Below are 54427 nucleotides of genomic sequence, written 5' to 3'. Positions count from 1 at the left end.
ATCCACATCTGATCGGAAATCTCTCTGCGGAAACGAGACGGGCGCCGTAAGGCGCCCGTTTTCGTTTGGCGGGTCAGTGTGCCGCAATTCCCTCGTGCGCGGCCTTGCCCCATACCTCTTCCACACGCGCATCGCGCCCGCAGGCATACCGGTAGTATTTGTAGCGGATCGGGTTCTTCTTGTAATAGTCCTGGTGGTAGTCCTCGGCCGGCCAGAAGGTCGGCGCCATGACGATTTCGGTGGCGATCGGCTTCTTCAGCGCCGCCGCTATCGCGGCCTTGGATTTTTCGGCCTCTGCAAGCTGTTCCTGGTTCACCGCGTAGATCGCGGTCGTGTAGCTGTGCCCGCGGTCGCAGAACTGGCCGCCGCCGTCGGTCGGGTCGACCGAATGCCAGAACGCGTCGAGCAGCTTGGCGTAGCTGGTCTTCGAATCGTCGAACTCGATCTTCACCGCCTCACGATGCCCGGCTGCGGTGTGGTTTTCATAAGTCGGGTGGTCGTTCTTGCCGCCGATATAGCCGGATGTGGTGGCGATCACGCCGGGCACGTGGTCGAAGTCGCTTTCCACGCACCAGAAACAGCCGCCGGCAAAGATGGCCGTCTGGGTCTTCGCCTGCGCGCCAGCAAGGGGCGTCAGGGCGAGCAAGGCAGCGCTGAGGCAAAGGACATGACGCGACATGAAAAACTCCTCCGGCAGCGAAAGCATCGGAACAGCGCAAGCTTCTGAAATCAAGCCGGAACACGCTGATGTGATGAAGCGGCCACGAAAAAAAGCCGCGCGGGCTGGACCCATGCGGCTTTTGTCTTCCGGTGGTCGGGAACCTGCCGTCTCGCACGTACCGTCAAAAATGCTCGCTCAGCCGCCCAGCGCGTCAAGGCGGGCGCGCAAGGCCGCGACCTCTTCCTCCAGCGCCTGCAGTCGCGCTTCGAGGTCCGCCGCCGGCATGGCCGTCGGGCCGCGCTGCGCCGCAAGTGCGGCGACATCGATCGGTCCGCTCAGGAGATGCGCATAGCGGTCCTCGCGCTGGCCGGGGCCACGGCCGATTTCCTGTACCAGCGCCGGGCGCTTGCCGATCAGCATGTCGAGTTCCGTGCGCAGGTCTTCCAGCGACTGGAAGCGGGCCATGCGCTCGCTGCGGGCCATCAACTCCCCGGCCGTCTGGGCCCCGCGCAGAAGCAGGAGGCCGAGAATGGCGATCTGCGGCGAAGTAAGCGAAAAGCGTTGCGCGGCAAGATGCTCGTACCGCTCCACCCGCGAACCAAACACCTGGCGCACCAGTCCCTTCTGCTCGAGTGACTTCAGCCCACGATGCACCTCCATCTGCTCCAGAGCCATGACCGGCTCTCGCGCCGTCTTCTGGTTGGCGGCGGAATGGGCAGCATTGAGGGTCAGCGGGTAGACGTCCGGCGTCAGTTCCTTCTTCTCGATCAGGCAGCCAAGCACGCGGGCTTCGACGGAGGTGAGGATGGGGAGGTCTGTCGTATCCATGCCGCAGCTATTGGCACAAAATGGCGCGGGCAACAACGTTGCCGCAATTCGGCTTAAGGCGAAGCCCAGCCGAGATCGACCTTTGGAAACCCTCAAACAAAATAGAGCGCAACGACGGAGGTCATTGCGCTCTATTGATTGGATTTCCGGAACATCGATCCGGAAGGGGAGTGCCCCGGAAGGCTTAAACCCGGCGCTCCACCATCATCTTCTTGATCTCGGCGATCGCCTTGGCGGGATTGAGTCCCTTGGGGCAGGTCTGCGTGCAGTTCATGATCGTGTGGCAGCGATAGAGCCGGAACGGGTCCTCGAGGTTGTCGAGGCGCTCGCCGGTCGCTTCGTCGCGGGAATCGATCAGCCAGCGATAGGCCTGCAGCAGCACGGCCGGGCCGAGATAGCGGTCGCCGTTCCACCAGTAGCTCGGGCAGGAGGTGGAGCAGCAGGCGCACAGGATGCACTCGTAGAGGCCGTCGAGCTTCGCGCGGTCCTCGTGGCTCTGCAGCCATTCCTTTGCCGGCTCCGGCGACACCGTCTTGAGCCAGGGCTCGATCGAGCGGTGCTGGGCGTAGAAGTTGGTGAGATCGGGCACCAGGTCCTTCACCACCGGCATATGCGGCAGCGGATAGATCTTCACCGCACCCGAAATGTCGTCGCAGCCCTTGGTGCAGGCGAGCGTGTTGGAGCCATCGATGTTCATGGCGCAGGAACCGCAGATGCCTTCGCGGCAGGAGCGGCGCAGCGTCAGCGTCGGGTCGATCTTGTTCTTGATCCACAGCAGCGCATCGAGAACCATCGGCCCGCAATCGTCCATGTCGACGAAATAGGTGTCGATACTCGGGTTCTCGCCGTCGTCCGGCGACCAGCGATAGATGCGGAACTCGCGCAGGTTGGTCGCGCCTTGCGGCTTCGGCCAGGTCTTGCCCTGCTTGATCTGGGAGTTCTTGGGAAGAGCCAGTTCAACCATCTCGATCTCCCGTAATCAGTACACGCGCGCCTTGGGCGCGATCTTGGCCAGGCTGATGCCGCCTTCGGCTTCCGGCAGCAGCGTTTCGGTGTGCACTGGGCGATAGCTCAGCGTCACCTTGCCGTCCTCGGCGACGTGGGCCAGCGTGTGTTGGCGCCAGTTGGCGTCGTCGCGCGCGGAGAAGTCCTCGCGGGCATGCGCGCCGCGGCTTTCCTTGCGGGCTTCGGCGCCATAGACGGTGGGCAGCGCATTGGCCATCAGGTTCTCCAGTTCCAGCGTCTCCACCAGATCGGAGTTCCAGATCATCGAGCGATCGGTGACCTTGAGGTCCTTCAGTTCGCCCCACAGCGCCGACATGCGCTTGCAGCCTTGCTCCAGCGATTCCTGGGTGCGGAACACGGCGGCGTCTTCCTGCATGGTGCGCTGCATCTTCTCCCGCAGCACGGCCGTCGGCGTGCCACCATTGGCGTTCCGCAGGCGGTCGAAGCGATCCATGATCTTTTCGACGGCCTTTTCGTTGATCGCCGGAATGGGTGCTGCGCGGTCGATCACCTCACCGGCGCGGATGGCGGCGGCACGGCCGAACACCACCAGGTCGATCAGCGAGTTGGAGCCGAGGCGGTTGGCGCCGTGGACGGAGGCGCAACCGGCTTCGCCCACGGCCATCAGGCCGGGCTGCACGCGGTCGGGATTGTCCGGGGTCGGGTTCAGCACCTCGCCCCAATAGTTCGTGGGCACGCCGCCCATATTGTAGTGCACGGTCGGCAGAACCGGGATCGGTTCGCGCGTCACGTCGACGCCGGCGAAGATCTTGGCCGATTCCGAAATGCCCGGCAGGCGCTCGTGAAGGACCGCCGGATCGAGATGATCGAGGTGCAGGTAGATGTGGTCCTTGTTCTTGCCGACGCCGCGGCCCTCGCGGATTTCCAGCGTCATGCAGCGCGAAACCACGTCGCGCGAGGCAAGGTCCTTGGCCGAGGGCGCGTAACGCTCCATGAAGCGCTCGCCCTCGGAGTTCACCAGATAGCCGCCCTCGCCGCGGGCGCCTTCGGTGATCAGGCAGCCGGAGCCGTAGATGCCGGTCGGGTGGAACTGCACGAACTCCATGTCCTGGAGCGGAAGACCCGCGCGGGCCGCCATGCCGCCGCCGTCGCCGGTGCAGGTGTGCGCGGAGGTGGCCGAGAAATAGGCGCGGCCGTAGCCGCCGGTAGCCAGCACCACCATCTTGGCCGAGAAGCGGTGGATGGTGCCGTCATCGAGGTTCCAGGCCACGACGCCGGTGCAGACACCGTCGGTCATGATCAGGTCGAGCGCGAAATACTCGATGAAGAACTGCGCATTGTGCTTGAGCGACTGGCCATAGAGGGTGTGTAGGATGGCGTGGCCGGTGCGGTCGGCGGCCGCGCAGGTGCGCTGCACCGGCGGGCCATCGCCGAAATTCTGCATGTGGCCGCCGAAGGGGCGCTGGTAGATCTTGCCTTCCTCGGTGCGAGAGAACGGCACGCCGTAGTGCTCGAGCTCGTAAACCGCGGCCGGCGCCTGGCGCACCATATATTCCATGGCATCGACGTCGCCGAGCCAGTCGGAGCCCTTGACCGTGTCATACATATGCCACTGCCAGTTGTCGGGGCCCATGTTGGAGAGCGAGGCGGCAATGCCGCCCTGCGCCGCCACCGTGTGCGAGCGGGTCGGGAAGACCTTGGTGATGCAGGCCGTCTTCAGCCCCTGCTCGGCCATGCCGAGGGTCGCGCGCAGGCCCGAACCGCCGGCGCCAACAACCACCACGTCAAACTTGTGGTCGACATAGGTGTAGCTCTTGCCGGCCGATGCCTTGCCGTTGCCTGTGATGTCCTTGGCCACTGGTCAGCCCCCGAATGCTAGTTTGAGCAGGGCGAAGATGGATGCGACGCCTACCGCGATCGTGAAAAAGGTGTTGAGCATGATGAGGACGACCTTCGTTCCCTCATTGTGCACATAGTCCTCGATGATGACCTGCATGCCGAGCCGCATGTGATAGAGGGCCGAAAGCAGCATCAGAATGAGCACCAGCGCCACAAACGGATTGGAGAGCGTGGCGCGGACCTCGGCGAAGCCCGCGCCATTTAGCGCCACGAGCAGGCCGACGAAGAACAGGGTGAGCGGCACGTTGGCCACCGCCGTCAGTCGCTGGCGCCAGAAATGGTCGGTGCCTTCATGGGCGGAGCCAAGTCCGCGAACCTTCTTGAGGGGTGTACGCATGTCCGACATGATCAGGCTCCCCGCGCCATGTAGCCGATGATCCAGATGGCCAGCGTCAGCAGCACCGACGCGACGATGGTGGCCCAGGCGATCTTCGAGGCGGTGTGTTTTTCAAGGCCGAAGCCGGCGTCCCAGATGAAGTGGCGAATGCCGCCCATCATGTGGTGCATCAGGACCCAGGTGTAGCCGAACAGCACGAGCCGGCCGATCCAGGAGCCGAAAATCCAGTCGACAAAATTGAAGTAGCTTTCAGATGTCGCCGCCGCAACCAGCCACCAGGCGACCAGCAGCGTGCCGAAATAAAGTGCGCCGCCGGTGATGCGGTGCATGATCGACATCGTCATCGTGATCGGCGGCTTGTAAATGGTCAGGTGCGGCGAAAGCGGCCTTGCTTGGGTGGCTGGTATCTTGCTCATGGCTCCCCTTTCCGGCGCACGGACATTTCGACGCGCAAAAACGGCATGCTCTTCCCGGAATGCGACTTAGGATAGCGGCGTTCTAATGCGCTTTTTGCACCGCGTCAAAGCCGGAAGGCATTTCCGCTCGCCTATTTGATCCAAAGGCATGGGCGTTCAAGTCACTGATCTTGCTTCAACCGATTGAAGTCATGTCCAGGACCGGCTGCTGGCCGGTAGAATGCTGCAGGAAACTACCATGTGGTTGCCATGTTTCTTTGCTGCACCGCACGCTTGGGGCGAATCAGCGGCTGCGGTTCGGCGGTCCCCGCGTCACGGGCAGGTCGCCGCGGCCTCATTGCACTCCGACAGCAGGACGCGTCAGCGGTGTTCCGGCCGCTTTTTCGCTCCTGGCCCTTAACAAAGGCTTCGAAAAAGTTAATTCTCGGCGCGGAAATCCACTGCGGTGAGGGAGGCAGCCCCATGGGTGCAAGAGGTCCGAGAATGCTCGTTCTGCCGGTCCTGTCGATCGGACTTGCGGCCTTCGCGACGGCGGCCTTCGCCGACAACCGCATCCGCGACCTTACCTATGCCGATACTTTCGGCAACATCATCATCGACAGCGCATCGGGCTACAAGCGGATCGTCGTGGGACAGGGCCGTATTGCCCGCCGGCTTGCCGAAGGCCCGCGAAAGAGCGAGCCGAAAATCGCGCAATCCGAACCGGGCGCCCCTATGCCGGGCGAGCCCTATTGCTATGCGCCGCCGGTTCTCGTGAAGGGGCGCAGCTATATGTACGGCTTTTCCGAGGGCATATTGCCAACGCTGGGTGCCTCCTGCCAATAAGGCGACGCTCGCGGGACCTTTCTTCGCGCTCGATCAGGCCGACTTGTGCCCGCGTCTGGTCTCGACGGGCGAGGCGGCTGTGCGCACGCAGTCGCGGCCGTCCTTCTTGGCCGCGTAGAGCGCCTTGTCGGCGCGCGAAAGCAGTTCCGACAGATCGTCTCCCGGCGCGCATTCGCTGACCCCGAAGCTCGCGGTGAACCGCAGGCCATCCGGTAGTCCCTCTATCGGCAAGGTGGAGAACGCAGTACGCGTGCATTCGGCAAACAGGCGCGCGGCCGCCAGGTTGGCACCTGGCAGGATGATGGCAAACTCCTCGCCGCCGATGCGCCCGGCAATGTGGTGGTCCGCCGCTGTCCTGCTGAGGAAGCTCGCAAAGGCCTTGATCACCTTGTCTCCGGAAGCATGACCGAAAGTGTCGTTGATCGTCTTGAAGTAATCGAGATCGCAGATGACCAGCGAAACCGGCTGACCCCTCCGTGCCTCCTGGCGCAGCACTGTGTTTGCGTAGCGCTCGAATCCGCCCCGGTTGAGCAAGCCGGACAAGGAATCCGTTTGGGAAAGCGTCGTGACGTCGGCGATGACGTCGCGCGCCAGGATGACCAGGAACAGCAAAGCAGTGGCGACGGCGGTAACCGTCCCCATGGACTGCGAGATGAGCGCATAGGTGGTTGCAAGATAGGACTGCGCGCTGGCGCCCGTTCCGCCCAGCAGGTCCGAAAGAAACGGCTTGCTGAGGAACTGCAGCGAGCTCGCGGCCAGCAGCAGCATCAATGCGTTGTCGAGCCACCTGCGTGAACGCGCCGACCACACCATCCAGGCGCCGATAAGCTGCATCGCGAAATAGGGCGCCTGATAAGCCATCATCCTTACGAAGGACTGCCGCGGGATGTCCTGTATGGCGTCACAGGCCACGACGGAAAACAGGAATACCGCACACAACAGCCGCCAGGGCACAGGCACCTGGTATTTGCGCGCGACGCCGACATTGAACAGCAGCAGTGCCGCCAGGAACAGCGAAAACGAGAAGACCACGGCGACGCGCGGGGCACCGAACCTGGCGAGCAGGAACTCGGTCAAGCAATAGACGACGCCCATCCCGTAGACCACGGCCATCCAGCGTGCCGCTTCCTGCTTGCGATCATAGACGGCGACCATGGCGAAGGATGCCGACAACAACCCCGTGACAATCAGATTGATTATCAGGACAACCGCTGCTCCGCTCATCGGACGCGCCCCCCAAGCGCACGGCTTCATTCAGATGGAAAGGCTGCAAGAAAAAAGCCACGCCGTTCCCACGGCGAACCACACGGCTGGGGAAACTGCGAAGCCGAAGCAATCAATCACGTTTGCACGAAAAAGCCGTTAACGCTGGGGCAGTTTTGCGCGCGCCGAGAAATTCTTGAGAGCGGACGGTACTCCAGCCGGCCAGGCGTCGGAGAGGGAACCGCACCGCGGTATCCGCGTTGCGATGCTAAGGCGATAAGGAGGCCTGCGATGAAGACCGTGATGCTCGTCGATCACGAAGCAATACGCGACTGGGTTGCGGCGAGGGCGGGCAGTCCTGCGCTTCAGGAGGCCACGGCCTCGGGAGGCGAGCCGGTCCTGCGCATCATGTTCGGGCAAAGCGCCTATGAAGACGATGACCGGCCGGAGCGTTCCGACGCCACGGGCGCGATCGAGTTGATCGATTGGGACGAGTGGTTTCAGCTTTTCGACAGGCGCCGTCTTGCGCTGGTCGTGCCCGAGGACAGGCCGGGCATTCGCGACGAGTTCCACGAACTCGTCAGAAGGTTCGAGCCGGGCGACTGAGCGTCGCCCGGTGTCTGTATTTTCTGCTTAGTTCCAGTCGCGAATGTCGACGAAATGGCCAGCGATCGCAGCCGCCGCCGCCATTGCGGGCGACACGAGATGGGTGCGGCCCTTGAAACCCTGACGGCCCTCGAAGTTGCGGTTCGAGGTCGAGGCGCAGCGCTCGCCCGGCTTCAGCCGGTCGTCGTTCATGGCGAGGCACATCGAGCAGCCCGGTTCGCGCCAGTCGAAGCCTGCCTCGATGAAGATCTTGTCAAGGCCCTCGGCCTCGGCCTGTTCCTTCACCAGGCCGGAGCCCGGAACGATCATGGCCGAAACGGTCGAAGCGACTTGTCTGCCCTCGACCACTTTCGCCACAGCACGCAGGTCCTCGATGCGGCCATTGGTGCAGGAGCCGATGAAGACGCGGTCGATGGCGATGTCGGTGATCTTGGTGCCGGCGGTGAGACCCATATATTCGAGCGCGCGCTTCTTGGAGTTGCGCTTGTTCTCGTCGGCGATGTCGTCCGGGTTCGGCACGACGCCGGTGACGGAAGCGACGTCCTCGGGCGACGAGCCCCAGGTCACGATGGGCGGCAGCTTGGCTGCGTCGAGCACCACCACCTTGTCGAAATGCGCGCCTTCGTCGGTGTGCAGCGTCTTCCAGTAATCCAGCGCCATGTCCCAGGCCTTGCCCTTCGGCGCGCGCGGCTTGTCCTTGACGTAGGCGAAAGTCGTCTCGTCCGGAGCGATCAGACCGGCGCGGGCACCGCCTTCGATCGACATGTTGCAGATGGTCATGCGGCCTTCCATCGACAGCGAGCGGATCGCTTCGCCGGCATATTCGATGACGTAGCCGGTGCCGCCGGCAGTGCCGATCTCGCCGATGATGGCCAGCACGATGTCCTTGGCGGTAACGCCAGCCGGCAGTTGGCCGTCGACACGCACCAGCATGTTCTTGGCCTTCTTCTGGATCAGCGTCTGGGTGGCCAGAACGTGTTCCACTTCCGACGTGCCGATGCCGTGCGCCAGCGCGCCGAAAGCGCCGTGGGTCGAGGTGTGGCTGTCACCGCAAACGATGGTCATGCCCGGCAGGGTAAAACCCTGTTCGGGACCAACGATGTGGACGATGCCCTGGCGGACGTCGTTCTCGGAATAGTATTCCACGCCGAAGTCAGCAGCGTTCTTGGCCAGCGCCTCGACCTGGATGCGGCTTTCCTCGTTCTTGATGCCGTTCTTGCGATCGGGCGAGGTCGGCACGTTGTGGTCGACGACGGCCAGCGTGCGCTCCGGGTGGCGCACCTTCCGGCCCGACATGCGCAGCCCCTCGAAGGCCTGCGGGCTGGTCACTTCATGCACCAGGTGGCGGTCGATATAGAGCAGGCAGGTGCCGTCATCCTGACGGTCGACAACGTGGTCGTCGAAAATCTTGTCGTAGAGTGTGCGTGGTGCGCTCATTGTCTAAATCCCTGGATAGAGCGGAAAACTGGAATGACCCGGCAGCAAAGGCGCCGGCAGCCTGGTCCGCTCAGGATAGGCGGCTGGTCTGCGCGCCGGAAATCCGCGCAAAGAATCGGCCCGGCAGGCGCTTGTGGTCCTGCAGCACGAAACCCTTGTAGGCGGGATCTCCAAAGAGCTGTTCCATGGCCGGGCACATACCAGCATTTTGGCCGGTCGGCAATTGGCAGCCTTGTCACGCCAGCGCGACCGCCTCACAAGATCTCGAACACGAAAGCCTTGACGAGGACATCCGCTTCATCGACCGCGAAGGCGCGAAACAAAGGGCTTTCCTCGACAGGGCGCCAGCGTCCGGCTTGTTCCAACTCGGCGAACTTGGCGCGGAAGCCGCCCTTGTCCAGAACCACGTCGCGCACCGTGAAGATGGCATGGCCACCGGCGCGGGTGATCCGCGCCAGCTCGTCGAGGCTGGATGCGGGGACATGCCCTTCGGTGAAGACGCCGGTCGAGAAGAAGGCGGCGAAGTGCCCGTCGCGCCAGGGCAGCGGGCGGCCAAGTACAGCCTCGGTCAGCGCGCCATAGGCGCCGCGTGCCCGGGCGATCGCCAGCATGTCACGCGAAAAGTCGAGGCCCTCGATGTTAGAATAGCCGAGCGCCTGCAGATAGGCGCCGGAGAGGCCGGTGCCGCAGCCGGCATCGAGAATTGGGCCGGCGGCCAGCCGCACATGCCGAGTGACCCAGGCCGTGATCATGAATGGCAGGCAATAGCCGGAGGCGGCCGTCTCGCGGTCATAGTCGCTCGACCATGCCGCATAGGCCTGCGTCAGCTCGGCCTCGTTGCGGGCGGCGTAAACCTGCTCCAGCCCTTCGCTGTGGCGGTGTTGGCTCATGCCCGGTGCCCCTTGCGCATCCGCCGTTCAAGCGCCCTCAACGCCAGCGACAGGCCCACCGTGAGCACGAGATAGATATAGGCAACGATGGAATAGGTCTCGAAGAAGCGGAAGGAGCCGGAGGCGTAGACCTTGCCCATCTGGGTGATGTCGGCCACGCCCAGTACCGAGACCAGCGAGGAATCCTTGACCATGGCGACGAAGTCGTTGCCGAGCGGGGGCAGGATGGTGCGGATCGCCTGCGGCAGGATGATCAGGCGGAAGCGCTGGAAACGCGTCAGCCCGAGCGCCTTGGCGGCCTCGATCTGGCCGGCATCAACCGACTGGATGCCGGCGCGGAACACTTCGGAAATGAAGGCCGAGTAGCCGATGGTCAGCGCCATGATGGCGCGCCAGAGCAGCGAGACGTCGCGCACCTGGAGCGGCGGCAAGAGGCCCGCTTCCTGCAGCGGCGCCGTCGCGGCGTTCCAGCCGGCAACGAAGGCTGGCGCGCCGACGAACGCGATCCAGAACAGCAGCACCAGGATCGGCACGCCGCGGATGATCTCGACATAGAAGCGTGAGATCTGGCGTAGCCAGACGGAGCCCGAAAGGCCCATCAGCGCGATGCCGAGCCCGAGTATCGAGGCAAGGCTGAAGCCGACCAGCGTGACGAAGACGGTGATGCCGATGCCCTTGGCGACCGTCGAAAACACCTGGGTGTAGATTTCGTTGGTGGCAACGAAGATGGCGACCGCAATGGCAATCGCCGCAGCGACCGCCAGCCACCAGGGGAAGTCCTTCGTCTCGGGCGAAGTCTTGGAGAGCAGGTGCATCTGGAAATGCCAGGGCCGGGAGCCGGCCTCAGCCGAAACTCCCGGCCCCGCTTGGTCCGTCACTCGCCCATCTTGTAGTCGAGGAACCACTTCTTGTTCAGGGCATCGATGGTGCCGTCGGCCTTCATCGATTCAATGGCCGCGTTGATCGGCGCGACGAGGTCGGAGCCCTTCTGGAAGATGAAGCCGAAATCCTCGGTGCCGAGCGGCTCGCCCACCACCTTCAGGGCGCCGTTCGACGAGTCGACATAGCCCTTGGCGGCGACGCTGTCGGTCAGCACCAGATCGACGTCGCCCGACTTCAGGGCCTGCACGGTCGCGCCGAAGGTCTCGAGCAGCTTGATGCGCGGGTTCTGTTCGTTGCCGTCCAGTATTTCGTAGACGGCGGTGTAGAAGGGGGAGGTGCCCGCCTGCGCGCCGACCAGGCCGTCCTCGAGTGCCGCGAAGCTCTTGGCGTCGTTGAAGCGGCTCTCGTCGCCGCGCACGAGCATGAACTGCTGCGAACGCATGTAAGGGTCGGAGAAGTCGACCTTCTCCTTGCGGTCGTCCTTGATGGTAATGCCGGTCATGCCGATGTTGTACTGCCCGTCGGAGACGGCCTGGATCATCGCGTCCCAGGAGGTGTTCTGGTAATCGACCTTGAAGTTCAGGCGCTTGGCCATCTCGTTCATGGCGTCGTATTCCCAGCCGATCTGCTCGCCCGTCTTCGGGTCCACGAATTGCAGAGGCGGATAGGCATTCTCGGTCACCACCGTCACCGTCTTTCCGCCCAGGTCGGGCAGCGTGTCGGCGCTTGCCGCCACGGGTGCGAGAACGCAGGCCAGCAGCCCAGCCAGTGCGAATTTGAACCTGTTCATGGGGCGCGCTCCAGTTCGGAAATGTCTTTGGGTCGAAAAGGCAGGATTTTGCGCATGATTAGCCAACTGCCCACGGCTTGCAAGAGACGGGCTTGCTTCCCTGCCGCAGTAGAATGAAAAGGTTTCGCTATCCCGCGCGCTTCGTTGCTGCGATGGAGAAGGACATCGGGATTTTCGGATAGCTTTCCGGCAGTGCGAACTGGTCGTCGGCAAGTTCGACCACATCCGCAAAGGCCCGCCAGACAACGATCTCGTGTTCGTTGAGGTGGTCGATGCTCATTCCAGCCCTGATCAGCGCGTTGACGATGTCGCTCAGCGGATGAATCCACTCGTAGCAGCGCGTATGCGTCAATTGCCGGTCGTCGCCGGTATAGGTCTGGGCGTCATCCCAGGTAAGCGGCTCGGCGCTCGGTGTGCGCCAGTGATAGGCAAGCTCCAGCGTGCCGTTGCGCGCCTCGACCTGGCCGAGCTGCGGATGGCCCTCAAGCAGGTAGAGCCGGCCTCCGGGGCGCAGCAGCGCCGACACCACCTCGGCCCAGCGGAAGATGTCGTCCAGCCAGTTGATGGCGCCCCAGGTGACGAAGACCATGTCGTAGGTTTCGCCCAGCGCCTGCGGCGCGTCATATACCGACGCTTCGACGAAGCGAGCCGCCGTTCCGGCCCTCTCGGCGAAAGCCCTCGCTGCCGCGATGGCCTTCGGTGAAAAATCAAGGCCGGTGACGCTTCTGGCCCCGAGGTGCTTGAGGCTCAGCGTGTCGAGGCCGATGTGGCACTGCAGATGGACGATATCCTTGCCCGTCACGTCGCCGATCTCGCCGACTTCCAGCGGATGCAGCGAGGAGCCGCCGGCGAGGACCTGGGCGATCCGGTAGCTGCCGGTGGTGTCGGACGAATGGAGCTCGGCGCGATTGTCCCAGTTGCGCAGATTGGCCTTGGCAAACTCGCTCATCGTTCTCCCCCCTTTGGACGCGAGCACGAGACGAAAAAAGGCGGCCGAAGCCGCCTTTTTCCAAATAGAATCTCCCGAAGAAGATTATTCGGCGGCCTTCTCGGCCTCGGCAGCGGCTGCTGCTTCGGCGGCAGCCTTCTTCTCGGCGGCTTCCTGGGCGGCCTTCTCGGCAGCCAGTGCCTCGGCGGCGGCGATCTTCTCGGCCTCGATGCGCGCCTTCTCGGCGTTGGCTGCTTCGCGCTCGGCGTCGTTCAGCTTGCGGGCGCGCACGCTGGTGTTCTCGACGATACGCGCCGACTTGCCGCGACGATCACGCAGGTAATAGAGCTTGGCGCGGCGAACCTTGCCGCGGCGGACGATCTCGACGCCTTCGACCATCGGCGAGTAGACCGGGAACACGCGCTCCACGCCTTCGCCATAGGAGATCTTGCGGACCGTAAAGTTTTCCTGGAAGCCCGAGCCCGAACGCGCGATCACGACGCCTTCATAGGCCTGCACGCGGGTGCGCGTACCTTCGGTGACGCGGACCAGGACGCGGACGGTGTCGCCCGGCTGGAATTCGGGAAGCTTGCGCTTCGCTTCGATCTTGGCGGCCTGTTCGGCCTCGATCTGACGGATGATATCCATCGCAATAACCTCTTCTTCGTTCTCAACAGCCAGAGCGCCCGGCACTTGCCACCCAGTTCGACGACCGTTTGGCTATGCCTTTACTTCTCGCCGAGAAGCCGAGGCAGGGGCGATTTCACCGTCATTGTTGACGGGCCCGGAAGCATCATACTTCCGGTTGCGGTCGCGCACATACACGCTTCCGCGTGCATTGTCACCTCTTGGGTGACGGTTTTTTGGCGGAAGCGGCCGTTTCATGGGCCGAAAACAGGTCCGGGCGCCGTTCTCTGGTCAGAAGCTCGGCCTGGGCGCGGCGCCAGGTGGCGATCTTGCCATGATTGCCGGAGGTCAGCACTTCGGGGATCGGCCGCCCCTCGAATTCCTGCGGGCGGGTGTAGTGCGGGTGTTCGAGCAGCCCGTTCTCAAAGCTCTCCTCGTCGCCCGAGGTGTCGTTGCCCATCACGCCGGGCAGCAGCCGCACCACCGCATCCAGCAGCACAAGTGCTGCCGGTTCGCCGCCGGAGAGGATGAAGTCGCCGATCGACACTTCCTCCAGCGCGCGCGCCTCGATGATGCGCTGGTCGACGCCCTCGAAGCGGCCGCAAAGTATAACCGCGCCGGGGCCGGCCGCCAGTTCGCGCACTCGTGCCTGCGTCAGCGGGTTCCCGCGCGGGCTCATCAGCAGCTTTGGGCGCGGGTCGCCCGCCGGGGCGGTCGCGTCGATGGCCTTGGCCAATATGTCGGCGCGCATCACCATGCCTGCGCCGCCGCCTGCGGGCGTGTCGTCCACGGTCCGGTGCTTGTCGGTGGCAAAATCGCGGATCTGCACGGCTTCCAGCGACCAGTCGCCACGCTCAAGCGCGCGCCCCGCCAGCGAAAGGCCCAGCGCCCCTGGAAACATTTCCGGGTAAAGCGTCAGCACCGAGGCGCGGAAGCCGCTCAACGGTCGCCCCCTTCGCCTTCGGGGCCGCTCGGCCTCGGCTTTTCAGGAGCCTCGCCGCCTTCCTCGTCTTCTCCGCTGGCGTCCTCGACCAGCCCTGCCGCTGCCGTATCGACGCGCAGGAAACCTGCTTTCACGTCTATGTCCGGCACCGCCGCCTGGGTGAACGGGATCAGCACGCCTTTCTTGCCCGCATGGACGATTTCGAGAATGTCCCCGCCGCCGAAATTCTGCACGGCCGAGACCTTGCCGATCGTCGCGCCGGTCTCGTCCTTCACCGCAAGGCCGATCAGGTCGGCATGGTAGAACTCGTCTTCCTCGCCTTCATCGGGCAGGGCCGAGCGGTCGATGAAAAGCTCCGTGCCGGCCAGTGCCTCGGCCGCGTTGCGGTCCTTCACGTTCTTGAAGCGGACGATCACCACAGTGTTCGCCGGCCGGATGTCGAGCACTTCGAAGGCGCGTCCGTCGCGGGAATAAAGCGGCCCGTAGTCGCCGAGCGCCAGCGGGTCGGCGGTGAAGGTTTTCACGCGCAGTTCCCCCTTGATGCCGTGGGCGGCACCGATAACGGCCATCTGGATGGGATTTTCTGGCTTGGGCATGGGCATTTCGATCCTTTGCCCGTCTCTATCCCTCGCTCGGCGCGTTTTCAATCGCGCGCTTTCATCCGTTGCTAACCTGAAGGCCTCAGCATGGCAGTGGATGATTTTTCGAAAGCCCATGCAGCAAGAATTCCTCGTCGTCGCCAAGCCCGAACTCCAGTCGGCCCGCGAAAGCTGGCTGAAGTCGCTGGCGCATGAGCGCCGGCTTTCGGCGCTGACCGTGGAAGCCTATGAGCGCGATACGCGCCAGTTCCTTCAGTTTCTCACCGGCCATTGCGGCGGCGCGCCGGGGCTGGCCGATATAAGGGAGCTTCGCCCTGCGGACCTGCGCGCGTTTCTGGCGTCGCGCCGTGGCGATGGGGCCGGTGCACGCACGCTGGGGCGGGGGCTAGCCGGGGTGCGTTCTTTCCTGCGTTTCCTGGAGCGGCGCGGCCTTGCCAATGCGGCGGGGGCGGCCGCTTTGCGCGCGCCCAGGCAGCCGAAGTCATTGCCCAAGCCGCTGACGGCATCGGACGCCAAGCGTGTCGTATCCGCAGGCGAGCAGCTTGCGGAGGAGCCGTGGATCGCCGCCCGCAATGCGGCGCTGCTGACGCTGCTCTATGGTTGTGGCCTGCGCATTTCGGAGGCGCTCGGCCTCAATGGTGGTGATCTTGCCGCTTCCGGCGACACGGTGTTGCGGATTACCGGCAAGGGCGGCAAGACGCGGCTGGTGCCGGTTCTGTCGGTGGCGCTGGCGGCGGTCGCGGAGTACCGCAAGCTCTGCCCCTATCACCTTGGGCCGGACGCGCCGCTGTTTCGCGGTGCGCGCGGCGGGCCGCTCAATCCGGCGATCATCCAGCGCGAGATGCAGAAGCTGCGCTCGGCGCTGAACCTGCCGGACACCGCAACGCCGCATGCGCTGCGCCATTCATTCGCCACCCATCTGCTCGGGCGCGGCGGCGACCTGCGCACGATCCAGGAACTGCTCGGCCATGCCAGCCTGTCGACCACGCAGGTCTATACCGGCGTGGACACTGCGCGCCTGCTCGACATCTACGAGGCGGCGCACCCGCGCGCCTGATGGCGCAACGCGACAATTTGGCCGCGGCAATTAACGGTTTCGCCGTCTTTTGGCGTTAATGCTGGAAACATGAAACGCGCTATCGCCATTGCCGACCGTACCGCGCTCACAGCCTTGCTGTTGATCGTGGCGCTCAATGTGCTGTTCCTCATCTCCTTCGTCGCCGTCACGATCATCGCCATGGGCAAGGCCCACGCCGAGGTGTCGGCCTGCAAGGGCGCCGACATGCTGGCTCCGCTGCAAAAGAGCAACCCGGCGCTGGTGGAGAAGATTGCGGCCGAGGCGGCCCAGACGCCGAACGGCAAGGGGTTGTTGTGGAAGGTCGAGAAGGCGGGCGCAGAGCCCTCGTTCCTTTTCGGCACGATGCACATGACCGATCCGCGCGTGGTGGCCCTGACGCCGGCCGCGCAGAAGGCTTTCGATGCATCAAGCACCGTTGTCATCGAGACGACGGAAATACTGGACCAGTCCAGCATGATGGCCGCCATCATGAAGGAGCCGGACCTGACCATGTTCACCGACAGCACGACGCTGACGTCGCTGCTGTCGCCGGAAGACGCGGCGGTGGTGGAGAGGGCGCTCGACGCACGCGGCATTCCGCCGGCGAGCGTCTCCAAGATGAAGCCGTGGATGCTGTCGGCAATGGTGGCGCTTCCGGCGTGCGAGCTTTCGCGAAAGGCCGCAGGCGCGCCCGTTCTCGATATCAAGCTTGCCCAGGACGCGCTTGCCATGGGCAAGAAGGTCGAAGGGCTGGAGACGGTGGCCGACCAACTTCGCGCCATGGCGTCCCTGCCGATGGACTTTCACATGAAAGGCCTTGTCGACACGCTGAAGCTCGGCGACCGGATGGACGATGTCATCGAAACGATGATCGTGCTCTATCAGCGGGGTGAAACCGGCATGTTCTGGCCCCTGTTCCGCGCAGTACTGCCCGACGAGGCCGGTGGCGAGGACGGCTATGCCGCTTTCGACGAGGCGATGATCAAGTCCCGCAACCGCGCCATGGCCGAAAGGGCCGAAACCATTCTCGCGCAGGGCGACGCCTTCATCGCGGTCGGGGCAATGCATCTGCCGGGCGAGGACGGGCTGGTCGCTCTGCTGCGCGACGACGGCTACAAGGTGACCCCGGTCGACTGAGCCTCCTCGCGGCTTGCGAATCGGCCTCTCTCGGGCCGATCTGAAACCAAACCGCACCTCGTTCGTTGTATCTCCGTAAAACAGACGGAGACCCGATCATGGCCAAGTCCGACCGTATTCCGGATCCGAGGATGAACGATCCTTTGAACCCTGCGTCGCCCGCTGGCTCTCGAGATCCAGCGAATTCACCCGAGCCTCCGCTCAATGATCGCCCGGCGCCCTCCGGTTCTGGCGGCAGCGGGGTGCTGATTGCCGCGATCGTGGTCGTGCTTGCCGTGATTGCCTATTTCATTTTCTTCCCCAGCAAGTCGCATACGCCCGGCGAACCGGCCCAGCCGACGACCAGTGAGACGACGACACCGGCGCCTGCGCCTCAGACCACCGCCCCGGCGACCCCGGCTCCGAGCACGACGGCTCCCACGGCACCCGCAGCTCCGACAACAACACCGCCGCCCGAGCAAACCGCGCCGGCCACGCCGCCCGCGCCTGAAACCACCACCCCTGCACCGCCCACGCAGCCAGCGCCTGCGCCCGCACCTGGGCAGCCCGCGGCTCCGGCGCAGTAAGGGTCGACATTCAGTGGAAAAGCCAAGCGGCCCGTCCGGTGGGGCGGGCCGCTTGGTTGCAGATGGGACGTCGGGCGCGCGAGCTAGGCCAGCCGCGCGTCCAATGTAATCTTGATTGCGCCGAGCGCCTTGGAGACGGGGCAGCCGGCCTTTGCCTGCTCCGCAAGCTCCTTGAATTTCGCTGCGTCGATCCCCGGCACCTTGCCCGTCAGGGTGAGCGTGCTTTCGGTGATCTCGAAGCCGCCATCCGCGGCCGGGCCGTAAGTGACGACCGCCTTGGCGTCGAGTTCCTCGGCCGGCGTGCCGTTCTCGGCCAGGAAGTGCGAAAGCTGCATGGCGAAGCAGCCGGCATGGGCAGCGGCGATCAGTTCCTCCGGATTGGTGCCGGACTTGCCGCTCTCGTCCTGGAAGCGGCCCTTGAACGAATAGGGCGTGCCGCTGAACGCGCCGCTTTGCGTTTCGAGCGTGCCGCTGCCTTCGGTCAGCGATCCTTTCCAGACGGCGGTTGCTTGACGATGCATGATTATCCTCCTCCCTCTTGGTGACGGGCCGCGCGTGCGGCGACCCCGCGAATATAGGGCCCGCGCCGGCTCGGGCCATGAGCACTTTGGCGCAAGCCGGTTCCGGCTAGATCGCTTCGCCCTTGAGCAGCCGGGGCATGTCGCCGGAGAGCCCCGACGCCTGGCGGATGAAATAGGATTTCAGCTGCGGCATGCGGTCGACGAGGCCGAGCCCGAAATCGCGCAAGGCGCGCAGCGGGCCGAAGTCGTTGGAGAACAGCCGGTTGAGCACGTCGGTGGTGACGCCCATCTGCACCGTGTCGAACCGGCGCCACTGCTCGTAGCGTTGCAGCACGTCCAGCGCGCCGATGTCCTGGCCGAGGCGGTCGGCCTCCACGATGGTTTCGGCGAGGGCTGCGACGTCCTTGAAGCCGAGGTTCAGGCCCTGGCCGGCAATGGGGTGGATGCCGTGCGCTGCGTCTCCCGCCAGCGCAAAGCGCGGCGCCACGAAATCGCGGGCGAGCATAAGGCCGAGCGGCCACGCGCGCGGCTTGCCCTCGACGCGAAGCTCGCCCAGCTTCAGCCCGAAGCGGTGCTCCAGTTCCGTTTCGAAAACCAGTTCGTCGCTGGCGAGCAGCCGGTCGGCATCCTCGGTGCGCTCGGTCCACACGATGCAGGAGCGATTGCCGGTGAGCGGCAGGATGGCGAACGGACCGGCCGGCAGGAAGTGCTCCTCGGCGCGGCCGTTGTGCGGCCGCTCATGCGCCACCGTGCAGACGATGCCCGACTGCCCGTACTCCCACTTCACCGTCTTGATGCCGGCCATGTCGCGCAGGCGAGAATTCACGCCATCGGCTGCAACCAGCAGCCGGGCGTCGAGCGAAGTGCCGTCGGCAAGGTGGATCGCAACGCTGGCGATGCCGGTCTCGAAGGCCTGGACCGCCACACCCTCGATGATGTCGATGCCGAGTTCGCCGGCACGGCGGCGAAGCGCGGCGTTGATCACCTTGTTGGCAACCATATACGCGAAGGGTTCGCCGGGCGCGACCTCGCCCTCGAAGGTCAGATAGACCGGGCGCACCGGGTCGGCGGTGCGCGAATCGGTGATCAGCATGTCGACGATCGGCTGCGCCTCGGGCCGGATCTCGTCCCAGCAGCCGAGTTGGCCCAGCATTCGGCAGGCCGCCGCAGCAACCGCCGACGAGCGGGTGTCGCGCTGCCAGACGCCCTTGGGAGCGGCGTCGACCACGGCAACGGCCAGGTTGGGTCGCGCCTGCTTCAGCGACACCGCGGCCGCAAGCCCGACATAGCCGGCGCCGGCAATCAGCACATCGAGCATGGGATGCCTATCGGCAGCTGATTCGTTCTCGACCATTGCCCTGTCCTCCGGGTCTTGCGCCTTCGTCTGTGCTGCCTTGACTTGGCCGGACGTTCCGTTGAAACCCTTCCGGTTCGAGTGTTCGGAAAGGTGCGAAACATGACGGCGGCCATGCAAGAGCTTCTCGCCATTCTTGACCTCGAGAAGCTGGAACACAACCTCTATCGTGGTCGCAGCCCCGAGTCGGACTGGCAGCGTGTGTTCGGCGGCCAGACCATCGCGCAGGCCCTGGTCGCGGTCCAGCGCACCGTCTCGCCGGATCGCCACGTCCACTCGCTGCATGGTTACTTCATGCGGCCGGGCGACACCAAGGTGCCGATCGTCTACGAGGTCGACCGCATCCGCGACGGCGCCAGCTTCACCACGCGCCGTGTGGTGGCCATCCAGCACGGCCACGCCATCTTCTCGCTTGAGGCGTCCTTCCAGGTGGACGAGGACGGGCTGAACCATCAGATGCCGATGCCGCTCGACGTGCCTGCGCCGGAGAAGCTCGGAACCCAGCAGGAATTGATCGCCAAGTTTGGCGATGCCGTGCCGGAAGGCATCCGACGTTATTGGGAACGCGACCGGCCGATCGAGATGAAGCCGGTGATGTTGAAGCACTACACTAGCCGCGAGAAACTGGCGCCGCAGCAGAAGATCTGGATCCGCACCACGGGGCCGGTGCCGGACGATCGCGCCATGCAGGCGGCGGTGCTGGCCTATCTGTCGGACATGACGCTTCTGGATACCTCCACCTTCGCGCATGGCCGGGCGATCTTCGACCGCGACATCCAGGCGGCGAGCCTTGACCATGCGATGTGGTTCCATCGCTCTCACCCGCTGGACGGCTGGCTGCTCTATACGCAGGACAGCCCGTCCACCTCCGGCGCGCGCGGCTTCACGCGCGGCGCGCTCTATGCGCAGGACGGCACCTTGATCGCTTCCGTGGCCCAGGAGGGCCTGATTCGGCTGCGACATTCGCCTGCAGAATAGGCATTTTCGCAGCATCGCCTAATTTCTAGGCATTTTGCAGCCGCCGGTTTCGATGCCCGGAAAACGGCAGCGCTGAATACGTATTATTTCCAGACGGTTATGGCGCACCCGCCAGTTTGGCACGGAGCTTGATTCACCTGAATGCGCGCGGCGCGTGTCGTGCGCGTCAGCAAAGGGTGAAGCCGATGAAAATCGTGATGGCTATCATCAAGCCGTTCAAGCTCGAGGTGGTGCGCGAAGCGCTGACCGCGATCGGCGTCGAAGGCATGACCGTGACCGAGGTCAAAGGTTACGGGCGCCAGAAGGGGCACACGGAAATCTACCGCGGCGCCGAATACGCTTTCAGCTTCCTGCCAAAGGTCAAGATCGAGGTCGCCGTGGCCAGCGAGATGGTCGACAAGACCGTCGACGCCATCATCGCCGCGGCCAAGACCGGCCAGATCGGCGACGGCAAGATCTTCGTCTTCGGCATAGATCAGGCCGTGCGTATCCGCACCGGCGAGACCGATGCCGATGCGCTCTGAGCTTTCGAAGCCTGCCTTTTCCGGTGCCGGCCCTCGCCTGCCCGCCGCAACACATTTCCGCCAGCCAAACCATAAACGATGGAGATTTCGATGAAAATTCCGCCTTCCATTGCGCTACCTGCGCGCGTGGCCCTTCTGGGGCTGCTCGCGCTCGGCGCCCTGGGCACGCTCTCGGCCTTCGCGCAGGAGGTTGCGCCTGCCGCCGCGCCTGCGCTGCCGGTGCCAGACAAGGGCGACACAGCCTGGATGCTGGCCTCGACCGTGCTGGTGCTGTTCATGACGCTGCCGGGGGTCGCGCTGTTCTATGGCGGGCTGGTGCGCGCCAAGAACATGCTTTCCGTGCTCATGCAGTGCACGATGATCGTTGCGGTCGTCATCGTCATCTGGGTGCTCTACGGCTATTCGGTCGCCTTCGGCGGCGGCACCAGCCCGTTCTGGGGCGGGCTGGGGAAGGCCTTTCTCGCCGGCGTCACCCCGCGCAGCACGGTGCCCACCCTCACCACCGGCGTGGTCATCCCCGAACTCGTCTATGTCTGTTTCCAGATGACCTTCGCCTGCATCACGCCGGCGCTGATCATCGGCGCATTTGCCGAACGCATCCGCTTCCCGGCCGTGGTGCTGTTCGTGGCCCTGTGGGTGACCTTCGTCTACTTCCCTGTCGCTCACATGGTCTGGGACCCGCACGGCCTGCTGTTCGGCTGGGGCGCGCTCGATTTCGCCGGCGGCACCGTGGTGCACATCAATGCGGGCATCGCCGCGCTGGTGGGGGCCCTGCTGGTTGGCAGGCGCAACGGCTACGGCCGTGACAACATGGCGCCGCACTCGATGACGCTGACCATGGTCGGCGCCTCGATCCTGTGGGTGGGCTGGTTCGGCTTCAACGCCGGTTCGAACCTGGAAGCCAATGGTGGCGCGGCGCTTGCCATGATCAACAGCTTCACCGCCACGGCCGGCGCGATCATCGCCTGGTCGGTGGTCGAGGCGCTGGTCCGCGGGAAGGCGTCGATGCTCGGCGCTGCCTCGGGCATGGTCGCTGGCCTCGTGGCGGTGACGCCCGCCGCCGGCTTCGTCGGCCCGGTCGGGGCAATCGTGCTCGGCGCCATCGCCAGCGTCTGCTGCTACTTCTTCGTCACCGTCGTGAAGATCAGGATGGGCTACGACGATTCTCTCGACGTGTTCGGCGTACACGGCATCGGCGGAACAGTGGGTGCGGTCGGCACCGGCATCTTCGCTTCCACGACGCTCGGCGGCGTCGGCTATGCCAATGGCGTGACGATGGGCGGCCAGGTTTCGACCCAGATAATGGCGGTGCTGGTCACCTACGCCTGGTGCGGCATCGGTTCGGTCATACTCTACAAGGTCGTCGACATGGCGATCGGTCTGCGCCCGAGCGCCGAGGCCGAAGCGCAGGGGCTCGACCTGTCGTCTCACGGCGAGGTGGCCTACCACTCGTGAGAGCTCCCCGGCGGCTGCGGCCGCCGGAGCAAACTGCGCGACCCGCCGGGCTGTCCCGGCGCATGGGAAGGCCCGGTTCGCCCGGGCCATTCTTGCCCGGTTTTGCGACGCCTGCATGGTTAATGCGACCTTAACCTTCCCGCCGGTAATCTGACGGCCGACTCTGGCCAGGGTGCGCTCGCGCCGTGGCGTCTTCTTTGCGGACGGGGAAAGCAGCATGCGTTCGGCCACTCAATTCGCGCTGACCGACACCGGGCACGGCCTGAAGGACTTCGCGTGGCGTCAGGCCGCGCGGGTGGCAGGGCTGGCGCTGTTCGCCTTCGTGGCGTTTGCGCTTGCAAGCCTGGGCACGTGGAACGTCGCCGATCCGAGCTTCAGCCACGCCACGGACAACCCCGTCACCAATGCGATGGACTACCCGGGCGCGGTCCTTTCCGACCTCGCCATGCAGTTCTACGGCCTGTCGTCGGTGGCGGCGCTGGTCCCGGCGGTGATCTGGGGCGTGCTGCTGATCACCGCGCGCGGGGTGGATCGCATGCCGCGCCGTGCGTTCGCGTGGTTTGGCGCGTCGCTTCTCTCCGCTGCGATTGCCGGCTGCGTGACGCCGCCGCCCACCTGGCCGCTGCCCAGCGGGCTCGGCGGCGTGCTTGGCGACATGGTGCTGAAGATCCCGGGCATGCTGACCGGAGACTACCCGGCCGGATGGGTCGGCACTGCAGTCGCCGCCGCGCTGGCGGTGCCGGCATTGTGGCTCTATGGCTACGGCTCCGGCCTGCTGTTGCGCCGGACCGACCGCGAGCTCGAGGAACTGGCCGAGAAGGAACAGCGCGAGCGCGACCTCGCGTCCCTTGTCGATGAAGACGATGAAGGCGAGGGCATCCTTGCATTCGGCGTGATTGCCCACTGGTGGCTGTCGTTCAGGGCATTCCTGCACCGCCGCAGCGCGCGCCGCAGGGGCCATGATGAGTTCGGATCCGGCGGCGTGCGGCCCGAAAGCGCCTGGCGCCGTGCGGCCGAGCGTGTCGAGTTCGCCGAACAGGCGGAGGCGCGGGTCGCGTCGCCGGGCAGGGCGCGGGTGGAGCCCGAATTCTTCGCCTCGATGGTGGCAAGCCGCGCCGCTGCCAACGAGGACGACGAAGACGCGGAAGATGTCGATTTCGCGCCGGATGGCGTGATTGCAGCACCTGCCGCTCGCCCGACCCGGGTGCAGAATTTCCGCACGCCCGCGGCCGGGCCTCTCGCAGCAAGTGGGCGCGTTGAGGGGCCGGCGCCCCGACCGGCGCAGGGCGCGCGCGCCCAGCGCGAGGCCCAGGCTTCGCTTATCGGCTCGGACAGCTTCGAGATGCCCTCGCTTCACTTCCTGGCGGAACCGAAGAACGTATCGCGCGACCCCAGCCTATCACAGGACGCGCTCGAGCAGAATGCGCGGCTCCTGGAAGGCGTGCTGGAGGATTTCGGCGTCAAGGGCGAGATCATCCACGTCCGGCCGGGGCCTGTCGTCACGCTCTACGAGCTGGAGCCTGCACCGGGCATCAAGTCCTCGCGCGTTATCGGCCTGGCCGACGACATTGCCCGCTCGATGAGCGCGATCGCCGCGCGCGTCGCCGTTGTGCCCGGGCGCAATGCGATCGGCATCGAGCTGCCCAACGCCAGGCGCGAAACGGTCTACCTGCGCGAAATCCTGGCCAGCCGCGACTTCGAAACCACCAAGGCGAAGCTCGCGCTGGCGCTCGGCAAGACGATCAATGGCGAGGCGGTCATCGTCGATATCGCCAAAATGCCGCACGTGCTGGTTGCAGGCACCACCGGCTCCGGCAAGTCGGTGGCCATCAACACCATGATCCTGTCGCTGCTCTATCGCATGACGCCGCAGGAATGCCGGCTGATCATGATCGATCCGAAGATGCTGGAACTGTCGGTCTATGACGGCATCCCGCATCTGTTGACGCCGGTGGTCACCGATCCGAAGAAGGCGGTGGTGGCGCTGAAATGGACCGTGCGGGAGATGGAGGACCGCTACCGCAAGATGTCCAAGGTGGGCGTGCGCAACATCGACGGCTTCAACGCCCGCGTCGCGCAGGCACAGAAGAAGGGCGAGCAGATCCAGCGCACCGTGCAGACTGGCTTCGACCGCCAGACCGGCGAGGCGATCTACGAGACCGAGGAGCTGGATCTCGAGCCGCTGCCCTACATCGTCGTCATCATCGACGAGATGGCCGACCTGATGATGGTCGCCGGCAAGGACATCGAGGGCGCCGTCCAGCGCCTGGCCCAGATGGCGCGCGCGGCGGGCATCCATGTCATCATGGCCACGCAGCGCCCGTCGGTGGACGTCATCACCGGCACCATCAAGGCCAACTTCCCGACCCGCATCTCCTTCCAGGTGACGTCGAAGATCGATAGCCGCACCATTCTGGGCGAGCAGGGCGCCGAGCAGCTGCTGGGCATGGGCGACATGCTCTACATGGCCGGCGGCGGCCGCATCCAGCGCGTCCACGGCCCCTTCGTCTCCGACGACGAGGTCGAGAACGTCGTGGCGCATCTCAAGCTGCAGGGCGTGCCTGAATATCTCGACGCCATCACCGAAGACGACGGCGAGGACGAGGGCGAATCGCCATCGAAGGGCGGTGGCGGCGGCAATCTGGAGGATTCGGACGATCCCTACGACCAGGCCGTGGCCGTGGTGTTGCGCGACGGCAAGGCATCCACCAGCTACATCCAGCGCCGCCTCGGCATCGGCTACAATCGCGCCGCCTCCATCATCGAGCGGATGGAGCAGGAGGGCATAGTCGGCCCTGCCAACCATGCCGGCAAGCGCGAGATCCTCGTTCCGACCGAAGACGACCAGCTTTGAGGCGGGCGCGCCTGACAAGAGATTGATGACGTCGTGACCTTGCCAAGGCCAAACTTCAGCCCAACTACCGCGCTATCAGCTTCGAACGGAACGCAACCGAGAGTGAAACCGGCATGACCAGAGATGCTTTGACCCCGAACTGGAAGCAAAGGACGCGCCGCCGTTTCATGGGCATTGCCGGCGCCGCTGCCTGTCTGGCCGCGCTGCCGTCGCTCCCCGGCTTCGACGCACGCGCACAGGCCACGCCTACCGAAACCGCCCAGAAGATCGCGGATCATTTCGCCGGTGTTCGCACCATGGCCGGCGAGTTCGTGCAGTTCGGTCCCCGCGGCGAACAGACCGGCGGCAAGTTCTATATCGAGCGGCCGGGCAAGATCCGCTTCAATTATGACGGAGCCTCCGGCTTCAAGGTCATCTCCGATGGCGAATCGGTAGCTCTCGACAACAAGAAAATGAACACGATGGACCTCTATCCGCTGTCGAAGACGCCGCTGAAGCTGCTGCTCGACCAGCGCATCGACCTGTCCGGCGACAAGGTCAAGAGCGTGAAGGAAGAGGACGACCTGACCACGATCCAGCTCGCCGACAAGTCCGTCTTCGGCAATTCGAGGATCACCATGATGTTCGATCCGAAGACCTATGAGCTGCGCCAGTGGACTATCACCGACGCCCAGGGCAAAGACACCACGGTGATGATCTTCAACGTCCAGGAAGGCGTGCGGCTGGATCAGAACCTGTTCAAGATCGATTACCGGCGCAATCTTGAGGTCAACCGCAAGTCCAGGCAGTAAACTGGCGCGGACTGCAGGGCCGGAACCTGTGGACAGCAGCGGCTGCGCGCGCTCGCGTCTCGCATGAGCTTGTAATTGCCGGCCTTGCCTGCCAGTTTCCGGGCGAAAATTCCCGGAACCGGATTCTCCATGCCTCTTTCGATTGCTACCTGGAACATCAACTCCGTCCGTTTGCGCATGCCTCTGGTCGAGCGGTTCCTGCTCGAGAAGGCCCCGGACGTGCTGTGCCTGCAGGAAACCAAATGCCCCGACGACCAGTTCCCGTCGGCGGCCTTTCGCAAGCTCGGCTATGAGCACGTCGCCATAAGCGGCCAGAAGGGCTATCACGGCGTCGCAACCGTCGCCCGGCGGCCGATTGAGCTGGTCGAGAAACGCGATTTCTGCGAGATGGGCGACTGCCGCCATCTGTCGGTGCGCTTCGCGGCCGGCGGCAAGCAGGTGCTGCTGCACAATTTCTACGTACCGGCCGGTGGTGACGAACCGGACCCCGAGATCAATCCCAAGTTCCGCCACAAGCTCGATTTCGTCGAAGAGATGAACGCGATCCGCGCCGACCACGACGAAACATCTGCCTCGATCCTGGTGGGCGACCTCAACATCGCGCCGCTGGAGCACGATGTCTGGTCGCACAAGCAGCTTCTGAAGGTCGTCAGCCACACGCCGATCGAGACCGAGAATTTCGAAGCGATGCGCAAGGCCGGCAACTGGGTCGACCTGATGCGGCTGAACGCTCCCTACGAGCAGAAGATCTACACCTGGTGGAGCTATCGCGCGCAGGACTGGGAAGCTTCCGACCGCGGCCGGCGCCTGGACCACATATGGTCGTCGCAAAATCTGGCGCCGAGCCTGGCCGGCATCGAGATCCTGCGCGAGGCGCGCGGCTGGGAGCGCCCTTCGGACCACGTGCCGGTGATTGCCCGGTTCGACCTCGACTGAGCCGGAGGCGGGTTTTCCCAACGCGTCCGCATGATGCGAAGCCGGAGCCTGCGAATCAGGGCGTGAAGCGCGAAGCCATTTCCTCGATGCGCCGGATCAGCGCTTGAAGTTCATCGGTGATGTGCCGGTGCAGGCGCACCGCCAGCTCGGGATATTCCGCGAGCATGCGGTGGAACATCTTGCGGTTGAGCCGGAGCACCTCCGAATCGGTTGCCGCGGCTGCGCTGGTCAAACGCCTTGTGTCGGCAATGAGCGCCAGCTCGCCCAGGATCGCGCCCGCCTTCACGGTCGCGATCGGCGTCCGATTTTTGTCATTTTCGCGAAATATAACAATGCTCCCGCTGGCAACGACATAGGCGCAATCGGCCTCGTCGTCCTCGAGATAGAGCTTGCGGCCGGCCGGCAGGTGCATCGAGTCGGTGCCAAAGGCGAGCAGGCGCAACTGTTCCTGCGTGAAGCCCTTGAACAGCTCCACGCCGGACAGAATGCGGATGTCGTCGTCCAGCGCCATTGCGCCCCCAAGTCCCAGGCCTGGCGTTCCTGTGCTGCGTGCGGCTGCCCGAACCGCGAACCGGTCACGGAACCAGCTTGTATCCGCCGCTTTCTGTCACAAGAATTTCCGCATTGGAAGGATCGCGCTCGATCTTCTGTCGCAGCCTGTAGACATGTGTCTCCAGAGTGTGGGTCGTAACGCCGGAATTGTAGCCCCAGACCTCTTCCAGGAGAACATCGCGTGTGACGACCTTCTGGTCGGCGCGATAGAGGTATTTGATGATGGAGGCTTCCTTTTCGGTCAGCCGCACCTTGGCTCCGCGCTGGTCCAGCAGAAGCTTCTGGCTGGGCTTGAAAGTATAGGGGCCGACGGAGAAGGTGGCGTCCTCGCTCTGCTCGTGCTGGCGCAGCTGCGCGCGGATGCGGGCAAGCAGCACCGCGAAGCGGAACGGCTTGGTCACATAGTCGTTGGCGCCGGCCTCCAGGCCGAGGATCGTGTCCGAATCAGTATCATGCCCGGTCAGCATGATGATGGGTGCCTTGTAGCCGCCCTTGCGCAGGATCTTCACCGCCTCGCGGCCATCCATGTCGGGCAGGCCGACATCCATGATCAAAAGGTCGATAAGACCGCCGCGGGCGACTGCTATGCCCTTGGAAGCAGTCGATTCCTGCAAGACGTCGAATTCCTCATAGAGAGAAAGTTGCTCGACCAGCGTTGAGCGCAGGTCTTCATCGTCATCGACGATCAGGATGGTGCGAGAGCTCATGGATCAATCCGTTTTTTCAATGATTAGTCTGTTGACCCGAAATCGTTTGTGCGGAACCTAGTCACCAGAACAGCCATCACAGTGATTTGTTCCGCATGCGATCATACTCCAAAAAAAGTGAACGCAATGAGGCGTGTAAGAAAAACAGGGGCCGGCTCGGCCTGATCACCGTGCGGGCTCGTCCCGGGCACCGCTCGCAGGGGTTGCTGAATGCCGCCGGCAGTGTGTTTGCCTGTGCGCTGGGAAGCGGCGGCATCACCGCCAACAAGCGAGAGGGCGACGGCGGCACGCCGCTGGCGGCGATGCGCATCCTGTCGGGCTATTTCCGCCGCGGTAATTTCAATGGCGCCCCCACAAGGCTTGCGATGCGCGAGATCCATGCCGCTCTCGGCTGGTGCGACCTTCCCGGCGACCGCAACTACAACCGGCCGGTCCGGCTGCCCTATGTCGCAAGTCACGAACGGATGCTGCGCGACGACAGGCTCTACGACGCGTGTCTGGTGCTGGACTGGAATATCGCGCCGCGGCGGCGCGGGCGTGGCAGCGCCATCTTCTTTCATCTCGCCCGGCCGGGCTTCCCCCCCACGCAGGGCTGCGTGGCTGTGACCCCAAGGGTAATGGCGCGGCTGTTGCCTCGTCTTTCCAGCCGCACCATGCTGAAGGTGGTGCGCTGAGGGGCAACCCCCGGCCTTCAGCCGAATCGCCAGACCGTGGTGCGCTTGACCTCGGCATCCTCCAGCGCGCGGGTGACGGGCACCTGGTAGACGGCAAGCGGGTCCAGCCTTTCCTTGGGAAGATAGGAGCGGCCGGGATCGCCGACGACAATATAGGCCCCGCGCCGGCGAAGCTGGGAAAACCACTCCACCAGACGTTCGGCGAAGTCCTTCTGATAAAACACGTCGCCGGCCAGCACGATCTCCCAGCCGTCGTCGGTGCCGATGGTGTCGCTGCCGACGAAGAGCGGGGATACGCCGTTGGCCTCGCCATTGAGGGCGATGGCGGCCGCGCAGAACGGATCGATATCGGTGGCCACGACCTCGCGCGCGCCCGCCATCGCCGCGGCTATGGCCACCAAGCCTGAACCGGAGGCAAAGTCCAGCACGCGCTTTCCTCGAACCGAATCGGGATGATCGAGGATGTAGCGTGCCAGCCCCTGTCCGCCCGCCCAGGCAAAGGCCCAGAAGGGTGGCGGCAGGCCGATCTCGGCCAGCTCTTCCTCGGTCTTCTCCCACAGTTCATGCGCTTCGTCGGCCAGATGCAGCCGGATTTCGGGCACATGCGGTGGCGCCATAAGGGCTGTGTTGGCGCGGATGAAGCGCTTTGCGTCCTCAGGCGTCACGGCGCGGGAATGAGGCCGCCCATGCGGCAGACCTCCTGCCATTCCTCGGCGGTCACCGGCTGCACCGAAAGGCGCATCGAAGTGACCAGCGACATCTTCTCAAGCTTCGGATTGGCCTTGACCTCGGCCAGCGTCACCGGGCGAGGCATGTCGCGCACGGCGCGCACGTCAACGCATTCCCAGCGCGGATCTTCCGTGGTGGTGTCGGGATGGGCCAACGCGCAGACCTCGCAGATGCCGACGACGTTGAGCCCCTCATTGGAATGGTAGAAGAAGCCGAGATCGCCGATCTGCATGGCACGCATGTTGTTGCGGGCCTGGTAGTTGCGCACGCCATCCCATTGCGTGCCCTTGTCTCCAAGCGCCTTGAGCATGTCGAAGGAAAACTTGAACGGCTCGGACTTGAACAGCCAGTAGTTCATTTCAGCTTCCTCAAGCGCTTGCCGGATTGTTGAACACCCAGTTCCACGGCCGGATCTCGACGCTGTCGAACAGGCCGGCCTTCGCGTAGGGGTCCCTCGCCGCGAGTTCGGCGGCGGATTTCTTGTCGGCGGCCTCGACCACCACCAGGCTGCCGCAGGGCTTGCCGTCGTCATCCAGGAATGGGCCGGCAAACTTCAGCGTGCCATCGGCATTGAGGCCGTTCAGGAACTCGACGTGGTCGGGGCGCACATCGAGCCGCAGCTGCAAATGATCCGGCTTGTCCTTGCAGATGAACGCAAACAGCATGTTTTCCGCTCCTGTTTCCTTATTCAGCTTCGGGGCGCAGCGGGCGCGACATCAGCGCCTCGACCGCTTCGTGAATGGTGAGGGCGCCGGCGAGAATCTGCGCCACCGCGGTGGTGATCGGTGCGTCGATGCCCCGCTCGCGGGCGATGCGTGCGGCAATCGCGGCGGTGGCCACGCCTTCGGCCAGCGGCCGGCCGGCGAGCGACTCGCCGCGCCCCAGCGCCAGCCCGTACGAAAAATTGCGCGACTGCGCCGACGAGCAGGTCAGCATCAGGTCGCCGAAGCCCGAAAGCCCCATCAGCGTTTCCGGACGCACGTCGAAGGCGGCGCCGATGCGGCGCAATTCGGCGAAGGCGCGCGTGACCATGGCGGCCTGGGCGCTGGCGCCCAGGCCGGCCCCGGTGACGGCGCCCGCGGCGATGGCAAAAACGTTCTTCAGCGCGCCGCCAAGCTCGACGCCGACGAGGTCGTCGGTCGAATAGCAGCGGAAGCTGCCGGTCGAAAAACGCTGCGCCAGCGCCGCGGCCTGGCTTTCCTCGCGCGCGGCGATCACCACGGCTGTCGGCAGGCCGCGCGCCACGTCGGTAGCAAAGCTTGGTCCGGAGAGGGCCGCGACCGGATTGCCCGGAAGAATCTCTTCCGCGATCTGAGACAGCAGCGTGCCGGTGTCGCGCTCGATGCCCTTGGCGCACAGCACCAGCGGCACGCCGGCCGGCATATGCGGCTTGGCCTGCGTCAGAACCTGGCGCAGGACCTGCGCCGGCGTGACCACGAGCACGCAGTCGGCTCCGCGCAGTGCCTCGTCGAGATCGGTGGTGGCATCGAGCGGCGGGTCGAGGCGAATTCCAGGCAGGTAGCGCGGGTTTTCGCCTTGCCTGATTGCCGCTACCATTGCGGCGTCACGCGCCCAGAGACGCACGGCATTGCCGCCGCGGGCCATGGTCAGGGCAAGTGCGGTGCCCCAGGCGCCGCCGCCCAGCACGGTGATGCGATAGTCGTTCATGCCTTTGCTCCCCGTCGTCCCGAGCCGACCACCGGCGCCGACACGCTGTCGAGCGGCCAGCGCGAACGCGGCACGAAATCCATCGCGCCGGGCTCTACCAGCCCGGCGCGCATCCGCTCAATTCCGGCCCAGGCGATCATCGCCGCATTGTCCGTGCACAATGCATGCGGCGGCGCCACGAAGGAAAAGCCGTGGTTCCGGCAAAGCGTTTCCAGCGTCGCCCGGATCGTCCGGTTGGCCGCGACCCCGCCGGCGACGACCAGCGCGGGCGTCTTCGCGTCGGGATATTCCTCGCGGAATCGTGCCAGCGCCCGGCCGACCCGGTCGCCCAGCGCATCCGAAACCGCCGCCTGGAAGGAGGCGCAGATGTCGGCCACGTCCTGCTCGGTCAGCGGCGCGATCGCCGTCGCCGCCTGCCGCACGGCGGTCTTCAGGCCGGAAAACGAGAAGTCTGGCCTCGCCTCGCCCTTCATGGGCCGGGGGAAGGCAAAGCGGGCAGCATCGCCGCTTGCCGCCGCCTTTTCCACGTTCGGGCCACCCGGATAGGCCAGACCGAGCATCTTGGCGGTCTTGTCGAAGGCCTCGCCCAGTGCGTCGTCGATGGTCGTGGCCCAGCGCTGATAGTCGCCCACGCCGCGCACCAGCAGGATTTGCGTGTGGCCGCCGGAGACGAGCAGCAGCAGATAGGGAAACGAGAGCTGGTCGGTAAGCCGCGCCGTCAGCGCATGGCCCTCGAGATGGTTGACGGCGATCAGCGGCTTGCCGGCGGCGGCGGCGATTGCCTTGGCTGTCATCAGGCCGACGATCAGCCCGCCGACGAGCCCGGGCCCGGCGGTGGCGGCGACGGCGTCGATCTCGGCCAGGCTGGTGCCCGCATTGGCCAGCGCAGCCTCCACGATGCCGTCCAGCGCCTCGACATGGGCGCGTGCCGCGATCTCGGGCACCACGCCGCCGAAGGCCGCGTGCTCCTCGATCTGGCTGAGCACGACGTTGGACAAGATCTGCGGCGCCGAGCCTTCGCCGAGCGCGACCACGCTCGCAGCCGTCTCGTCGCAGCTTGTCTCGATACCGAGCACGCGGATCATGGCGTCATTTCGTTGCATTGCCCGACTATGATTTCCCCGATAGGAGGATTGGGGGAAGAAACATCCCCGTTCGCCGGGTGGGTATCACGGACCGAGCGCCATGCAAACAAAAGCCTTGAAAATCGGAACACGCGCCAGCCCGCTGGCGATGGCGCAGGCCACGGAAACCCGCGCCAGACTGATGGCCGCGCATGGCCTTGGCGAGGAAGCCTTCGAGATCGTGCCGCTGACCACCACGGGCGACCGCATCCTGGACCGTCCGCTTTCGGAAGTGGGAGGCAAGGGCCTCTTCACCAAGGAACTCGAGGAAGCCCTGTTCGATGGGCGAATCGACATCGCCGTGCATTCCTCGAAGGACATGGCGACAGTTCTTCCCGAGGGGCTCGAGGTTTCGACCTTCCTGCCGCGCGAGGACACGCGCGACGCCTTCATCGGCAAGCTCGCGCCTTCCATTGCCGAACTGCCGCATGGGGCCGTCGTCGGCTCCGCCTCGCTGCGGCGCCAGGCACTGATCCGGCGCATGCGCCCCGACCTTGATGTCGTGATTTTCCGCGGCAACGTGCAGACGCGTCTGCGCAAGCTGGAAGAAGGCATCGCCGCCGGCACGCTGCTCGCCAATGCCGGCCTGCGCCGTCTGGGCATGGAGCATATCATCACCGACCTGATGCCGTTGGAAATGTTCCCGCCGGCGCCGGGGCAGGGCGCCATCGGCATCGAGATCCGCTCTGCGGATGCGTGGGTAAAGCAGATGCTCGCGCCCATCAATCACGAACCCACCGGACAGGCGCTTGCCTGCGAGCGCGCCTATCTGCGCGTGCTCGACGGGTCTTGCCGCACGCCCATCGCCGGTCATGCGGTGATCGACGGTGATCGTCTGTCGTTCAGCGGCGTCATCCTGTCGGTCGACGGCAGGGAGGCGCACGAGGTGCGGCGCGAAGGCAAGGCGTCGGACGCGGCGGAGATCGGCCGGGCTGCGGGCGAGGACGTCCGCGACAGGGCCGGAACGCGCTTCTTCGAGGGCTGGGGCTGAATGGGCGGCCGGGTCCTTGTGACACGGCCTGAGCCGGCCGCGTCGGCAACGGCGCGGCTGCTCGCAGAGGCGGGATTTTCGCCAATCGTCCTGCCGCTTTCACAGACCCGGCCGCTTCCTATCGGCGCGGCCAGCCTTCCTATAGATGCCGTTGCCGTCACCAGCGCCAATGCGGTCCGCCATGCGCCGGATGAGCTGATCGCCGCCCTGCTGGCGAGGCGGTGCTTTGCGGTGGGGCGGAAGACGGCCAAGGCGGCGCGCGATGCCGGCTTCGGGCTGGTCACGGAAGGCCCAGGAGATGCGAGCGGACTTGCCGCCATGATTGCCGCCGAGCTGCCGACGGGCTCGCGCATCGCCTATCTTACCGGGCGCGTGCGGATGCCCGAGTTCGAGCGAACGCTGGCGGGTGCCGGATATCGGCTGGACGTTATCGAAACCTACGACACATGCCCTGTTGAGCATTCGGCGGAAGCCCTGTCCGGGCTGCCGAAGGATGCGCCGGTCGATGCGGTGCTGCTCTATTCGGCCAAGGCTGCCGAGGCCTTTTCTGCACTTGCGAAAGAAGATTCCCGGCTTGCGTCGGCGTGTTGCCTTTGCCTGTCCGGTCGGGTCGCTGAGGCTCTCCAAGGGGCGCAGAGGGAAAGGACTTTCGTGGCAGGCGAGCCGTCCGAGAAGGCGCTTATGGCCCTTCTCGAAGCCGTCTTCCCGCCCGCTTCATGACCGCGCCTATTTTCACGCCCCGCTGGTGTGGTACTGATCCTTGCGCGGTTCTCGTGGCCGGGAATATTTGAAAACAACAAGCATTGCGGAGTTCTCACATGGTCAAGACGCCGAAGACGCGGCACTCGAAGACACAGCGGGGACCGGTGACGATCGAACTGGAACCGGGCGAGGTCTCCCGCATTTCCGAACCGCAGGAAGAGTCCTCCGAGCCCCAGTCCGAGACCCCCACGACACAGGATTCCACAATGGCTGAAAAGACCGCCGCGGCGTCGGACGCCGCGAGCAAACCCGATTTGCAGCCCGAATCCGACGCGCCCGCGGGAGAGCCTGCCGCAACTGCCGCCCAGCAAACCGCCGAAGCCGAAGCGGAAAGGCACGAAGCAGGGGCTTCAGCCCAGCAGCCGGAAAACAGGCGCGGAGGCTTTCCGCCCCTCGTCGCAGGCCTCGTCGGAGGGCTGATCGCCCTCGCGGGTGCCGGCGGGTTGCAATATGCCGGCGTGCTGCCGGCTCCCGGCACGAGCAATGCGACAGCTCCGGCGCTGGATGCGCTGCATTCCGAGCTTGCAGGGATGCGTCAGGACATCGACACGTTGAAGGGTGCCAGCGGCCGGCCGGATTCGCGGGTGACCGGCGAGATCGAGGCGGTGACCCAGTCGCTCGACCAGGTGAAGTCGGACATCGCCAACCTGCGCCAGACCGTCGAGGCTTCGTCGGCCGGCGAGAACGCCGCCGAGGCGCTGGACGGTCGCATCAAGGAGGTCGAGTCGCAACTTGCCGCCTTGCGCGAGCAGGCCGCGCACCAGGCGGCTTCGAGCGACGTCACGGCGATCGGCGAGCGAATCACGGGCCTGGAGACGCAGGAGAAGGCCAACGGCGAGGCTATCACCGCAAGCAGCGGCAAGCTTTCGGCGCTGGAACAGAAGGTCAATGACCTGTCCGGCAAGGTCGAAGCGCTTTCTGGGCAGCCCAAGGTGGCGCTGGCCATCGCCGCATCGGCGCTCAAGTCGGCCGTCGAGCGCGGCGCGCCGTTCGAGGCGGAGCTGGAAACCTTCGCAGCACTTTCGCCCGATGCGCCTGGCCTCGGCGGCTTGCGCGCCTATGCAACGTCGGGCGTGCCGCCGATGGCCGAAATCCTTGGCGAGGCCGACGCGGCGGTCAGGGCGATGATTGCCGCCGGCAGGCCGGTCGACGAGAAGGCCGGCCTTGTCGACAGGCTTCTGAACAGCGCCGCTTCGCTGGTGACGGTGCGGCCGGTCGGCCCCGTCGAAGGCGCCGGCGTGCCGGAGATAGTGGCGCGCATGGAATTCGAGCTGAAGGCCGGCGAACTCGACAAGGCACTGGCCGAGTACAACTCCCTGCCCGAGCCGGCCAAGGAGGCGGGCAGCGCCTTCGCCGACAAGATCCGCGCCCGCGCCGAGGCGCAGAAGCTGGTCGACGAGGCGGTTGCCGGCGCGATGAAGGCATAGGGGGAAGCCGATGATCCGTATCCTCTTCTTCCTCCTGGTCGTGTTCGTGCTCGGGCTGGGCTTTGCCTGGCTCGCCGACCGGCCGGGCGACATGGTCGTCACCTTCAACGGCTATCAGTATGAAGTGAAGCTCATCGTCGCGGCCGTCGCGGTCACGGCAACCGTCGCGGCCGTGATGTTGCTGTGGTGGCTCGCCAAGTCGATCTGGAACAGCCCCTACACCATCGCCCGCTATTTTCGCGTGCGCCGCCGCGACCGCGGCTACCAGGCGCTGTCGACGGGCATGATCGCTGCCGGGTCCGGCGACGCCGAACTGGCGCGCAAGATGAACAGGCAGGCGGCCAAGCTGATCCGCTCCGACCAGGAGCCGTTGATCCAGTTGCTGGACGCGCAAGCCTCGCTTCTGGAAGGCGACCACGAGGCGGCGCGCAGCAAGTTCGAGGCTATGCTGGACGATCCCGAAATGCGGCTTCTTGGATTGCGCGGCCTCTATCTAGAGGCCGAACGGCTTGGGCATCGCGAGGCCGCAAGGCACTATGCCAGTCGCGCGGCCGATGTCGCCCCCCAGCTTGGCTGGGCATCGGAATCGACCATGGAAGAGAAGGTCGAGCGCGGCGACTGGGACGGCGCGCTGAAGCTCGTCGATGCGCAGAAATCCACACGCCACATCGAGCCCGCGGTCGCCAATCGCCGTCGCGCCGTCCTGCTGACGGCAAAGGCCATGTCTTTGCTCGACGCCGACCTGCCGGCGGCGAGGCAGGCGGCCCTCGAAGCCAACCGTCTCGCGCCGGAATTCGCGCCGGCCGCTGCTGTGGCGGCACGCGCCCTGTTCCGCCAGGACGACATCCGCAAGGGCTCCAAAATCATCGAAATGGCATGGAAGGCGGAGCCGCATCCCGAACTTGCCGACCTCTACGTCCACGCACGTGCTGGCGATGCCGTGCTCGACCGCCTGTCGCGGGCGCGCCGGCTGCAGTCACTGAAGCAGAACCATCCCGAATCGTCGCTCGCCGTGGCGCGCGCCGCGCTCGATGCCGGCGAATACGGGACGGCGCGCGAGGAGGCGGAGGCCGCTATCCGCATGCAGCCGCGCGAAAGCGCCTACCTGCTGCTGGCCGATATCGAGGAAGCCGAGACGGGGGATCAGGGCATGGTGCGCCATTTCCTCGCCAAGGCACGGTGGGCGCCGCGCGATCCGGCGTGGGTCGCCGACGGCGTTGCCTCCGAACGCTGGGCACCGACATCGCCGGTGACCGGCAAGCTCGACGCCTTCGAATGGCAGGCGCCGGTCGAGCGACTGGGCCAGCTCATCGATCAGTACGAGGAGGACCTGCCAGTCGCCCCGCGCGCAATCGAGCCTCCGGCGAAGCCCGACGCGGCCGTGGTCGAAGTCTCGCCCGAGCCGGCGGAAGCCGCCCGCGAGCACCACGCCGAAGCGGCTCGGGAAGCCGCCACCGCCCCATTGACCGATGCCGTGGTGGAGGAAATGCCTCAGCCGACGCGACTGCCGGACGACCCCGGCGTGGCGCCGGAGGAAGCCGAGAAAGCGCAGCGACGTTTCCGGCTGTTCTGAGGCCTCTTGCCGCCGGTGCAATTTCGCAAATCCTGTGGCTGCCGCGCGATGGACACATGCGTCGCGAGCACGCTAGCTTCGGCTCGACTTGAAGGAAACACGGATGTTCGAACGCATTCTGTCCTTTCTGAAGGAACTGCCTGCTGGCAGGACCGGCGCCCCCGCTCCTGGTGCCGATGACCCTCGCGTTGCCGCAGCCGCGCTTCTCTACCATGTCGTCGGCGCGGATGGCGTGCGCCAGGATGCCGAACGGGAACGGCTGAAGCAGGTCCTGTCCGAAGCCTATGGCGTCACGGGCCACGAGCTTTCGGCGCTGATCGCCGCCGGCAAGAAGGCCGACGCCGAAGCGGTCGATCTCTACGCGTTCACCAGCGTTCTGGCCCGACATCTGGACGAGGGCGGCCGCGTCGAATTCATCCGGTTGATGTGGGAAGTCGTCTATTCCGACGGCCAGCTGCACGAGCTGGAAGACAACACCATATGGCGCGTGGCCGAGCTGCTCGCCGTCGATCGGCGCGACCGCATCGCCATGCGGCAGCAGGTTGCCAAGGCCGCGGAGCATGATCGTCCCGGCGGTTCCTCGGAAGAATGACCTCCATGCCTGTGATGCAGCCAAGCAGCAGACCGAAAATCCTCGTCGTTCTGCATCAGGAAAGCTCCAGTGCCGGGCGGGTCGGCCATCTTCTCCTGGAAAACGGTTTCGATCTCGACATCCGGCGCCCGCCGCTTGGCGACGATCTGCCCGAGACGCTGGAAGGCCATGCCGGCGCGGTGGTATTCGGCGGGCCGATGAGCGCCAACGACACGGACGACTTCATCCGTCGCGAGACCGACTGGCTCTCGGTGCCGTTGAGGGAGAACCGCCCTCTTCTCGGCATCTGCCTTGGTGCGCAGATGCTGGTCAATCATCTTGGCGGCAGGGTCGAGGGGCACGACGAAGGGCTTGTCGAGATCGGCTGGTATCCGCTGAAGGCGACCGACGAGGGCAAGAAGCTGATGCACTGGCCGGAAATGGTCTATCAGTTCCACCGCGAAGGCTTTTCGCTGCCCTCGGGCGCCACCCTGCTGGCCACTTCGGAAACCTATCCGAATCAGGCCTTCCGCTATGGCGACAACGCCTGGGGCATTCAGTTTCACGCCGAACTCACCCGCATCATGATGCATCGCTGGGTGGTGCGCGGCGCCCACCGATTCGAGCTGCCGGGCGCGCAGCCCGGGCGCGACCATCTCGGCGGCCGGCTGATCTGGGACATGCACCTGAAGCGCTGGCTGGTGGAGTTCCTGCACATGATCTTCGGCACCCCGGCACAGGATCCGACGGCTGGATAGTGCACCTTCAGGTGGACTCGTCGCCCAGCGCGATCAGCACCCCCGCAATCGCCGCGCCGGCGGCTAGGCCGATGGTGAAGCCAAGATTGGGACTGCTCAACACCACGCCGATCGCGGTTCCGACCAGTGCGCAGCCTACCAGGCATATGGCGAACTGCAGCGTATTCATGTCCTTACCTCACGCCTTTGTCCGGGCCAGGTGTGCGGGGCGTTCCGGCGGCAGGTTTGCGAGGGGAATTTTCTTCGATAACGCGCATGGTCACATAGGCCGCCAGCGCTAGCAACAGTATCCGCATCGCCAGGCACCTCCTCTTTGCTGCCCAAGACCAATGTCGGCCGCCGGGGCGGCTCGCGGCGAAGAATTTTGGAACTGTGGCGTGCCGCAATAACTGGCGCGCCCGATGCTGGTTAAGGTTTCAATCGCCAGATGGTTCCCGCTTTTGTGATCTCGTTTCCCGCCGATCCCGGAAAACCAACCGCGTGGCGGCCGAAGCTTCGACCTATGCAGCGCTACGCAACCATCGTGATTTCGGTTAATGTGACGGCTCTGGCGAGGATGCGGCGTCAATGCCGCAGTCACGAAACCGGCAGGCTCCGACGGAGGGAAGATCCGTGCTGGAAAAATACTTCGACCTGAGCGCACAAGGCACGTCGGTCCGAACCGAGGTCATAGCCGGCCTCACCACCTTCCTCACCATGGCCTACATCATGTTCGTCAATCCGGCGATCCTGTCTACCACCGGCATGGACCGCGACGCGGTTTTCGTGGCCACATGCCTTGCGGCAGCGCTCGGCTCGCTCATCATGGCGCTGGTCGCGAAATGGCCGATCGGCATGGCGCCGGGCATGGGGCTCAACGCATTTTTTGCCTTCACCGTTGTCGGCGCGCTCGGCTTTTCCTGGCAGCAGGCGCTCGGTGCCGTCTTCATCTCGGGCGTCATCTTCCTCATACTGACGCTGACCGGCATCCGCAGCTGGCTGATTGCGGGCATCCCGCATTCCATGCGAAGCGCGGTGGCCGCCGGTATCGGGCTGTTCCTGGGCATCGTGGCGCTGAAAAGCTCGGGCATCGTCGTGGCCAACGAAGCCACCTTCGTTGCGATGGGCGACGTGACCGAGACCGGCCCGCTGCTCGCCATTCTGGGCTTCTTCATCATCGCCGCCCTAGACGGGCTCAGGGTGCGCGGCGCAATTCTCATCGGCATCCTCGTGATCACCGCTTTGTCGATGGCGCTCGGCATCAGCCAGTTTCATGGCGTGGTTTCCGCACCGCCCAGCATCGCGCCCACCTTCCTGAAGCTGGACATCGCGGGAGCGCTGCACGCCGGGCTTGTGCACGTCATCCTGGTCTTCGTACTGGTGGAAGTGTTCGACGCCACCGGCACGCTGATCGGCGTGGCCAAGCGCGCCGGCCTGATCGAGGAGGGCAAGCCGAACCGCCTGGGCAAGGCCCTTCTGGCCGACAGCACGGCCATCGTGGCCGGCTCGCTTCTGGGCACCAGCAGCACCACCGCCTATGTGGAAAGCGCTGCCGGCGTCCAGGCCGGCGGGCGCACCGGCCTGACGGCGCTGGTGATTGCGGTGCTGTTCCTGGCGTCGCTGTTCTTCTCGCCCCTGGCGGCGGATGTGTCGGTCTATGCGACCGCACCGGCACTGCTCTATGTGGCCTGCCTCATGGCGCGCGAGCTGGTCGACGTGGAATGGGACGACATAACCGAGGCCACGCCTGCGGCCCTCACGGCCATGATGATGCCATTTACCTATTCGATCGCCAACGGGCTCGCCTTCGGCTTCATCAGCTACGCCGCACTGAAAACCCTCACCGGCCGGCCCGGCCAGGTGCACGCCGCCACGTGGCTGGTCGCGGTGCTGTTCGTCGTGCGCTTTGCCTTCTTTTCGTCATAGCCGAGGCGCGCGGAGGCTCGCGACACATGAACGCACGCGGGCAAGGTAACGGACCGAAAACTTGAACTTGTCGAGGAAAATCGATCCGCTGGTGGAGCTGAGGGGGATCGAACCCCTGACCTCGTCATTGCGAACGACGCGCTCTCCCAGCTGAGCTACAGCCCCATTCAGCAGATGGCGCGCATTTACGGTTGGCCGCGGGTTTCTGTCAAGCAGGTAGTTGGCGCGCAAGCCTGCCCTGCCGCCGGGTCTTGTCGCCCGGGCGCGCAGCCGCTACATCTCGCCAATTCAACGGAGAACGGCATGATCGCCCTCATTCAGACCCTGGTTCTGGCGCTGGACATCTATTGGTGGATTCTCATCGGCGCGGCCATCTTCTCTTGGCTCTACGCCTTCAACGTCGTCAACTCGCGCAACCAGTTCGTCGGCGCGATCGGCAACTTCCTGTTCCGGGCCACCGAGCCGGTGCTGGCGCCGATCCGACGTCTGCTGCCCGATCTCGGCGGCATCGACATCTCGCCGATCATCGTCCTTCTCATCATCTTCTTCCTGCGCCAGTTTCTGCTGACCACGGTGCTGCAGCTGGTCGTCTGACGGGCGCTGGTTTGGCCGGCTTCTTTCGGGTCCACGACAAGGGCGTGGATGTTCATGTGCGCCTGACGCCGCGCTCGTCGAAAGATGCCCTCGAGGGTATCGATACGGCGGCCGACGGCCGTGCGCATCTCGCCGCCCGCGTGCGGGCGGTGCCGGAGAAGGGCGCGGCCAATGCGGCGCTCGAAAAGCTTCTTGCTTCATCCCTGGGGATCGCGCGCAGCGATGTCTCGGTCGTCGCGGGCGGCACGTCGCGGCTGAAGACGGTGCGCCTGACCGGCGATGCCGGCGCCCTGACGGCGAAGCTGGAAGAACTGGCCGGGCGCGGCGCACCCTGACCGGCCCAAGAAAAAGGCCGCTTCGGGCGAAGCGGCCTTTTTCTTGGAGTGAGTGCACGAAAGGGAGATCAGCCCTTCTGCGCGTTGTAGCGCTCGATCGCTTCCACGATCATCTTCTTGGCGTGGGCCGCGTCCTTCCAGCCGCCGATCTTGACCCACTTGCCGGGTTCCAGATCCTTGTAGTGCTCGAAGAAGTGCTGCACCTGCTGCAGTGTGATCTCCGGCAGCTGGTTGTATTCGAACACATTCTCGTAGCGGCGGGTGATGTGCGGCGACGGTACGGCAATAATCTTCTCGTCCTCGCCGGCATTGTCTTCCATTACCAGCACGCCGATGGGGCGCACGCTGATGACGCAGCCCGGAATCAGGGCGCGCGTGTTGCAGACCAGAACGTCGATCGGATCGCCGTCGCCCGACAGGGTATGCGGCACGAAGCCGTAATTGCCCGGGTAGCGCATCGGCGTGTAGAGGAAGCGGTCGACAAACAGCGTGCCGGCTTCCTTGTCCATTTCGTACTTGATCGGCTCGCCGCCGACCGGGACCTCGATGATGACGTTGACGTCTTCCGGCGGATTCTTGCCGGTGGGGATTGCTTCGATGCGCATGGCTGCGTGGTCTCCTTTTCGGCGCAGGAAATAGCTGCCAAGAGCGCCATGCGCAACAGCGGCAAGCTGTCCCCTCGTCTCGATGGCCATGTTTGGGGAAGTGCTCCGGGGTCAGTCCCAGACGAAGGCGACCTTGCGCAGCGCTTTCTGGTCGAAGACCTCGACGCCTTCGGCGACATCGCGGCCGCCGGCGCCTGCGTAGAAGGCCAGCGCATTGTCGTTGTCTTCCAGGGCCCAGACCACCAGCCCCTTCAGCCCATGCCCGGCGAGCTTCTCGCGCGCGGCCGCAAACAGGCGGCTGCCCAGCCCGATGCCCTGATATTCCGGCCGAAGATAGATTTCGTAGATCTCGCCCTGCTGCGGCAACTCGCGGGCGCGGTTGCGCCCCACGGTTGCGTAGCCGGCGATCGTGCCGCCGATCTCCACCACCAGAACCGTCGCCGCGCGGCGAATCGCATTCGCCCACCAGGCGCTTCCGCGACGGTTGATCATCGCCGTCAGCGCCCGGTGCGGAATGATGCCGGCATAGGCGCCCTGCCAGGCCAAATGGTGGACCTCCGCGATCTGCTCAGCGTCGCGTGGTTCGGCCTTGCGTATGTCGATGATCAGCGTGTTCATGATTGATTAACCATAAACCTCCGCCGGTGGACAGGCAAGCAAGAGCTATGCCCGCCAGCAGCCCGATCGCCTCGCGACCGGGCCTCAGATCTCGATCAGATGGTCGTCGAGTTCGTTCACATCGTCCGCGCGGGCGGGGAAGTGAACGGCGAGCAGGCCTCCCACCGCGCCGATCGCCGAAACGAAGCCGTCGGCCAGCCGGTCGCGGCTGGCGTGGCCGACCAGGTCGCGAATCACTGCGTCCCATGCGTGCTGGGGCACGTGCTGGTTGATGCCGCCGTCGGCGACGACCGAGGCGTAGCGCTCGGCCAGAGAGACGAAGATCAGCACGCCGGTGCGGCTTGCGGTGATGTGGACGTTGCGGGCGATGAACTGCCTCAGCGCGTTTTCGTGGGCACGGCGATAGCGAACCCTGCGCGGCACGAACCACAGGCGGGAAGCCGGCGCCACCCAGAGCAGGGCCAGCGCCGCGGCGGCTGCCAGCAGCTGCGCGGCAACGAAGACCGGCAGGCGAAGGCTGATCCACCAATATTCAAGCGCCAGGGCCAGCGGCAGGCTGAGCAGCAGGATGGCGCCGAGCACGAAACAGGCCGCGGGAAAGAAATAGCTGCCGCTGGAGCGGGCGACCACGCAGTAGATTTCGCCCGCGGTCTTCCTTTCGGCCTCGCGGATTGCGGCGGCGATGCGCGCATGCTCCTCCGGCTTCATGGCTTGGTGCGTCCTTTTCATTCACCAGCTCCCCGAAGAGCCGCCGCCGCCAGACGAACCGCCGCCGCCGGAAAAGCCGCCACCACCCGACCAGCCCCCGCCGCCGCCGGACCAACCGCCGCCGGACCAGCCGCCGGAGGAGCCGCGAGAGTTGTAGTTGAAATCCATGCCGAGCCAGCGATAGCGGCCGGGCGCGATTCGGCGGCCGAACATGCGCGGCAGCACCGCCATGGCGAAGCCGCCGAAGAACAGCGTGGCCCAGATGATTATGAACAGCAGGGCGAATATATCGACCGGCTCCGATTGTTCGGCCTGGTTGCGCTTGGCGCGCGCCTCAAGCTCCGCGGCGTTGCCCTCCAGCACCATGATGATGTCGTCCACGGCCTTGGTGATGCCGCCGGAAAAGTCGCCGGCGCGGAAGGCCGGCACCATGGTGTTCTCGATGATGAGCCGGGTGTGCAGGTCGGTCAGCGTGCCTTCAAGGCCGTATCCAACCTCGATGCGCATCTTGCGGTCGGCCTTGGCGACCAGGAGCAATACGCCGTTGTTTTCGCTGGCCTGGCCCAGCTTCCAGGCACGGAACAGGCGGTTGGCATAGGGTTCGATGGCCTCGCCGCCGAGGCTGTCAATGGTGGCTACGACGATCTGGTCGGAGGACTTCTTCTCGAAGCCTGCAAGCTTCTGGTCGAGCGCGGCGCGAGCGGCCGGCGTCATCATGCCGGCATTGTCGACCACGCGGCCGGTGAGAGCAGGCAATTCGGCGGCCTGCACGAAGGCGCAGAAGAACAAGGCCAGTAGCATGAACAGGACGGGAGCGAGCCGGCGCCATGGCCATGCCCCGGCGCCGGCCGAAGTCCGCGCCTTCAAAACCCTGGGCCGATCGATTGCGGCGTCTGCCTTCATGCTAGTTGAAATTGACCTTCGGCGCCTCGATCTTGTCCTCGAGAACCGTGAAGTTCTGGAACGGCTGGGCGTCGGTGAACCAGAGCTTTGCCCACAGGATCGACGGGAAGGTCTTCAGCGTGGTGTTGTAGACCCGCACCGCCTCGATGTAGTCGCGCCGCGCAACGGCGATGCGGTTTTCGGTGCCTTCCAGCTGCGCCTGAAGGGCGAGGAAATTCTGGTTGGCCTTCAGGTCGGGATAGTTCTCGGTGACCGCAAGCAGGCGCGAAAGCGCGCTGGTCAGGCCGGACTGGCTTTCCTGGAAGGCCTTGAACTTTTCCGGATCGTTTAGCGCCTCCGGCGGCAACACGGTCTGCGTTGCCTTGGCGCGCGCCGAGACCACCGCGTCCAGCGTGGCCTTTTCATGCGAGGCATAGCCTTTGACCGTCTCGACCAGGTTGGGAATCAGGTCGGCGCGGCGCTGGTACTGGTTCAGCACCTCGCTCCAGGCCGCCTTGGCGTGTTCCTCCTGGGTGGGGATCGTGTTGTAGCCGCACCCCGCCAGAAGCGGCAGCATGACCGCCATCACAACAAAAGCCGAAAGAGAGCGGATGGACGGGAGCGGCAGGCGCTGGGCGAACATGGAACATCCTCTGGTTCATGACCGGGCAGTCAAAAAGTAGCACAGTTGCCACGCAAGGAAATGGCCTGGTCTGCGCATCGCATCCGAGCTCGGCGAATCACGCCGATTGCGCATTGTCACGGGTTGGGTCGTGCCGGTAGAATTCGCCCCGGAAAGAGGTCCGGACCGTGACACAGCGAGGCAGCAACGATGCCGACGAATCGCGACGCATACTCGACCGCGTCGCTCGGGAGGGCGGCAGTGGCGGTGCGTCGGCTGTCTCGCGCACAGCCCAACGGGCCAAGGACCATTTCTCCGGCGCGGATGTCGACCGCGACGACCGCGTCGAATACTGGGGCACGCGCATCGGCCGCCTGCTCGGACTGCTGATATGCGCCGGACTTCTGGTCTGGCTGGTAATTTTCCTGCTGCGGGGCGCCTGAACCCATGACATCCGAAACCGCCGACACGCCGCGCGCTGTCATCGTCATCTCCAGCCATGTCGCGCGTGGCTCGGTGGGCAATCGCGCCGCGGTTTTCGCGCTGGAGACGCTGGGCTATCCCGTCTGGGCGGTGCCCACTGTCATCCTGCCCTGGCACCCCGGACACGGCCGGGCAACGCGCATCGTGCCGCAGCCGGGCGAATTCGCCGCACTGATGAAGGACCTCGAAAACGCGCCCTGGCTGGGCGAGGTGGCCGGCGTGCTGTCCGGCTATCTCGGCAACGCCGAGCAGGCGGCGGCAGTGGCCTCGCTGGTCGCGGCGGTGCGTGCGAGGAACCCGAACGCACTCTATGTCTGCGACCCGGTGATGGGCGACCTCGGCGGCCTCTACGTGTCCGAGGCGCACGCAGCCGCCTTGCGCGACACGCTGCTGCCGCTTGCCGACATCGCCACGCCCAATCGCTACGAGCTCGAATGGATCGTCGGTGCCAAGCTCGATAGCGTCCGCGCCGTGGTGGAAGCCGCCATGCATGTCGGGCCGGCCAACATGCTGGTGACCTCGGCTCCTGCCATGATGGCCGGCAGCACCGGCAATCTTCTTGTCACCCCCACTTCGGCGCTGCTTGCAGAACACCGCATCATCGAGCGCCCGCCCAACGGGCTCGGCGATCTGACCGGCGCTGTCTTCATGGCGCGCCTGCTGGGCGGGCAGACGATGGAGGCGGCGCTGCGCTCGACCACCGCTTCGGTGTTCGAGATCCTTGCACGCACCGCCAAGCGCGGCGGCGACGAATTGCAGCTCGAAACGGATGCACAGAGCCTGTCGCATCCGATGGCGATGGTGCACCTGCGCCATCTACTGCATCCGGGCCGCGACAAGCGGGCGTGAGCGGGGTTGCGACCCAAAGGGCCGTCGCCGGGGTCGACGGCTGCAAGGCAGGCTGGATCGCGGTGTCCCGAATTCCGGGCGAGCAGGTTGCAGCAACGGTGTTCGCGACCTTTGCCGATCTGGTCGCGGCCCTTCCTGCCGATGCCGCGATCGCCGTGGACATGCCAATCGGCCTGCCGGCGTTTTCATCCCGCGGCGGCCGCGGGCCGGAAGCCCTGGTGCGGCCGCTGCTGGGACAACGGCAATCGAGCGTCTTCTCAATTCCCTCACGCGCCGCGCTCTATGCCCAAACGGACGGCTTCACCACGCTGGACGCCTGGTATGAAGCTCATCGCGAGGCGAGTGTCGTGGCGCGCGCCACGTCGAGCCCGCCTCGCGGCGTTTCCATCCAGGCCTTTGGCATTTTCTCGAAGATACGGGAACTTGACGCGCTGTTGATCGCGCGGCCCGAACTGCGCGGCCGGGTCATCGAATCGCATCCGGAGGTGGCGTTCTGGCAGCTGAACGGGCGGCGCGCCATGTCCCTGCCCAAGAAGGTCAAGGGTCGTGTCAACGCTCCCGGCATTGAAGTGCGCAAGGCGCTGCTTGCCCGTCAGGAACTGGCGCGCGGCCTTCTCGACCAGGCACCGCCGCGTGGCGCGGCGGAAGACGATTTCCTCGACGCCGCGGCGGTGATGCTGGTGGCTGCGCGCTTCTCCCGCGGCGAGGCCATCTGCTTTCCTGACCCGCCCGGCTCGGACGAGCACGGGCTGCCGGTCGCCATCTGGGCGTAAAAAAGCAGGCGCGCGCGGCCCGTATTTGCGTTGATCAGCGGCGGCTTTGGCTTTAATGCGGTTTTTCATGACCCATCTGCCCAAAAAGCTGCTCGCCGGTTATCGCAACTTCATGAACGGCCCTTTCCAGACGGAAACCAGCCGTTATCGCGAGCTTGCCCGACAGGGCCAATCGCCCGAAACGCTTGTGATCGCCTGCTGCGATTCGCGCGCGGCGCCGGAAATCATCTTCGGGGCGGGGCCGGGCGAACTGTTTGTGCTGCGCAACGTGGCCAATCTGGTGCCGCCCTATGCGCCGGACGGGCAATATCACTCGACTTCGGCCGCGCTGGAATTTGCCGTGCAGGCGCTCAAGGTCAAGAACATCGTCGTCATGGGCCACGGCCGCTGCGGCGGCATCAAGGCCGCGCTGAACACCGATGCAGCACCGCTCTCGCCGGGCGATTTCATCGGCCAGTGGATGGGCCTTCTGGCCCCGGCCGCGGAGGCCGTTTCCGGCAATATTCTGATGACCGCGACCGAGCGCCAGACCTCGCTGGAACGCATCTCGATCCGCTATTCCATAGCAAATCTCAGGACGTTCCCTTGCGTGCGCATCCTGGAGGAGAAGGGCCGGCTCACCCTCTATGGAGCCTGGTTCGACATCTCCACCGGCGAACTCTGGGTCATGAACAAGGAAACCGGCGATTTCGAGCGGCCCGAAGTGGATTGAGTCGGGCGCGGCACTGTTCGCGCCTAGTTGCCGGTTCTGAAGTGGCTTGATGGCTCGGCCAGCCTGCGCCAGATGCTCCAGGAGACAATGGCCACCAGCCCCATCGTCGGGATGATCGTCGCCATGGCGGTAACCGGATCGCCGATCAGCGCGGCACATGCCCCGCCGAGCAGGCCGGTGCCCATCTGCAGAAAGCCCAGGACGGCGGAAGCCGCACCGGCGCTTCTGGGGAAGGGAGCCATCGCCGCAGTGCTCATGGCCGGCGTGACGAAGGCGATGCCGAAGGCGTAGACGCCCACGGGGCCCATCACGCCAAGGAATGTCGGCTCGTACAGCTTCAACCCCAGTGCAAGCACCAGGCTGGCCGTGCCGATGCAGGCAAGGCCGACAGGTACCAGGCGGAACGCGCCGAAGCGGCCAATGAGGGTGCGCAGCACCACCGAACCAAATATGTAGCTGAGCGACTGGATCAGCATGGCCGCGCCGAACTTGGTCGGCGTGAGGCCGATGCGCTCCATGAGGATGAAGGGCAGCACCGATGCCTGGGCGTAGATCGCTCCCGCGCTTCCTGCCATGGCCAGGCTCGCCAGCATGAAATAGGGCGTGGTGATGATCGTGCCGTAGGTCGCGGCCAACTGCCTGGGGCGAAGCCGCGAGGCGTCGCGCACCACCGTCTCCCGCATTGTGACGAAAGTGACGAGCACGATGAGCCCTCCCATCCCCACCATCAGCAGGAAAATGGCGTGCCAACCGAAAAGCTGCATGGTGAAGCCGCCAATCGTAGGCGAAAAGGCCGGCCCTATCGCCAGGATGATGCCGATCAGGTTCATGATCCGGGCGGAACGTTCATGGGTGAAGATGTCGCGAACCAGGGCACGCGAAATCGCAACACCGACAGCGGCGCCAACGCCCTGCAGGAAACGCGCCAGGATCAGCAGCTCGATGGTCGGCGAGAGCAGGGCGAAAACGCTGCCGGCAAGGTAGATGACCATGAAGGCCACCGTGATCGGGCGTCTGCCGTAGGCATCCGACAGCGGGCCGCAGACGAGCTGGGCGAAGGCAAAGCCGCCGAAATAGAGCGACAGGGTCATCTTCACCGCCGCTTCGGTGGTGCCGAACGCGCGAACGATCTCAGGCATGGCCGGCGTGAAGAGTGACATCGAAATCGGCCCGATCGCGGCCAGCATGCCGCCGATCAGGGCTACGCGCCGCTCGCTCATGATGGCGGCCGGTGTCGGGAATGCCTGCATGTTCATGTGTTGGCGTCTTCCTTGGAGCCCAATGCGGACTTTGCCGCCGTGAGGCTGGCGCGAATGGTCTTCAGCATTTCGAGCAGGCGGTCCCAATCCTCGGCGTCAATGCCTTGCGAGGCATCGCCGCGCAATGCGAGGCTGATCGGCGCCATGCGCTCCAGCATCTCGCTCCCGGCGTCAGTGACATGGACGAGCTTGGCGCGGCGGTCGGCCGGGTCGGGCTGCCGCTCGACAAGCCCCTGGGCTTCCAGGCGGTCGAGCGAACTGCTCAGCGTCATTGCTTCAACGCCGATCTGCTCAGCCAACACGTTCTGGCGAACGGTGCCGGCGCGAGCGGCGTGCGAGAGCGTGCGGCCTTCGCTCGGTGTCAGGCCGAGACCGGCCTCGCCGATCCGCCTGTCCATCTCGGCACGAATCAGCCGGGCCACGTCGGTGATGAGGAAGCCGAAGCTGTCCGGGTTTACCTTGTATGGCATGGAAATACTAAATCCCCCTTATTATCACCCTTCCTTAGGAAGTCCGTTGTCGGCCGTCAAGAGTTGCACCCGGCAGGTTGCCACCTTACATCGAAGCCTGGTTGCCGGTTCCGGCCGGTGCCTCCCGCCGAGAATGTCCGACCATAAGGAAAAAGCCGCCAATGCCGTCCGAGACCGCTGTCGATCTGAAAAGCCATCCGCTCACGCTGTGGAACGGTCCGCTCGGGCTGCCGGATTTTTCGCGCATCGGCGACGGCGATTTCGCCTCGGTATTCGATGCAGCGCTGAAGGCGCATGAGGCCGAGATCTCGGAGATCGCCGGCAATGCGGAGACCCCGACGATCGAGAATACGCTTGCGGCGCTAGAGCTTTCGGGCGATGCGCTGGACCGCGTCTCGGCGATCTTCTGGTGCCGGGCCGGTGCACACACCAACCCGACCATCCAGGCGCTGGAACGCGACATCTCGCCGAAGATGGCGAGGCACTATTCGGCGATCTCGATGAACGAGAAGCTGTTCGCCCGCATCGACGACCTCTACCAGCGCCGCGACACGCTTGGGCTGGATGCCGAGACGCTTCGCGTGCTGGAGCGCAGCTGGAAAGGTTTCGTCCGCGCCGGTGCCAAGCTGGATGCGGAGGGCAAGAAGCGGCTGGCCGCAATCAACGAGGAGCTTGCCTCGCTCGGCGCCCAATTCGGCCAGAACGTGCTCGCCGACGAAAGCGACTGGGCAATGTTCCTCGACGAAGGCGACCTTGCCGGCCTGCCGGACTTTTTGAAGAGCGCCATGGCGCAAGCCGCCGAGATGCGCGGCCAGAAGGGCCGGTACGCGGTCACGCTGTCGCGCTCGATCTACGAGCCCTTCACGACGTTTTCCGAGCGCCGCGACCTGCGTGAAAAGGCCTTCCGGGCCTTCACCATGCGCGGCGAGAACGGCGGCAAGGCTGACAACAGCAAAGTGGTCAAGACCACGCTCAAGCTGCGGGCCGAAAAGGCGAAGCTGCTCGGCTACGAGAACTATGCCGCGCTCAAGCTCGACGACACCATGGCCAAGACGCCGTCGGCGGTCATGGCGCTGCTGGAGCCGGTGTGGGACAAGGCGCGCGAGAAGGCGGCGGCCGACGAGGCCGAACTGCAGCGCATCGCCGCTTCCGGCGGCAGCAACGAAAAGCTCGCTGCCTGGGACTGGCGCTTCTACCAGGAAAAGCTGCGGGCCGAGAAATACGCCTTCGACGAGGCGGAGCTGAAGCCCTATCTCCAGCTCGAGCGCGTCATCGACGCCTGTTTCGACGTAGCCAACCGCCTGTTCGGCATCAGCTTCGTGGAAAAGAAGGGCATTCCCGGCTGGCATCCGGACGTGCGCGTCTTCGAAGTGAAGAACGCCGACGGCAGCGACCGGGCCTTGTTCCTCGCCGATTATTTCGCGCGGCCGTCGAAGCGCTCCGGCGCCTGGATGAGCTCGCTGCAGTCGGGGTATAGGCTGGGCGACGGCTCCAGCCCGATCATCTACAACATCATGAATTTCGCCAAGCCCGCCGAAGGCGAGCCGGCGCTCTTGTCGCTCGACGAGGCCAAGACCCTGTTCCACGAGTTCGGCCACGCCTTGCATGGCATGCTCACCGACGTAACCTGGCCGTCCGTCTCGGGCACTTCGGTGTCGCGCGACTTCGTCGAGCTGCCCTCTCAGCTCTACGAGCACTGGCTGACGGTGCCGCAAGTACTGGAACAACATGCCCTGCATTTCAAGACCGGCGAGCCGATGCCCAAGGAACTGCTCGACAAGATGCTGGCGGCAAAAACCTTCGGCGCCGGCTTCAACACGGTCGAGTTCACCTCCTCGGCGCTGGTCGACATGGCCTATCATGCGCGCGCCGACGCGCCGGAAGATCCGCTCGGCTTCGAGGCCGAGACGCTGAAAGCGCTCGGCATGCCGGACGCCATCGTCATGCGCCATCGCACGCCGCATTTCCAGCACGTGTTCTCGGGCGACGGCTATTCGGCCGGCTACTACTCCTACATGTGGTCGGAGGTGCTCGATGCCGACGCCTTTGCGGCCTTCGAGGAGACGGGCAATGCCTTCGATCCGGCCATGGCCGAGCGGTTGCGCAAACATATCTATTCGGCCGGCGGTTCGGCCGACCCGGAAGAGCTCTACACCGCCTTCCGCGGCAAGATGCCGACGCCCGACGCCATGATGGAGAAGCGCGGCCTTGTGTGACTTGGCCCGTGGGTGCTTCGACGCCTCCAGCGCTGGCGCCGGCCCGTTTCGAAGGGCCGTTTTTCATCCGCCCCTTTCGCAATTGCGAAAAACCATGTAAGAGCGCGCCCAAGTGAAACGCGGGGCGTCGCCTGGCTGGCGCCCGCCAACCCTCCTCGGACCCCCATATGAAACTCCGCAATATCGCGATTATCGCGCACGTCGACCATGGCAAGACAACCTTGGTCGATGCGCTCCTGAAGCAATCCGGCTCCGTGCGTGACAACCAGCGCGTCGCCGAGCGCGTGATGGACTCGGGCGATATCGAAAAGGAACGCGGCATCACCATCCTGGCCAAGGCAACTTCGGTCGAATGGAAGGGTACCCGCATCAATATCGTCGACACGCCCGGTCACGCCGACTTCGGCGGCGAGGTCGAACGCATCCTCAACATGGTCGACGGCGCCATCGTGCTGGTCGACTCTGCCGAAGGCCCGATGCCGCAGACCAAGTTCGTGGTTGGCAAGGCGCTGAAGGTCGGCCTTCGCCCGATCGTGGCGATCAACAAGATCGACCGTCCGGACGCCCGCCACAACGAGGTCATCAACGAAGTGTTCGACCTCTTCGCTGCCCTCGATGCCACCGACGAGCAGCTCGACTTCCCAATCCTGTACGGCTCCGGCCGCGACGGCTGGATGGCCGCCAACCCCGAAGGTCCGCAGGACGAGGGCCTGGCGCCTCTGTTCGACCTGGTGCTCAAGCATGTGCCGGAGCCCAAGGTGGCCGAAGGTCCGTTCCGCATGATCGGCACCATCCTCGAGGCCAATCCGTTCCTCGGCCGCATTATCACCGGTCGCATCGAGGCCGGCACGCTTAAGCCCAACCAGTCGGTCAAGGTGCTGCACCATGACGGCACGCTTCTGGAAAACGGTCGCGTGTCGAAGATCCTCGCCTTCCGCGGTATCGAGCGCCAGCCGATCGACGAAGCGCAGGCCGGCGACATCGTCGCCATTGCGGGCCTGTCCAAGGGCACGGTCGCCGATACCTTCTGCGATCCGGCGGTTTCCGAGCCGATGCTGGCTCAGCCCATCGATCCGCCGACGGTGACGATGTCCTTCCTCGTCAACGACTCGCCGCTCGCCGGCACCGAGGGCGACAAGGTGACGAGCCGCGTCATCCGCGATCGCCTGCTGAAGGAAGCCGAAGGCAGTGTCGCGCTGAAGATCGAGGAATCGGCCGACAAGGATTCCTTCTATGTCTCGGGCCGCGGTGAGCTTCAGCTTGCCGTTCTCATCGAGACCATGCGCCGCGAAGGTTTCGAGCTTGCCGTGTCGCGTCCGCGCGTCGTCATGCAGAAGGACGAGGCCGGCCAGCTGCTCGAGCCGGTCGAGGAAGTCGTCATCGACGTAGACGAAGAACATGCCGGCGTCGTCGTGCAGAAGATGAGCGAGCGCAAGGCCGAGATGGTCGAGCTGAAGCCGTCCGGCGGCAACCGCCAGCGCCTCGTCTTCCATGCGCCGACCCGCGGCCTCATCGGCTATCAGTCGGAACTCCTGACCGACACGCGCGGCACGGCGGTGATGAACCGGCTGTTCCACTCTTACCAGCCCTTCAAGGGCGAGCTGCCGGGGCGCACCAATGGCGTGCTGATCTCCAACGAGCAGGGCGAGGCCGTGGCCTATGCGTTGTGGAACCTTGAGGATCGCGGCCCGATGGTCATCGACGCCGGCGTCAAGGTCTACCAGGGCATGATCATCGGCATTCACTCCCGCGACAACGACCTCGAGGTCAATGTGCTCAAGGGCAAGAAGCTCACCAACATCCGCGCCGCCGGCAAAGACGAGGCGGTGAAGCTGACGCCGCCGATTCGGATGACGCTGGAGCGTGCGCTTGCCTGGATCCAGGACGACGAACTGGTCGAGGTGACGCCGAAGTCGATTCGTCTGCGCAAGCTTTATCTCGATCCGAACGATCGCAAGCGCTTCGAGAAGGCCAAGACCGCCGGCGCGGCCTAGGCACGTCATCGAAAGAGAAAAGGCTCCCCTATTAGTGCGGGAGCGGAAAACGCGGGGCAGGTCCCCGCGTTTTTGTTTTTGGGAATCGCCCGAGGCCGGGCCCTCGACGAGCTGCGAATCGCCCGGCCCGACAGAATCGCCGGCAACGCGGCGCCGATTCGCTGCAAATCATCGATCGTGTGAATCGCGGCCCAACGAATCGAAACGTTCTTTCGGCCTTCACTCATGATTCCCTGGCTGCCGGGGCGCCGCCTGCGAGCCATATCTCTACTGGGAGCCATTAGGAGTGCCCGCGAACTGGCAAGGGTTTCGGCCAGGCTCGCGGGAATGGCACGGTACTCTCTCTACTGTTCGGGCTCGAATCATCCGGGTGCCCGATTGGCCGGTATTCGGGGCCGACCCCCAATCAAATCATCGGTTGAGATTCGCAGCGCAGAATAAGCATGGCGGAGGAACGGGGCCTGGACATGGATTGAGCGGTTCTCCGGCTCTTATCCATGATCCCTGGCCGCCCGGCACGACCGCCAACCGTCTCTCTCTATAGGAAGCAGCGGGGGCGCGGGCAGACAGGCCCGCATTTCTGCCGTCAGGCACCCGACGAAATGCTGTGGCGTGGCGATCCGGATCGTCGGCAGCGAGGTGATTTGCCAAAATCCAGCGCCCGATTCCCTCGTCACAACGGAGAAACATGTCTGTTTGTCCCCGGGGATGGGAACGGAAGCAGGCCTGGTGCGGGCACACCGTTCGACCTTACGCAGGGTTTTGCTGGGTTGTCTGGATTTTGTCGCAAAAAATTCAAAAAAGGCGAAAAAGGTCGTTGACAGTCTGCGAGGGTGGGGCCTATATACGCCTCAAC

At 65.0% G+C, this 54427-nt stretch carries 60 protein-coding genes and 1 tRNA gene (1 of these 61 cut by a window edge); 27 read left to right on the top strand and 34 right to left on the bottom strand.

What is annotated here, in order from left to right; genetic code table 11:
- Nucleotides 1–12: the 3' portion of a dihydrolipoyl dehydrogenase gene (lpdA, locus tag AC3A4H_RS14810; RefSeq protein WP_487767361.1), read on the top strand. The gene continues 1392 nt to the left of window position 1, outside the view; 12 of the gene's 1404 nt are visible here — the last part of the coding sequence; the start codon falls outside the window, past its left edge; it ends in the stop codon at nt 10–12.
- A 61-nt stretch (nt 13–73) separates the two neighbouring features.
- On the opposite strand, the gene msrA is transcribed toward lpdA, so the two are convergent.
- The 6 genes from msrA to sdhC form a co-directional block, all read right to left on the bottom strand.
- On the bottom strand, nt 74–679 hold the full coding sequence (msrA, locus tag AC3A4H_RS14805) for a peptide-methionine (S)-S-oxide reductase MsrA (RefSeq protein WP_487767360.1): 606 nt from the start codon (nt 677–679) through the stop codon (nt 74–76).
- A 177-nt stretch (nt 680–856) separates the two neighbouring features.
- Nucleotides 857–1489, bottom strand: coding sequence for a YceH family protein (locus AC3A4H_RS14800; RefSeq protein ID WP_487767359.1), 633 nt, complete (start codon nt 1487–1489; stop codon nt 857–859).
- 184 nt (nt 1490–1673) lie between these two features.
- Entirely contained in the window at nt 1674–2453 is a 780-nt protein-coding gene (locus tag AC3A4H_RS14795) for a succinate dehydrogenase iron-sulfur subunit (RefSeq protein ID WP_487767358.1), read from the bottom strand.
- A gap of 15 nt (nt 2454–2468) precedes the next feature.
- The gene (sdhA, locus tag AC3A4H_RS14790; protein ID WP_487767600.1) at nt 2469–4301 is read right to left on the bottom strand and encodes a succinate dehydrogenase flavoprotein subunit; all 1833 of its coding nucleotides are present in this window, start codon (nt 4299–4301) and stop codon (nt 2469–2471) included.
- Between the two features lie 15 nt (nt 4302–4316).
- Entirely contained in the window at nt 4317–4700 is a 384-nt protein-coding gene (sdhD, locus tag AC3A4H_RS14785) for a succinate dehydrogenase, hydrophobic membrane anchor protein (RefSeq protein ID WP_348778662.1), read from the bottom strand.
- A 2-nt stretch (nt 4701–4702) separates the two neighbouring features.
- Complete coding sequence (gene sdhC / locus AC3A4H_RS14780; RefSeq protein WP_348778661.1) at nt 4703–5107, bottom strand: succinate dehydrogenase, cytochrome b556 subunit; 405 nt, start codon at nt 5105–5107, stop codon at nt 4703–4705.
- A gap of 483 nt (nt 5108–5590) precedes the next feature.
- Here sdhC and AC3A4H_RS14775 point away from each other — a divergent pair, with 483 nt between their 5' ends.
- Entirely contained in the window at nt 5591–5932 is a 342-nt protein-coding gene (locus tag AC3A4H_RS14775) for a hypothetical protein (RefSeq protein ID WP_348778660.1), read from the top strand.
- 33 nt (nt 5933–5965) lie between these two features.
- Here AC3A4H_RS14775 and AC3A4H_RS14770 read toward each other — a convergent pair whose 3' ends face one another.
- On the bottom strand, nt 5966–7156 hold the full coding sequence (locus AC3A4H_RS14770; RefSeq protein ID WP_487767357.1) for a GGDEF domain-containing protein: 1191 nt from the start codon (nt 7154–7156) through the stop codon (nt 5966–5968).
- Nucleotides 7157–7426: 270 nt separating this feature from the next.
- Between AC3A4H_RS14770 and AC3A4H_RS14765 the strand changes: the two genes are divergently transcribed.
- Nucleotides 7427–7741, top strand: a complete 315-nt coding sequence (locus tag AC3A4H_RS14765) for a hypothetical protein (RefSeq protein WP_348778658.1) — start codon at nt 7427–7429, stop codon at nt 7739–7741.
- Between the two features lie 27 nt (nt 7742–7768).
- On the opposite strand, the gene leuC is transcribed toward AC3A4H_RS14765, so the two are convergent.
- The 8 genes from leuC to rimM form a co-directional block, all read right to left on the bottom strand.
- On the bottom strand, nt 7769–9178 hold the full coding sequence (gene leuC / locus AC3A4H_RS14760; protein ID WP_487767356.1) for a 3-isopropylmalate dehydratase large subunit: 1410 nt from the start codon (nt 9176–9178) through the stop codon (nt 7769–7771).
- A gap of 254 nt (nt 9179–9432) precedes the next feature.
- Entirely contained in the window at nt 9433–10068 is a 636-nt protein-coding gene (locus tag AC3A4H_RS14755) for a class I SAM-dependent DNA methyltransferase (RefSeq protein ID WP_487767355.1), read from the bottom strand.
- Nucleotides 10065–10883, bottom strand: coding sequence for an amino acid ABC transporter permease (locus tag AC3A4H_RS14750; RefSeq protein ID WP_487767599.1), 819 nt, complete (start codon nt 10881–10883; stop codon nt 10065–10067). The genes AC3A4H_RS14755 and AC3A4H_RS14750 overlap by 4 nt, the downstream gene beginning before the upstream one ends.
- Nucleotides 10884–10942: 59 nt before the next feature.
- The gene (locus AC3A4H_RS14745) at nt 10943–11740 is read right to left on the bottom strand and encodes a transporter substrate-binding domain-containing protein (RefSeq protein WP_487767354.1); all 798 of its coding nucleotides are present in this window, start codon (nt 11738–11740) and stop codon (nt 10943–10945) included.
- A gap of 127 nt (nt 11741–11867) precedes the next feature.
- Nucleotides 11868–12689: a class I SAM-dependent methyltransferase gene (locus tag AC3A4H_RS14740; RefSeq protein WP_487767353.1), complete on the bottom strand. Its 822-nt coding sequence runs from the start codon at nt 12687–12689 to the stop codon at nt 11868–11870.
- 84 nt (nt 12690–12773) lie between these two features.
- Nucleotides 12774–13316 (bottom strand): 50S ribosomal protein L19, encoded by a 543-nt coding sequence (rplS, locus tag AC3A4H_RS14735; protein ID WP_348778652.1) that lies wholly within the window; start codon nt 13314–13316, stop codon nt 12774–12776.
- A gap of 193 nt (nt 13317–13509) precedes the next feature.
- The gene (gene trmD, locus AC3A4H_RS14730) at nt 13510–14238 is read right to left on the bottom strand and encodes a tRNA (guanosine(37)-N1)-methyltransferase TrmD (protein ID WP_487767352.1); all 729 of its coding nucleotides are present in this window, start codon (nt 14236–14238) and stop codon (nt 13510–13512) included.
- The gene (gene rimM / locus AC3A4H_RS14725) at nt 14235–14834 is read right to left on the bottom strand and encodes a ribosome maturation factor RimM (protein WP_487767351.1); all 600 of its coding nucleotides are present in this window, start codon (nt 14832–14834) and stop codon (nt 14235–14237) included. The genes trmD and rimM overlap by 4 nt, the downstream gene beginning before the upstream one ends.
- Nucleotides 14835–14952: 118 nt before the next feature.
- Here rimM and AC3A4H_RS14720 point away from each other — a divergent pair, with 118 nt between their 5' ends.
- Both AC3A4H_RS14720 and AC3A4H_RS14715 read left to right on the top strand, forming a co-directional pair.
- Complete coding sequence (locus AC3A4H_RS14720; RefSeq protein ID WP_487767350.1) at nt 14953–15894, top strand: tyrosine recombinase XerC; 942 nt, start codon at nt 14953–14955, stop codon at nt 15892–15894.
- Between the two features lie 69 nt (nt 15895–15963).
- Entirely contained in the window at nt 15964–17031 is a 1068-nt protein-coding gene (locus AC3A4H_RS14715) for a TraB/GumN family protein (protein ID WP_487767349.1), read from the top strand.
- Between the two features lie 373 nt (nt 17032–17404).
- On the opposite strand, the gene AC3A4H_RS14710 is transcribed toward AC3A4H_RS14715, so the two are convergent.
- From AC3A4H_RS14710 to AC3A4H_RS14700, 3 genes are all read right to left on the bottom strand, one after another.
- The gene (locus AC3A4H_RS14710; RefSeq protein WP_487767348.1) at nt 17405–17623 is read right to left on the bottom strand and encodes a hypothetical protein; all 219 of its coding nucleotides are present in this window, start codon (nt 17621–17623) and stop codon (nt 17405–17407) included.
- A gap of 57 nt (nt 17624–17680) precedes the next feature.
- Nucleotides 17681–18118 carry an OsmC family protein gene (locus tag AC3A4H_RS14705; protein ID WP_487767347.1) on the bottom strand — a complete coding sequence of 146 codons (438 nt, stop codon included), beginning with the start codon at nt 18116–18118 and terminating at the stop codon, nt 17681–17683.
- A 106-nt stretch (nt 18119–18224) separates the two neighbouring features.
- Nucleotides 18225–19472 carry a ubiquinone biosynthesis hydroxylase gene (locus AC3A4H_RS14700; protein WP_487767346.1) on the bottom strand — a complete coding sequence of 416 codons (1248 nt, stop codon included), beginning with the start codon at nt 19470–19472 and terminating at the stop codon, nt 18225–18227.
- 102 nt (nt 19473–19574) lie between these two features.
- Here AC3A4H_RS14700 and AC3A4H_RS14695 point away from each other — a divergent pair, with 102 nt between their 5' ends.
- The 6 genes from AC3A4H_RS14695 to AC3A4H_RS14670 all read left to right on the top strand — a co-directional run bounded on the left by AC3A4H_RS14695 (nt 19575) and on the right by AC3A4H_RS14670 (nt 27010).
- Nucleotides 19575–20450: an acyl-CoA thioesterase gene (locus tag AC3A4H_RS14695; RefSeq protein WP_487767345.1), complete on the top strand. Its 876-nt coding sequence runs from the start codon at nt 19575–19577 to the stop codon at nt 20448–20450.
- Nucleotides 20451–20635: 185 nt separating this feature from the next.
- Nucleotides 20636–20974 (top strand): P-II family nitrogen regulator, encoded by a 339-nt coding sequence (locus AC3A4H_RS14690; protein WP_348778643.1) that lies wholly within the window; start codon nt 20636–20638, stop codon nt 20972–20974.
- Between the two features lie 90 nt (nt 20975–21064).
- Nucleotides 21065–22429 (top strand): ammonium transporter, encoded by a 1365-nt coding sequence (locus tag AC3A4H_RS14685; RefSeq protein ID WP_487767344.1) that lies wholly within the window; start codon nt 21065–21067, stop codon nt 22427–22429.
- A gap of 217 nt (nt 22430–22646) precedes the next feature.
- On the top strand, nt 22647–25283 hold the full coding sequence (locus AC3A4H_RS14680) for a DNA translocase FtsK (RefSeq protein WP_348778641.1): 2637 nt from the start codon (nt 22647–22649) through the stop codon (nt 25281–25283).
- A 113-nt stretch (nt 25284–25396) separates the two neighbouring features.
- A complete protein-coding gene (locus AC3A4H_RS14675) occupies nt 25397–26074 on the top strand; it encodes an outer membrane lipoprotein carrier protein LolA (protein ID WP_487767343.1) in 678 nt (225 codons plus the stop codon).
- A 129-nt stretch (nt 26075–26203) separates the two neighbouring features.
- A complete protein-coding gene (locus AC3A4H_RS14670; protein ID WP_487767342.1) occupies nt 26204–27010 on the top strand; it encodes an exodeoxyribonuclease III in 807 nt (268 codons plus the stop codon).
- A 55-nt stretch (nt 27011–27065) separates the two neighbouring features.
- On the opposite strand, the gene AC3A4H_RS14665 is transcribed toward AC3A4H_RS14670, so the two are convergent.
- Both AC3A4H_RS14665 and AC3A4H_RS14660 read right to left on the bottom strand, forming a co-directional pair.
- Nucleotides 27066–27521, bottom strand: coding sequence for a cyclic nucleotide-binding domain-containing protein (locus AC3A4H_RS14665; protein ID WP_487767341.1), 456 nt, complete (start codon nt 27519–27521; stop codon nt 27066–27068).
- A gap of 64 nt (nt 27522–27585) precedes the next feature.
- Complete coding sequence (locus AC3A4H_RS14660; RefSeq protein ID WP_348778638.1) at nt 27586–28269, bottom strand: response regulator transcription factor; 684 nt, start codon at nt 28267–28269, stop codon at nt 27586–27588.
- A gap of 161 nt (nt 28270–28430) precedes the next feature.
- Between AC3A4H_RS14660 and AC3A4H_RS14655 the strand changes: the two genes are divergently transcribed.
- Nucleotides 28431–28943, top strand: a complete 513-nt coding sequence (locus AC3A4H_RS14655) for a L,D-transpeptidase family protein (protein ID WP_487767598.1) — start codon at nt 28431–28433, stop codon at nt 28941–28943.
- A gap of 17 nt (nt 28944–28960) precedes the next feature.
- Here the strand turns inward: AC3A4H_RS14655 and AC3A4H_RS14650 are convergent, their stop codons facing one another.
- Genes AC3A4H_RS14650 through tsaD form a run of 5 tightly spaced genes read right to left on the bottom strand, consistent with a single transcriptional unit; the run spans nt 28961 to nt 32422 of the window.
- Nucleotides 28961–29650: a class I SAM-dependent methyltransferase gene (locus tag AC3A4H_RS14650; RefSeq protein ID WP_487767340.1), complete on the bottom strand. Its 690-nt coding sequence runs from the start codon at nt 29648–29650 to the stop codon at nt 28961–28963.
- Nucleotides 29605–30030, bottom strand: coding sequence for an EVE domain-containing protein (locus AC3A4H_RS14645; protein WP_487767339.1), 426 nt, complete (start codon nt 30028–30030; stop codon nt 29605–29607). The genes AC3A4H_RS14650 and AC3A4H_RS14645 overlap by 46 nt, the downstream gene beginning before the upstream one ends.
- Nucleotides 30031–30040: 10 nt before the next feature.
- Complete coding sequence (locus AC3A4H_RS14640; protein ID WP_487767338.1) at nt 30041–30337, bottom strand: YciI-like protein; 297 nt, start codon at nt 30335–30337, stop codon at nt 30041–30043.
- 19 nt (nt 30338–30356) lie between these two features.
- Nucleotides 30357–31340, bottom strand: coding sequence for an NAD(P)H-dependent glycerol-3-phosphate dehydrogenase (locus AC3A4H_RS14635; protein WP_487767337.1), 984 nt, complete (start codon nt 31338–31340; stop codon nt 30357–30359).
- Nucleotides 31337–32422, bottom strand: coding sequence for a tRNA (adenosine(37)-N6)-threonylcarbamoyltransferase complex transferase subunit TsaD (gene tsaD / locus AC3A4H_RS14630; protein ID WP_487767597.1), 1086 nt, complete (start codon nt 32420–32422; stop codon nt 31337–31339). Before tsaD ends, AC3A4H_RS14635 begins: the two co-directional genes overlap by 4 nt.
- A gap of 103 nt (nt 32423–32525) precedes the next feature.
- Here tsaD and hemC point away from each other — a divergent pair, with 103 nt between their 5' ends.
- From hemC to AC3A4H_RS14600, 6 genes are all read left to right on the top strand, one after another.
- Nucleotides 32526–33455, top strand: a complete 930-nt coding sequence (gene hemC / locus AC3A4H_RS14625) for a hydroxymethylbilane synthase (protein WP_487767336.1) — start codon at nt 32526–32528, stop codon at nt 33453–33455.
- An 18-nt stretch (nt 33456–33473) separates the two neighbouring features.
- Nucleotides 33474–34175 (top strand): uroporphyrinogen-III synthase, encoded by a 702-nt coding sequence (locus AC3A4H_RS14620; protein ID WP_487767335.1) that lies wholly within the window; start codon nt 33474–33476, stop codon nt 34173–34175.
- A 98-nt stretch (nt 34176–34273) separates the two neighbouring features.
- Entirely contained in the window at nt 34274–35644 is a 1371-nt protein-coding gene (locus tag AC3A4H_RS14615; RefSeq protein ID WP_487767334.1) for a COG4223 family protein, read from the top strand.
- A gap of 10 nt (nt 35645–35654) precedes the next feature.
- The gene (locus AC3A4H_RS14610) at nt 35655–37217 is read left to right on the top strand and encodes a heme biosynthesis HemY N-terminal domain-containing protein (RefSeq protein ID WP_487767333.1); all 1563 of its coding nucleotides are present in this window, start codon (nt 35655–35657) and stop codon (nt 37215–37217) included.
- 103 nt (nt 37218–37320) lie between these two features.
- The gene (locus AC3A4H_RS14605; protein ID WP_487767332.1) at nt 37321–37809 is read left to right on the top strand and encodes a tellurite resistance TerB family protein; all 489 of its coding nucleotides are present in this window, start codon (nt 37321–37323) and stop codon (nt 37807–37809) included.
- 5 nt (nt 37810–37814) lie between these two features.
- Entirely contained in the window at nt 37815–38546 is a 732-nt protein-coding gene (locus AC3A4H_RS14600; protein ID WP_487767331.1) for a glutamine amidotransferase, read from the top strand.
- A 7-nt stretch (nt 38547–38553) separates the two neighbouring features.
- Here the strand turns inward: AC3A4H_RS14600 and AC3A4H_RS14595 are convergent, their stop codons facing one another.
- Nucleotides 38554–38715: a hypothetical protein gene (locus tag AC3A4H_RS14595; protein WP_348778626.1), complete on the bottom strand. Its 162-nt coding sequence runs from the start codon at nt 38713–38715 to the stop codon at nt 38554–38556.
- 443 nt (nt 38716–39158) lie between these two features.
- Here AC3A4H_RS14595 and AC3A4H_RS14590 point away from each other — a divergent pair, with 443 nt between their 5' ends.
- Nucleotides 39159–40451: an NCS2 family permease gene (locus AC3A4H_RS14590; RefSeq protein WP_487767330.1), complete on the top strand. Its 1293-nt coding sequence runs from the start codon at nt 39159–39161 to the stop codon at nt 40449–40451.
- An 89-nt stretch (nt 40452–40540) separates the two neighbouring features.
- On the opposite strand, the gene AC3A4H_RS14585 is transcribed toward AC3A4H_RS14590, so the two are convergent.
- Nucleotides 40541–40616, bottom strand: a tRNA-Ala gene (locus AC3A4H_RS14585).
- A gap of 138 nt (nt 40617–40754) precedes the next feature.
- Between AC3A4H_RS14585 and AC3A4H_RS14580 the strand changes: the two genes are divergently transcribed.
- Together AC3A4H_RS14580 and AC3A4H_RS14575 are read left to right on the top strand one after the other, a co-directional pair.
- Nucleotides 40755–41045, top strand: coding sequence for a YggT family protein (locus AC3A4H_RS14580; RefSeq protein ID WP_348778624.1), 291 nt, complete (start codon nt 40755–40757; stop codon nt 41043–41045).
- A gap of 11 nt (nt 41046–41056) precedes the next feature.
- Nucleotides 41057–41380: a DUF167 family protein gene (locus tag AC3A4H_RS14575; protein ID WP_487767329.1), complete on the top strand. Its 324-nt coding sequence runs from the start codon at nt 41057–41059 to the stop codon at nt 41378–41380.
- A 68-nt stretch (nt 41381–41448) separates the two neighbouring features.
- Here AC3A4H_RS14575 and ppa read toward each other — a convergent pair whose 3' ends face one another.
- The 5 genes from ppa to AC3A4H_RS14550 all read right to left on the bottom strand — a co-directional run bounded on the left by ppa (nt 41449) and on the right by AC3A4H_RS14550 (nt 44836).
- A complete protein-coding gene (gene ppa, locus AC3A4H_RS14570) occupies nt 41449–41985 on the bottom strand; it encodes an inorganic diphosphatase (protein ID WP_348778622.1) in 537 nt (178 codons plus the stop codon).
- Nucleotides 41986–42096: 111 nt separating this feature from the next.
- Nucleotides 42097–42603: a GNAT family N-acetyltransferase gene (locus AC3A4H_RS14565; protein WP_348778621.1), complete on the bottom strand. Its 507-nt coding sequence runs from the start codon at nt 42601–42603 to the stop codon at nt 42097–42099.
- 84 nt (nt 42604–42687) lie between these two features.
- Nucleotides 42688–43332 carry a TPM domain-containing protein gene (locus tag AC3A4H_RS14560; protein ID WP_487767328.1) on the bottom strand — a complete coding sequence of 215 codons (645 nt, stop codon included), beginning with the start codon at nt 43330–43332 and terminating at the stop codon, nt 42688–42690.
- Nucleotides 43333–44112 carry a TPM domain-containing protein gene (locus AC3A4H_RS14555; protein ID WP_487767327.1) on the bottom strand — a complete coding sequence of 260 codons (780 nt, stop codon included), beginning with the start codon at nt 44110–44112 and terminating at the stop codon, nt 43333–43335.
- Between the two features lie 103 nt (nt 44113–44215).
- Nucleotides 44216–44836 (bottom strand): LemA family protein, encoded by a 621-nt coding sequence (locus AC3A4H_RS14550; RefSeq protein WP_487767326.1) that lies wholly within the window; start codon nt 44834–44836, stop codon nt 44216–44218.
- A gap of 167 nt (nt 44837–45003) precedes the next feature.
- Between AC3A4H_RS14550 and AC3A4H_RS14545 the strand changes: the two genes are divergently transcribed.
- From AC3A4H_RS14545 to AC3A4H_RS14530, 4 genes are all read left to right on the top strand, one after another.
- On the top strand, nt 45004–45258 hold the full coding sequence (locus AC3A4H_RS14545) for a hypothetical protein (RefSeq protein ID WP_487767325.1): 255 nt from the start codon (nt 45004–45006) through the stop codon (nt 45256–45258).
- Between the two features lie 4 nt (nt 45259–45262).
- The gene (pdxY, locus tag AC3A4H_RS14540) at nt 45263–46147 is read left to right on the top strand and encodes a pyridoxal kinase PdxY (RefSeq protein WP_487767324.1); all 885 of its coding nucleotides are present in this window, start codon (nt 45263–45265) and stop codon (nt 46145–46147) included.
- Complete coding sequence (locus tag AC3A4H_RS14535; protein WP_487767323.1) at nt 46144–46920, top strand: DUF429 domain-containing protein; 777 nt, start codon at nt 46144–46146, stop codon at nt 46918–46920. The genes pdxY and AC3A4H_RS14535 overlap by 4 nt, the downstream gene beginning before the upstream one ends.
- A 67-nt stretch (nt 46921–46987) precedes the next feature.
- Nucleotides 46988–47632, top strand: coding sequence for a carbonic anhydrase (locus AC3A4H_RS14530; RefSeq protein WP_487767322.1), 645 nt, complete (start codon nt 46988–46990; stop codon nt 47630–47632).
- Between the two features lie 23 nt (nt 47633–47655).
- Here the strand turns inward: AC3A4H_RS14530 and AC3A4H_RS14525 are convergent, their stop codons facing one another.
- Nucleotides 47656–48888, bottom strand: a complete 1233-nt coding sequence (locus tag AC3A4H_RS14525) for a multidrug effflux MFS transporter (protein WP_487767321.1) — start codon at nt 48886–48888, stop codon at nt 47656–47658.
- Nucleotides 48885–49361, bottom strand: a complete 477-nt coding sequence (locus AC3A4H_RS14520; protein WP_487767320.1) for a MarR family winged helix-turn-helix transcriptional regulator — start codon at nt 49359–49361, stop codon at nt 48885–48887. Before AC3A4H_RS14520 ends, AC3A4H_RS14525 begins: the two co-directional genes overlap by 4 nt.
- Before the next feature lie 161 nt (nt 49362–49522).
- Here AC3A4H_RS14520 and AC3A4H_RS14515 point away from each other — a divergent pair, with 161 nt between their 5' ends.
- Entirely contained in the window at nt 49523–51577 is a 2055-nt protein-coding gene (locus AC3A4H_RS14515) for a M3 family metallopeptidase (protein WP_487767319.1), read from the top strand.
- A 167-nt stretch (nt 51578–51744) separates the two neighbouring features.
- A complete protein-coding gene (gene typA / locus AC3A4H_RS14510) occupies nt 51745–53571 on the top strand; it encodes a translational GTPase TypA (protein ID WP_348778612.1) in 1827 nt (608 codons plus the stop codon).
- Nucleotides 53572–54427: the final 856 nt, after the last annotated feature.

It is taken from the genome of Pseudaminobacter sp. Soil_N_29 (genome assembly GCF_057656055.1).
Note: the sequence above shows the minus strand (reverse complement) of the source record. Positions and strands in the feature narration are given on the sequence as shown.

Coding starts and splice junctions, on each gene's coding strand:
- AC3A4H_RS14580 (WP_348778624.1), top strand. CDS start 40,755: ATGATCGCCCTCATTCAGACCCTGGTTCTGGCGCTGGACATCTATTGG.
- AC3A4H_RS14515 (WP_487767319.1), top strand. CDS start 49,523: ATGCCGTCCGAGACCGCTGTCGATCTGAAAAGCCATCCGCTCACGCTG.
- AC3A4H_RS14525 (WP_487767321.1), bottom strand. CDS start 48,888: ATGAACATGCAGGCATTCCCGACACCGGCCGCCATCATGAGCGAGCGG.
- AC3A4H_RS14615 (WP_487767334.1), top strand. CDS start 34,274: ATGGTCAAGACGCCGAAGACGCGGCACTCGAAGACACAGCGGGGACCG.
- AC3A4H_RS14690 (WP_348778643.1), top strand. CDS start 20,636: ATGAAAATCGTGATGGCTATCATCAAGCCGTTCAAGCTCGAGGTGGTG.
- AC3A4H_RS14695 (WP_487767345.1), top strand. CDS start 19,575: ATGACGGCGGCCATGCAAGAGCTTCTCGCCATTCTTGACCTCGAGAAG.
- AC3A4H_RS14775 (WP_348778660.1), top strand. CDS start 5,591: ATGCTCGTTCTGCCGGTCCTGTCGATCGGACTTGCGGCCTTCGCGACG.
- AC3A4H_RS14765 (WP_348778658.1), top strand. CDS start 7,427: ATGAAGACCGTGATGCTCGTCGATCACGAAGCAATACGCGACTGGGTT.
- AC3A4H_RS14720 (WP_487767350.1), top strand. CDS start 14,953: ATGCAGCAAGAATTCCTCGTCGTCGCCAAGCCCGAACTCCAGTCGGCC.
- AC3A4H_RS14665 (WP_487767341.1), bottom strand. CDS start 27,521: ATGGCGCTGGACGACGACATCCGCATTCTGTCCGGCGTGGAGCTGTTC.
- AC3A4H_RS14675 (WP_487767343.1), top strand. CDS start 25,397: ATGACCAGAGATGCTTTGACCCCGAACTGGAAGCAAAGGACGCGCCGC.
- AC3A4H_RS14645 (WP_487767339.1), bottom strand. CDS start 30,030: ATGAACTACTGGCTGTTCAAGTCCGAGCCGTTCAAGTTTTCCTTCGAC.
- typA (WP_348778612.1), top strand. CDS start 51,745: ATGAAACTCCGCAATATCGCGATTATCGCGCACGTCGACCATGGCAAG.
- sdhC (WP_348778661.1), bottom strand. CDS start 5,107: ATGAGCAAGATACCAGCCACCCAAGCAAGGCCGCTTTCGCCGCACCTG.
- AC3A4H_RS14800 (WP_487767359.1), bottom strand. CDS start 1,489: ATGGATACGACAGACCTCCCCATCCTCACCTCCGTCGAAGCCCGCGTG.
- AC3A4H_RS14670 (WP_487767342.1), top strand. CDS start 26,204: ATGCCTCTTTCGATTGCTACCTGGAACATCAACTCCGTCCGTTTGCGC.
- AC3A4H_RS14605 (WP_487767332.1), top strand. CDS start 37,321: ATGTTCGAACGCATTCTGTCCTTTCTGAAGGAACTGCCTGCTGGCAGG.
- AC3A4H_RS14755 (WP_487767355.1), bottom strand. CDS start 10,068: ATGAGCCAACACCGCCACAGCGAAGGGCTGGAGCAGGTTTACGCCGCC.
- AC3A4H_RS14700 (WP_487767346.1), bottom strand. CDS start 19,472: ATGGTCGAGAACGAATCAGCTGCCGATAGGCATCCCATGCTCGATGTG.
- pdxY (WP_487767324.1), top strand. CDS start 45,263: ATGACATCCGAAACCGCCGACACGCCGCGCGCTGTCATCGTCATCTCC.
- AC3A4H_RS14745 (WP_487767354.1), bottom strand. CDS start 11,740: ATGAACAGGTTCAAATTCGCACTGGCTGGGCTGCTGGCCTGCGTTCTC.
- AC3A4H_RS14565 (WP_348778621.1), bottom strand. CDS start 42,603: ATGAACACGCTGATCATCGACATACGCAAGGCCGAACCACGCGACGCT.
- AC3A4H_RS14750 (WP_487767599.1), bottom strand. CDS start 10,883: ATGCACCTGCTCTCCAAGACTTCGCCCGAGACGAAGGACTTCCCCTGG.
- AC3A4H_RS14600 (WP_487767331.1), top strand. CDS start 37,815: ATGCCTGTGATGCAGCCAAGCAGCAGACCGAAAATCCTCGTCGTTCTG.
- AC3A4H_RS14635 (WP_487767337.1), bottom strand. CDS start 31,340: ATGAACGACTATCGCATCACCGTGCTGGGCGGCGGCGCCTGGGGCACC.
- AC3A4H_RS14740 (WP_487767353.1), bottom strand. CDS start 12,689: ATGAGCGAGTTTGCCAAGGCCAATCTGCGCAACTGGGACAATCGCGCC.
- leuC (WP_487767356.1), bottom strand. CDS start 9,178: ATGAGCGCACCACGCACACTCTACGACAAGATTTTCGACGACCACGTT.
- rplS (WP_348778652.1), bottom strand. CDS start 13,316: ATGGATATCATCCGTCAGATCGAGGCCGAACAGGCCGCCAAGATCGAA.
- AC3A4H_RS14520 (WP_487767320.1), bottom strand. CDS start 49,361: ATGCCATACAAGGTAAACCCGGACAGCTTCGGCTTCCTCATCACCGAC.
- AC3A4H_RS14650 (WP_487767340.1), bottom strand. CDS start 29,650: ATGGCAGGAGGTCTGCCGCATGGGCGGCCTCATTCCCGCGCCGTGACG.
- ppa (WP_348778622.1), bottom strand. CDS start 41,985: ATGCGCATCGAAGCAATCCCCACCGGCAAGAATCCGCCGGAAGACGTC.
- AC3A4H_RS14530 (WP_487767322.1), top strand. CDS start 46,988: ATGACCCATCTGCCCAAAAAGCTGCTCGCCGGTTATCGCAACTTCATG.
- AC3A4H_RS14795 (WP_487767358.1), bottom strand. CDS start 2,453: ATGGTTGAACTGGCTCTTCCCAAGAACTCCCAGATCAAGCAGGGCAAG.
- AC3A4H_RS14660 (WP_348778638.1), bottom strand. CDS start 28,269: ATGAGCTCTCGCACCATCCTGATCGTCGATGACGATGAAGACCTGCGC.
- sdhD (WP_348778662.1), bottom strand. CDS start 4,700: ATGTCGGACATGCGTACACCCCTCAAGAAGGTTCGCGGACTTGGCTCC.
- AC3A4H_RS14680 (WP_348778641.1), top strand. CDS start 22,647: ATGCGTTCGGCCACTCAATTCGCGCTGACCGACACCGGGCACGGCCTG.
- hemC (WP_487767336.1), top strand. CDS start 32,526: ATGCAAACAAAAGCCTTGAAAATCGGAACACGCGCCAGCCCGCTGGCG.
- AC3A4H_RS14705 (WP_487767347.1), bottom strand. CDS start 18,118: ATGCATCGTCAAGCAACCGCCGTCTGGAAAGGATCGCTGACCGAAGGC.
- msrA (WP_487767360.1), bottom strand. CDS start 679: ATGTCGCGTCATGTCCTTTGCCTCAGCGCTGCCTTGCTCGCCCTGACG.
- AC3A4H_RS14770 (WP_487767357.1), bottom strand. CDS start 7,156: ATGAGCGGAGCAGCGGTTGTCCTGATAATCAATCTGATTGTCACGGGG.
- AC3A4H_RS14715 (WP_487767349.1), top strand. CDS start 15,964: ATGAAACGCGCTATCGCCATTGCCGACCGTACCGCGCTCACAGCCTTG.
- AC3A4H_RS14560 (WP_487767328.1), bottom strand. CDS start 43,332: ATGAAAAGGACGCACCAAGCCATGAAGCCGGAGGAGCATGCGCGCATC.
- AC3A4H_RS14610 (WP_487767333.1), top strand. CDS start 35,655: ATGATCCGTATCCTCTTCTTCCTCCTGGTCGTGTTCGTGCTCGGGCTG.
- AC3A4H_RS14685 (WP_487767344.1), top strand. CDS start 21,065: ATGAAAATTCCGCCTTCCATTGCGCTACCTGCGCGCGTGGCCCTTCTG.
- AC3A4H_RS14640 (WP_487767338.1), bottom strand. CDS start 30,337: ATGCTGTTTGCGTTCATCTGCAAGGACAAGCCGGATCATTTGCAGCTG.
- rimM (WP_487767351.1), bottom strand. CDS start 14,834: ATGCCCAAGCCAGAAAATCCCATCCAGATGGCCGTTATCGGTGCCGCC.
- AC3A4H_RS14555 (WP_487767327.1), bottom strand. CDS start 44,112: ATGCTACTGGCCTTGTTCTTCTGCGCCTTCGTGCAGGCCGCCGAATTG.
- AC3A4H_RS14595 (WP_348778626.1), bottom strand. CDS start 38,715: ATGAATACGCTGCAGTTCGCCATATGCCTGGTAGGCTGCGCACTGGTC.
- AC3A4H_RS14550 (WP_487767326.1), bottom strand. CDS start 44,836: ATGTTCGCCCAGCGCCTGCCGCTCCCGTCCATCCGCTCTCTTTCGGCT.